Below are 41489 nucleotides of genomic sequence, written 5' to 3'. Positions count from 1 at the left end.
TGGAGAGGGTTGGGGTGAGGAGGATCAAAAATAAGGAAAAATACTTTATTTTGATCCCCTCATCCCAGCCTTCTCCCGAAGGGAGAAGGAGCGAAGCTTCTCTTAACTTAATGGCATTGACGCTCTACGTAGGAATGCAGTCTAAACCGCTCCGCGGTTCGGGACGTTGAGCGTCCTGGAGCGGGTTTCCACTAAAGCGTGGGAACCATAAATCGATTTTCACGGTAACAAACATGAATCAGCCAAAGACAGTCGATGCCGGCACGGTCGCCTTGCGCAGCCGGTCGTTGACGGCCTGCCAGGCGTCGCCCTCGGGCGGCTGCTCGACCACGATCAGATCGAACCGGAGATTATCCATTTCGCGTAAGGCCGCATAGAGCGCCTGCGCATAGTCGTGCGCGGCTTCGGGCATGTGCAGAATGTGTTCCAGATGCAGCGGGAGGATCGGCCGATGGTATGCGATCAGGCCGACGCGCCGGCCTTGCGCATTCAGTTCTGCGAGCGTTGCCGAGAGTTCATCGGCCCGGCATAACAGCGCCATCGTGCTCGGCGCGTAATGCACGGCCAAGAGGCCTGGCGCGCGGATATCGAGGGCTTCATCGCTCTTGGCCGCGACCGCTAAGGGTACGCCGATCAGCGCTTCAATCTGTTGGCGGGTGATTCTGCCGGGCCGGAGCTGCCGCGGCCGGGCGCCGCTCAAATCGATGATCGTCGATTCGACGCCGACCTCGCAGGGGCCGCCGTCGAGAATCAGATCGACGCTGTCGCCGAGTTCTTCCTCGACATGCCGGGCCGTAGTCGGGCTGATCCTGCAGAAACGGTTCGCCGAAGGCGCGGCGATGCCGCCGCCGAACTTTCTGAGCAGACTCAAAGCGACCGGATGGTTCGGTACGCGCAGGCCCACGGTCGGCTGGCCGCCGGTCACCGCATCCGGCACCTGCGGCTTTTTTTTCAGGATCATCGCGAGGGGGCCGGGCCAGAAATGGCAGGCCAGCAGCCAGGCCGTCTCGGGCACGGTCTCGGCCCAATCGGTCAGGCAGGAAGCATCCGTGATATGCACGATCAACGGATGATCGGCGGGGCGCCCCTTGGCCGCGAAGATGCGGCCGACCGCCTCCGCGTTCGAGGCGTCGGCGCCCAGGCCGTAAACCGTTTCGGTCGGAAAGGCGACCAGGCGCCCCCGGCGCAAGAGATCGGCGGCAAGGTCGAGAGCGGCGTCATCCGCAAGCAAAGGTTTCATCGTCAAGCGGATTCTTGTGGGGTGATTTCGATCAAGACTTCGTCGGGGTTGGCGGGTTCGCCCTTCACCACATGCACCGCCTTCACGGTGCCGGCGATTGGCGCGGTCACTTCGGTTTCCATCTTCATCGCCTCGGTGACCAGCACGGCCTGGCCGGCGTCGACTTTTTGGCCAACCTTGACCAGCACTTCGAGCACATTGCAGGGCATGCGCACGCCGACATCGCCCGGCTCGGTCGGCCGCCGGCGCTTGCTGGCGATATTGCTCTTGACCGCGCCCTGGGTGCCGCCGTCGAGCACGATTTCGTCGAGCGTTTCGACGACGATCTCTTCCGGCACGCCGTCGACCATGAAATAAAAATGGCGCAGCATCTGATTCTTAGGGCCGGCGCCGGTGACTTTCACGTGATAGGACTCGCCGTGCAGGGCAACATTGAATTCGGTCGGCGCCTTCTTGATGCCGTCGGCCTGGGTGGGCTCGATTTCGAGCGGTTCCGGAGTCAGAGCGCCGGACGAGCGTTGTTCGAGAAACTGCTTGCCGACTTCCGGGAACATCGCATAGCTCAACACGTCCCGGTCGTTCAAGGCCAGGTGGCCGATGGCCTCGCGCAGATGCTCGAGCTCGGGCTTCAGCAAATCGGCCGGACGGCAGTCGATCGGCTCTTCGCTGCCGATCGCGCGCTTTTGCAGGCCCGGATCGACCGGCGCGGGCGCCTTGCCGTAGCCGCCTTGCAGGTAGCGTTTAACCTCGTTCGTGATCGTCTCATAGCGCTTGCCGGTCAGCACGTTCAACACCGCCTGGGTGCCGACGATCTGCGAGGTCGGCGTCACCAGCGGCGGGTAGCCGAGGTCTTTCCGGACTTCCGGAATCTCCTTGTAGACTTCGCCGATCCGGTCAAGCGCGTTCCGTTCCTTCAACTGGTTGGCCAGATTCGAGATCATGCCGCCCGGCACCTGAAACAGATGCACCTGGGTGTCGATGCCGGTGTATTCGCTCTCGAAGCGGCGGTATTTCTTGCGCACACCGGCGAAATAGTCGTTCACTTCCTTTAGATGATCGAGGTTCAGGCCGGTGTCGTAGGGAGTACCCTTCAGTGCGGTGACCAGGCTTTCGGTCGGCGGATGGCTGGTGCCGCCGGCCCAGGACGACAGGGCCGTGTCAATGTGCCGGCAGCCGGCTTCGATCGCCTTCAACTGGCACATTTCGGCAAGCCCAGAGGTCGCGTGCGAATGCAGGTGCAAGGGCAGGTCGATCGCGTCCTTCAGCGCCTTGACCAGCTCGCTGGTCGCATAAGGCGTCAGAAGGCCCGCCATGTCCTTGATCGCGATCGAGTCGCAGCCGAGCTCTGAGAGGTCCTTCGCGAGCGCGACGAAGCTATGGGTGTCGTGCACCGGGCTGGTCGTGTAACAGATCGTGCCTTGGGCATGCTTGCCGCTCTGCTTGACCGCTTCGATCGCGGTTTTGAGGTTCCTGACATCGTTCAGCGCGTCGAAGATACGGAATACGTCGATGCCGGTCTCTGCTGCCTGCTGCACGAAGGCTCTGACCACATCGTCCGAATAATGCCGGTAGCCGAGCAGGTTTTGCCCGCGCAGCAGCATTTGCAGACGCGTTCTCGGCAGCGCGGCTTTCAGCTTGGCGAGGCGCTCCCAGGGGTCTTCCTTCAGGAAGCGGAGGCAGGCGTCGAAGGTCGCGCCGCCCCAGCATTCGAGCGACCAATAGCCGATCTCGTCGAGCTGCGCGCAGGCCGGCAGCATGTCTTCGGTACGCAGGCGCGTCGCGATCAGCGATTGATGCGCGTCGCGCAGAATGACGTCGGTAATATGTACTTTTTGCATCGTTAAACCTTTTAACTGATGTTACGCATTGTCCACGAAAAACATAAAAGGCACGAAAAATTTCATAGCACAATCCGTTCAACTGTTGCTTTCGGGTAGTGGCCAAAGTTGACCAGCAAACCCAAGCTCATTTTCGTCCCTTTCAAATAATTCAACACCTGCGCCTTATGCGCTCCCGTAGTCGCGGAAAGCGCTTTTATTTCAACAATGATGGACTCGTAGCAAATAAAGTCAGGAGTATAGGTCTGCCGTAACGTATCGCCTTTGTAAAAAAGTCTCAGTTCTGGGTGTTCAAAATACGGTACCCCTCGTTTTGACAGTTCCCTTGCCATACACTCTTGATAAATCGACTCAAGAAAACCTCAACCCATTTCCCGATACACCTCAAACACGGCACCTTGTATTTTGTAACATTCTTCTTTGTACCAAATTTCCCCATCCATTTTTTCGTGCTTTTCGAGTATTTCGTGGACATTAATGGGTCACAGGCCGGTATGCGCGGCCATCGCGGCAGCGATCACGCTGGCCAGCACTTCGGGCCGGGGTTTGTGCGAATAATTGATTAGTTCCGGATGTTTGTCCACGAAGCCGGTATTGAACTGTCCGGAACGGAATTCGGGATGACGGAGGATTTCGAGATAATAGGGTATCGTGGTCTTGATTCCGAACAGGCCCATGTCGCGCAGCGCCCGTTCGCCGCGCTTGATCGCATCCTCCCAGGTCAATGCGCTGACGATGACCTTCGCGAGCATCGAATCGTAGTAGGGCGGTATCTCGTAGCCGGTATAGATCGCGGTATCGGTCCTGACGCCGGGGCCGCCCGGCGCGTAATAGCGCGAAATGCGGCCGAAGCTCGGCAGAAAGTTGTTCTGCGGGTCTTCGGCATTGATCCGGAACTGGATCGCGAAGCCGCGCCGGTGAATTTCTTCTTGTTTGAAGCGCAGAGGCAAACCGGCCGCGACGCGGATCTGCTCCTCGACGATATCGACGCCGGTGATCGTCTCGGTGATCGTGTGCTCAACCTGCACGCGCGTATTCATTTCCATGAAATAGAAGCGGTCCTGATCGTCGAGCAAGAACTCGACCGTGCCGGCGTTCGTGTAGCCGACCGCCTTCGCAGCGAGCACCGCGAGGCCGCCGATGTACTGGCGCTGCGCTTCCTCGAGCTGCGGCGACGGCGCGATTTCGATCAGCTTTTGATTGCGGCGCTGGATCGAGCAGTCGCGTTCGTAAAGATGGATCGTGTTGCCGTGATTGTCCGCCAAGACCTGTACCTCGATATGGCGCGGATTCACGATGCATTTTTCGAGAAACGCTTCGGCCCGGCCGAAAGCCTTGCCGGCCTCGGAGATCACCCGGTCGTAATTGCGCCGGAGTTCATCGCGAGTATCGCAGCGGCGGATGCCGCGCCCGCCGCCGCCCGATGTCGCTTTCAGCATGACCGGATAGCCGATCGTTTCGGCGACTTCGAGCGCCTCGTCGACCGTGTCCAGATTGCCGGCGGAACCCGGCGTGACCGGCAGTCCCGCCGCGATCATCGCCTTGCGCGCCTCGGTCTTGTCGCCCATCCGTTCGATCACCTCGGCCGAAGGTCCGATGAACACCAGGCCGCGCTCGGCGCAGGCCTTGGCGAATTGCGCGTTTTCGGAAAGAAAGCCGTAGCCCGGATGGATCGCGTCGCAGCCGGTCGCCGCGGCCAGATTGACCAGCGCATAGATATTCAGATAACCCGCGACCGGCTCGCTGCCGATGCAATAGGATTCGTCGGCCTTTTTGACATGCAGCGCAAAGCGGTCGGCCTCGGAATAGATCGCGACCGAACGGATGCCCATCTCTGCGCAGGCGCGGATGATGCGCACCGCGATTTCACCGCGGTTCGCGATTAGGATTTTGCGTAACATAAAACGGCTTGGACGGCGGAGAAACTCGCGTTGTTTAAGAGATTACGGAAGTCTTTGACGGCTAACTGCCACTATATCAGATTCTTAGCCGATACACTCAGCTGGTCACCCAAAAATAAATGCCGAACATGCCGGCCGCGCAACCGGCCAAAACTTTCAGCCGTTTGCGGCTGGGCATTTCGGCCCAGTACTGCTTGCCGTCGGTGAGCAGTTGCTGATAGGAAGCACGCACATAGGCTTTGGCGCGACGATACAGTCCTGGCGCCGTCCGCCATACCTTATACGCCACGCCGCCGATAATCGCGACTTGCACATAGAATAATATCAGCTGGCTATGGTATTTGCTCAGATGGAGACTGTGCCCAATCAACTCTTCGAACATGAAGCACAGCGATTCGTAGAAGATATGCAGGAATTCCAGCAGATAGTGCGCTCCGGCCAAATAGAGGTCGGGCAGCAAAATCAAGCTGCCGACCAGGCTGGAGCTGAAACAGACTCTACGCTGGCGTGAAGAAAGTTGCTGAATTTTAATAAAAACTTCATTCAATTTGTTCATCGAGTAGACCTAATGAGGTTTTGATACGAACCTGGAAACTGATTGTCCGAGTTTTTTTAATCCAGCCGCCGAGGGACAAAGCACGGGGTGAATGTCGTATCGTTCATGGTAAATCGATTTGCATTAAAGACCCCGTCGCGCGACATACGCTAAAAAGGGATGGATCTGCGGGCAGAAAGCTTCGATTCTGACTTGCCTGCATCCTGTGCTCCAATCTTTCCTAATTGACCAATGATAAATTTAGCGGCTAACTCAAAATTTGGAAAGCAGAATATATTTGATCATTTATTCGAAAAAAACGATGTATTGTGTTTTTTGTGGCCGCTATATGATATTAAAAAAGATATTTTAATCGTCTATTTCGAATTATTTCGATACGATATTATTATTGAGCAAAATGACACCTGTTTTGCACTTTTCTGGCGCGCAGTTTTATCGAGTAAAAGCGACTCTGCTCTGTGATGAATCTGTGGACCGACATGAAACGGTGCAATAATAAATTTTGTTTTCTCTTCGTTACAGTGTAAAGAGCAAAATATGATCAATTACAAGCATTTGCACTATTTCTGGATGGTCGCCAAGGAAAAGAGCATCGTCAAGGCCAGCGCGCAGCTGCATTTGACGCCGCAAACGATCAGCGGTCAATTGAGCTGCCTGGAAGACTCGATGGGCGTGACCTTGTTCGATCGAGTCGGCCGGCATCTGGAGCTGACCGATGCCGGACGGCTGGTGTTGTCCTACGCGGATGAAATCTTTTCGTTGGGCAGCGAACTGCAAAATGCGGTGCGCCACCAGCCGAAGAAATCGTCACTCGCGTTCAAGGTCGGCATCGACAACGTCGTGCCTAAATCGATTGCGTACCGCTTACTGGAGCCGGCTTTGCATATTCCGGAACCCATTCATTTTTATTGCCGCGAAAACGATCTGGATGCCCTTCTTACAGATTTGTTGCTGCACAAGCTCGATCTGGTCATTTCAGACAGCCCGATTGCCGCCGATCTCGATTTCCGCGGATCTTGCGATCCCTTGGGCGAATCGGGCCTGACGATTTTCGCCGCGGCGGCATTGACCGAACGCTTGCAAGGCGAATTTCCGTCTTGCCTCGATAATGCGCCGCTGTTGCTGCCCGCCTCGAACACCGGCATCCGGACGCATTTGCAGCGCTGGTTCGACAAATGGCGCATTCATCCGGCGATCGTCGGCGAATTCGAGGACAGCGCATTGATGAAGGAATTCGCGCAGGCGGGCGTCGGCGTGATCGCAGCGCCGACCGCGATCAGCGCCGAGATCGAGAGAAAGCATGAATTGATCGCGATCGGAACGGTCGAAGAAGCAGTCATCCGTTATTATGCGATTTCGGTGCAGCGTAAAACCGCGCATCCGGCCGTCACGGCGATTGCCGAAAAAGCCGGCGAATGGTTGTTCAAAGAGAGCGCGTAAAGCGGAAAATCGGGGAAACTCAATTTTTGATTATAGTATCGATTCGAAACAAGTTATACTAGATAGCAAGCTGCTATTGCCTCACCCAATAAAATGGAGTCAATCTCATGATACACAAACACCTCAAATATTATACCGACCATTTGAAGGGCGATGTGCCCGCCGGTATCGTCGTCTTTTTGGTTGCGCTGCCACTCTGTCTGGGAATCGCGATGGCTTCGGGCGCGCCGCTGTTTTCCGGCCTGATCGCGGGCCTGATCGGCGGTCTCGTGGTCGCCTGGCTGAGCGGCTCCCAGCTCAGCGTTTCGGGTCCCGCCGCCGGTTTGACCGTGATCGTTCTGAATGCGATCGAAAAGATCGGCAGTTTTCAGGGCTTTCTGACCGCTCTTGTGATAGCGGGCTTTCTGCAATTGGTGTTGGGTTTTTTGCGGGCGGGCATCATTGCCTCCTTCTTTCCTGCCTCGGTGATCGAAGGCATGCTGGCGGCGATCGGTCTGATCCTGATCATGAAACAGCTCCCGCACGCGACCGGTTACGACGCGAGTTTCGAGGGCGACGAAAGCTATATGGCCGATACGGCCGGTTCGAGTGTGTATGCCTTGTTCGACTCGTTGAAAGCGATCTCGCCCGGCGCGCTCGTGATCAGTTCTGTCGGTCTGCTGATTATGATCATTTGGGAATTGTCCTGGTTCAAGAAGCGCAAGCTCTTCACCTTGATTCCCGGGCCGTTGGTCGCGGTGGCCTGGGGCGTCGCTTATAATCTGACCGCGATGAAATTTGCGCCGGAATGGGCGGTCAACAACCCAAAACACATGGTAACTTTACCTGTTTTGGATCATCCGACCGCGCTTTTCGATCAGTTTGTATTCCCAGATTGGAGTTTTCTCGCCGATCGCCAGATTTATACCGTCGCGGTAACAATGACCATTATCGCGAGCCTGGAAACCCTGTTGAGCCTGGAAGCGGTCGATAAACTCGATCCGTTGAAACGCATCGCGCCGACCAATCGCGAACTGAGGGCGCAGGGCATCGGCAACATGATCAGCGGCTTTATCGGCGGCTTGCCGATCACCGCCGTGATCGTGCGCAGTTCCGCGAACATCAACGCGGGCGGAAGAACCCGGATCGCCTGTTTCGTGCATGGCGTGTGCCTATTGATCAGCTTGTTGTTCTTCGCGCAATACCTGAACTATATTCCCTTGGCCTGTTTGGCGGCGATTTTGCTGCAAACCGGCTATAAATTGGCAAAACCGAAGCTGTTCAAGGAATTTTTCCGCAAAGGGTTGAGTCAGTTTGTGCCCTTCGTGGTTACGGTCGGCGCGATTCTGGCGACCGACTTGTTGGAAGGCATGGCGATCGGCATGGCGGTCGGGATGATTTTCGTGATCATGGCGAATTACCATGCCGCGATCACCTTGACGCAGGACGGTTCGCATTATGTGCTGTCGCTGAACAAGGACGTCTCGTTTTTGAACAAGGCACTGCTGCGCAAGTTTATTTTGCGCATCGAGGCGAATAGCACGGTCGTGATCGACGCGAGCAAGGCGGGGTTCATTGACCACGATATTGTCGAAACGATCGAGGATTTCTTGGCCGCCGCGCCGGACGACAATATTTCGGTGCAGTTAGTCGATTTACACGGCAAGGACAAGATGAAAAAACATGAGGCTCACGTCGTGCTCAACGGTCGCGGCAAAAAACCTCAGGCCGTCGCCTGATCTATAGATTGTCCCGTCTCGGCAGGATGAAATCGGTATCCGATTCCTCCGGGGCGTGGAGCCCGCCGCTGCGGTCGGCCGCTGTCCGCTGGATGATTGCGGATAATCCGGTCACCAAGGGATAGTCGCCGATTTTCTCGAGGTCTATCCAGCGCGCCTCCGAGACGTCGCTCGCTGCAACAGGGATGTTGTTTTGCTCGTCCACTAATTCGACCAAAAAATCGACAATCACATAATGAAAGTTTTCGATGCGCCGTTCGACCACCGCGGCGATCGATAGCACGTTCACCTCCAGACCGGTTTCCTCCTTCACTTCCCGCCGGCAGCATTCGACTAGCGCTTCGCCGGCTTCGAGCTTACCGCCCGGCACCGACCATAACCCTTGCGCGGGCGGTTTGTCGCGCTTGATCAACAGTACCTGGTTTTGCCTGTTAACCAAGAGGCCGCCGACGCCGATCATCGGTTCCGGAAATGATGGATTTTCTTTCTCCTGCATTAGGCTGCACCTGCTGAACTTTTTATTATACGGGACGGATAGTAGTTGTAAGTGAATGGTCGAAGTGATATGTTGCCGGAACTTACCGGGCGTTCCAGAGACTGGTGAAAAGGGTGTTAAAGATCCTCCTCCCCGTCGTTAATATCTCACCAGCGTTAATTCATATAATAACCATTATGAGGTAGATTATGTTTTCATTGAAGCATTCCCTGTCCGCGTGTCTTGTCCTGGCTTATTCCCATGCGGTTCCGGCGCTGGCGGCCGATGCGGCGGCAGGCGCCGAGAAAGCGGCGATGTGCGCCGGTTGCCATGGACCGAACGGCAAAAGCAGCAATTCGCAATGGCCCAATCTGGCGGCTCAGCAACCGGCCTATTTGGCTGCTCAACTGAAGGCGTTCAAATCCGGCGCCCGTACAAATCCGATGATGCAGAGCATGATCGGCAATTTGAATGATCAGGATATCGAAAATCTCGCCGCTTATTTTGCGGGTCAACCCGCGGCAAAAGCAGGTGGCGATGCGGCGTTGGTTAAAACGGGTGCGGACAAATCCGGGATGTGCCTCGGTTGTCATGGCGCACAAGCGCAAGGCAGTGCGCAGATTCCGCGGTTGGCGGGACAGCATCCGGGGTATTTGGTGGCCCAGCTGAAGAATTTCAAAGAAGGCACTCGTCAAGGCGGCCCTATGCAAAGCATGGCGAGCACGCTTTCCGATGACGACATGAAAGCGCTGGCTGCTTACTTCGGCTCGCTTTAAACGGCTTCTTTCAGTACGATAGAATGAACTGGCAAGCAATTGCCGAGCGGATCAATCTCGCAACCGATCAAGACTTCCATTTCGCCGCCGCGCGACCGTTGGGCGGCGGCGATATCAACTCGGCCTATCGATTGCAAGGCCGCGACCGGTCTTATTTCGTTAAACTGAATCGCCGTGAACTGGCGGACATGTTCACTGCCGAATTCGACGGCTTGCAGGAAATCTCCAGTATCGGCGTGGTGCGCGCGCCCGCTCCAATCGTTCATGGCGAGTCCGGCACACAAGCTTTTTTGGTACTCGAATATCTGGAATTTGGCCGCTCCGATCAACAATCGCAACGGCTGCTTGGGCGGCAACTTGCCGAATTGCACCGGCATAAGCAGCCTTATTTCGGCTGGCGTCGGAACAATACCATCGGCAGTACGCTACAAGTAAATACACGCAGCAAAGATTGGATAGAATTTTGGCGCGAAAGGCGCCTCGGTTTTCAGTTGCAGTTGGCCGGCCATAACGGTTGCTCAAGCCGTTTGCAAAGCCAGGGCGAACGTCTGTGCGGCGCTTTGGATGGCCTGTTCGACGGCTACCGACCGGAACCGTCACTCCTTCACGGCGATCTGTGGGCCGGCAACAGCGCGGCGGACAGGCAGGGCCAGCCGGTCATTTTCGATCCGGCCTGCTATTACGGAGACCGCGAGGCCGACATCGCGATGACCGAATTGTTCGGCGGCTACGACAAGGATTTTTATCAGGCCTACGATGAAATCTGGCCTCTCGATGCAGGCTATCCGGTCCGCAAGACGCTTTACAATCTTTATCACATCCTGAATCATCTGAACCTTTTCGGTGGCGGCTACCAGCGCCAGGCCGAAAATATGACAATGCAATTGTTGGCCGAACTCGGCGTTTAACTGACTCACCAAGCACTCGCTTAAGATTGGATTATCGCGATACATGGATACAACCGGTATAATCGGCAGTTTTCTTAATTCCAAATAACCATCTTTTTTGTGCGGCATTTAAATCATGAGTTTATTAATCCAATACCTTGCGCTTTGCTGGTTTCGCAATAATCCCCTCGATTTAACACCTTCCAAATCGTTCATGTGGAAGACGGTGATTTTTTACCTGATTTCGGGAATGATTGTCGAGGGCCTGATTGCCGATCCCGCGGACGGCTCATTGGAAGTCATGTTGCGGACCATTATGGCATTTTCGTCCATCACGGTGTTATTGCTACTGCTCAAAAAACGGCATAATTTTTATCAACTGTTCACCGCGATTTTCGTCTGCGAAAACTTTATCATGACGCTGGCCACCTTCACCGAAGGGCTGTATTTCTGGATGGTGATGACCCATCGGGAAAAAGCGGAAGAAATTTCGATCGGCATCGGTGCCTTGCTGGTGCTATGGTATCTGGCGATCGTCGCTTACATTTTGCGGCAGTCCTTTGCTTTCGAGCGTGGCGCGAGCCTGATTTTGGCATTCGGTTATTTTGTGGTGACTTATGGGTTACCGATGTTGTTTATGGATATATAAAGCAGAAAGCGCAAAGGCATTCCGTATCTTACTGATTTATATAGGAAGGTATTTTTTGTCAAAATGGTGCTTACTTTCTAATCATAATAAAATGAAAGTATTTAAAAGCTATTTACTACTATTAGCCTGAAAAAATCTGTGGGTAAGACAATATAACATATAACTATCAACGGCTTATGTTACATGGCAAGTTGTCTTTTTAATGGCTGCCAATTTGTTGATGGATTGTGGATAAATTGATGCACAATTATTTACACCTCCTTATCCACAATAAGCCCGGCTTTTTCTCACTGTTTACTCGCTGATGGCTTTCAGATTCGCGAGGCCCTCCTCATATTTTTTGCCAACCATCTTGTCCATGCTGAAAAAGATGCCGATCAGCTTGGAAATGTATGGGCAGTGTCCATACATGGCTTGAGTAACCATCGTGGCGTCGCCATGGGTTACGAGCGTGAATTCGATGGTATTGTGAGCTTCGAAGGGTTTGATGAAATCGATTTGGATCAACACTTTGGAGCGAGGTGAAGACTCGATGATTTCCATTCGGCCCCGACCTATTTCCTTGTTGCCGTTCCATTCATAGATTGCGCCCTCGCCGCTGACGGCTCCGCTATAGCTGCGCTTTATCGCGGGATCGACTTTCTCCCAGGGCGACCAGGGCTCCCATTGGTGAAAATCGTTGATCAGGGGAAAGATTTTTTCTGGAAGGACTTTGATGCTTATCGAGCGTTCAACACGGAAAGTATCGGGCCGGGTTGCCGCATAGATCAGCAGGGCGGCGAAAAGAACGACAACTGTGATAACAATGGATTCGATCATTTCTTTTCTCCTAGGTGACGAAGCTTAATGTTAGTATCGTAGGGTACGCACCGCGTACCTTTTCAAAGTGTTCCGGTGAATCAAGCCTCAAAAAAGGTACGCGGTGCGTACCCTACAAGCTTACTGCATAGATGGCGGATTCAAGAAAGCCCGAATTTCCTTTCCAGTTCAATATGCTTGTCGATATGAATCACTTCCTTAAATTGTTCAAATGACAGATCTTTATTGATATTTTCGGTCGAACCATCCTGTTTCAAGTTGCCAAAGCAATCCTTCAGCGCCTGTGTCACCGAAAATAAGCCGGACAGGGAAAAAGCCGCCAGCTTGTAGCCCATCTCTTCAAGCTCCCGAACCGACAAGTTCGGGGTCTTCCCGCCTTCGATGATGTTCGCGAACAGCGGAACTCCGGTAAAATGGCGGGCGATCTCTTCCAGTTCGTCCCGGGACTGCGGCGCTTCAATAAACAACACGTCCGCGCCGGCTTCGAGATAGCGTTCGCCTCTGGCGATGGCTCCCTGCAAACCCTCGATCGCGCGGGCATCGGTTCGACCGATGATCACCAGGTTCGAATCGCCGCGCGCATAGACCGCCGCCTTGATTTTTTCGGCTTGCTCCTGCATCGGAATTACCCGTTTGTCTTCGAAATGCCCGCATTTTTTCGGCCATTCCTGATCTTCCAGGATGATGCCGGCGACTTTCGAGGGGGCGATTTCCTGGACCGTGCGGATCACGTTCAGCGGATTACCGTAGCCGGTATCCATGTCGGCGATCAAGGGAATCGAAACGCTGTTTGCGATCCGGCAGGCCGCGGCTATCATCTCGCTGGCGCTCAGATAACCCATGTCAGGTTTGCCGAGTAGAGAAGCCGATAGGCCGAAGCCACTGGTAAAGAGGAATTCGAATTCCGCCTGTTCGGCGATCATCGCGCCCAAACAATCATACACGGCGGGAGCGGCTTTGATGCCGGTCTGTTCGATCAGGGCTCGAAGTGTATTTTTCATCGATTTTGTTGTACTAGTTTGATTTGATATGCCAGTCGAGGTCTGTTTAATAGCCGCATAGCCCATTGGCAATTCCGGCCTTTGGGCGCTATGATAGCAGGTAAATTTTTTCCTGGACTTTCCTTAACTTATGAGACTTGCACGGACCCTTTTCTTTATCGCGTTGGTGGTGGTCGTCAATGCCTTGATCACTTGGCTGAACAATCTGCCGCAGGACGCCGGCGTCGATGTGCCCGGCGGCAAGGTCAATAGTGTTTCATTCGCGCCATTTCGCGAGGATCATAGTCCGCTGACCGAAGTCTTTCCGAGCGCTCAGGAAATCGACGAGGATTTACGCTTGTTGGCCGGCCAGACCCATACGATCCGGACCTATGCGAGTTCGAAAGGGTTGACCGAGTTGCCGGCGATGGCGCGCAAATACGGCCTGAAAATGATTCAGGGCGCCTGGATTGGCGGCCCCACGGTGGCGAAGGAAAACGAGGAAGAGATTACCGCCTTGATCAAGGCGGCGAACGCCTATCCGGACGTGATTACCCGCGTGATCGTCGGCAACGAAGTGCTGCTGCGCGGCGAGCTCGAGCCCGAGCAATTGCTGAGTTATATCCGCCGGGTCAAGCAGGCGGTCAAGCAGCCGGTGTCCTATGCGGATGTCTGGTCGTTTTACATGCGTTATCCCGAAATAGCGAAAGAAGTCGACTTTTTTACCGTGCACATCCTGCCGTATTGGGAAGACGAACCGTTACCGGTCGATAAAACCGCCGAACATATCGTGAAGAATTATCAGAGAATCCGCGACGCCTATCCCGGAAAACCGATCCTGATCGGCGAATCCGGCTGGCCAAGCACGGGGCGTCAGCGGGGACCTGCGGTACCGAGCGTGGTCAACGAAGCCAAATTCATTCGCTCGCTAGTGCAGGTTGCCAATAAAAATGGCTTTGACATCAATATCGTCGAGGCGTTTAACCAGCCCTGGAAGAGCAAGCTGGAGGGCGTGGTCGGCGCAAGCTGGGGGCTTTACTCGGTGGATCGTGAGCCGGTGTTTCCGTTGACCGGCAAGGTCATCGAAAACCCGAATTGGCCGTTGCGAGTGTTAGTCGCGAGTTTATTGACCGTGCTGGCGGTGGTCGGTTTTTACGCCAGCCGCTTGCAGTCGCTCTCGGCTCTGCCGCTGCTGGCATTCGTTGGCTTTGCCGGAATGCTCAGCGCCCTGCAGGTCAATCAGACCGCCGATCTTTGGTACACCAGCTACAACAACCTGGAGCGCTTTCATGCGCTGTCGATTGCGGGCCTTGGTATCGCCCTGGGCGCGCTGCTGCTACGTCAGGGCGCGGAATTGTTACGCATTGCCAAAAGCTGCGCCTTCCTATTCGCCTGGAGCCGCTATTTATTTTTGACCTTTGTCGCGCTGGCCTTTTATAAGGCGCAGGCGCTGGGATTGAACGGGCGCTATCTGAACATTCCGTATCCGTTGACCTTAATCCCGGTGGCCGGAACGTTGGGACTGCTAGTGCTCGGGGCGATCGGCGGCGAGCAAAACTGGCGGCAAGTCTTGGCCGGCATCGTCGGCGGGACTGCAAAGACCGGCGGCGTGTATAAATTGAGCGCGCTATTGGCGGTTGCCGGCGCGGTGCTCGTGGCTTTCGAAACCTATCAGATCATGATCGGCACCAATTTTCCGACCGCTTACCCGATCTTCGTGGACAGGCTCTACGCCGGTTTCATGACCACGCTGACATACAGCCAGCTGCAAGGCTGGGTATTGTTGATCGCGGCGCTGATAATTCTGTTGCCGTTCAGACTGCTGGCCTGGGTTTTGATTCTGGCGGTGCCGGCGTTGATCGTCGGCGAAACCTATGCTTTCATGATTGGCCACGATTTCATTGAAGCGCATCCCGATTTCGGCGAACGGCTGCAAAAGGCGTTGATTTATACCGTAACCAATTGCCAGATGGTGTATTGGCTCGGAAGTTTGATCGTGTTGGCGTTGCCGTTATGGGCCGTCGGTAAGAGCCGCCAAGGCGAGTAGTTCATGTTGACGGATTTACCGAGGCGTTATCAGCACCGCCATTGATGACGCCATTACCTCATTCATCGTCACGCTTGATGTCCAGAATCAGTTCGCCCGCGGCATCCTCGGACAGGATGAACAAGATCGGCCGGCAACAGACCGAACAATCTTCGTAATAACGCTGAGGACCGGACGAGGTATCGACCAGCACGTCGAGCGGCTCGCCGCAATACGGGCAATCGATCACGATCTCGTCGGGTTCCAGCATCGTCACACCTTGATCAGTAGCTTGTCGAGCCAGGCGTAAGGCAATAGCCGTTTCAGCGTACCGAACAAATAAGTCGGAAAGGTCACGTAATAACGGATTTTCGGCCGCTTCGCTTCGAGCGCATGCACGACTTTCTCCGCGACCGCTTCGGCAGGAAGCGTAAAAGGCACCGCCGCGCCTTCTTTTTGCAAACGCGCTTCCATCGCCCGGTATTTGTCCCGATGCACGCTGTGCTCGGTGTCGATGTTTTGTTTATACAGCGCGAACGAGTTCTGCCGGAAATGACTCAGGATAGGCCCCGGCTCGATGAGTGAAATATGAATGCCGGTATCGAGAAGCTCCAGACGCAGCGTATCGGCCAGTCCTTCCAGCGCGAATTTGCTCGCATTGTAGGCGCCTCGGAAAGGCAATGCGATTAAACCCAGAATCGAGCTGTTATAGATGATCCTGCCATGACCCTGCGCCCTCATCACCGGAATGATCCGATTGGTCAATTCGTGCGTACCGAACAGATTGGTTTCAAACTGAAAACGCAACACCTCGCGGCTTAGATCCTCGACCGCGCCGGGCTGGCCAAACGCGCCGTTGTTGAACAATGCGTCCAGTTTACCGCCGGTTGATTCGAGCGTTTGTTCTACCGCCAAATTGATGCTGCCGCTGTCGGCCAGATCGAGTTGCAGAGCGTTAAAGCCTTCCGCCTGCAAGCGGGCAACATCTTCAGACTTACGCGCGGTCGCAATAACCGTATGGCCGCGATTTTTCAACATCATCGCGGTCGTATAGCCGATACCGGTCGAACAGCCGGTGATCAAAATGGTTTTCGCTGCATTCATCGGGTTATTGGGGCTTCAGTTCCTGCTCGCTAAGATAATATTTTTTTGCGGTGCTGCAATCGACTAGAAACACCAACGCATCTTGCGTGCTCTTGTTGTTCAATTCGACCGATTCGACTCGGCCGCATTGGTTGGTCGCAAGGGCTTTCCCGGCTGCGAAACGTCTAAAGCGCTCGATGTCCGGAAGCCGCGCTGCAAAATTTTTGACCAGCGCCGGCAATTGCTCCGGATCGTAAGGCGGTATCGCAAACGCTGAATATTGTAACGGGTTATTCTTGATCAGAAACTGATTTTTTGCGCTCTCGTCTTTCGCTTCCTGTTTCAGTCTGGCTTGCTTCTCGGCAATTTTTTGTTCTTGCTGTTCCTGTTCGGTCAATTTGGCCTGCTCAGCTTGATCTTTCAACAGTTGTTGTTGTTTTTCCTGATCCAGATCTTTTGTGATGCCTGTCTTGATATCGACTTGTGCATTGCTTTGTCCGGCCAAACAGGCTTGCGATTTATAAACAACTTTGCCGGTCTCGTCGGTGCATTTATAAACGCCCGCCGTTACCGTGAGCGAAGCAAGAGAACACAGACTGCCGAATAAAATTATGATGATTTTCATGGTGCTTTCCGTCTATCCGGTAATGAAATAGACATTGAGTATAGGCGAATTCATCGAAGCGCAGTGCGTGCAAGATCTTTCTTTTCCAGCATTCGCGTCAACAGCATAAACAGCAGCGCAGTGGCCAGCATCAAGCCGGTGAAAAACCAGAAATAATCGGCCCTGGACAATTTAAGGCTGCCATCCGCATTTTGAATCAAAAAATTGATTGCACTGGTAAACAAGTTGCCCAGAGAGATCGAAAAAAAATAAGCCGCCATCACCAGAGATTTGGTCGATTTCGGCGCCTCGGTATAGGAATATTCAAGACAAGTGATCGATACCATCACTTCGGCCGCAGTCATCAGCAGATAAGCCGGCAACTGCCAGACGATATGGACTTGCACCCCTTGATCTAACTGCATTTGAATGATCGCAGGAATTGCAAACGCCACGACTGTCAACAACAAGCCCATAGCAATTTTTGTTAATGCGGTCAGCGAGATATAACGACTCAAAAATGGATAAACACCGTAGGAAAAGCATGGCGTCAGCAACATGATAAACAGCGGATTCAAGGCCTGAATCTGCGAAGGCAAGAGCTCGACATTGCCTATGCGACGGCCCATCTTCTCGGCCTGCAATACCCAGGATGAGCCGATTTGTTCGAACAGAGCCCAAAATACTGCCACCAGCGTATAAATCAAAGCCAACTTACTCAACGCTGGCCACACGGATCGTTCCGACAAATCCTTGATAAGCCGCATACCGGACGGTGGAATTTTTACAAAGCGGCGTCGACCTGACCAAAACACCCAGGTCGCCAATAACATCAACAGACCGGGCGCGGCAAACGCCGCCGACGCGCCGGCATGCTCTAGCAGCCAGGGCACGACCAGTATCGCCAAAAAAGCGCCCAGATTGATGGCAAAATAAAACCAGCCGAAAACCTTGCCGAGCAAATGCAAATTATGGCTGCCGAATTGGTCACCGACATGCGCGGACACGCAAGGCTTGATACCGCCCGCGCCGATGGCGATCAAGCCCAGTCCCAGCGCTAGCCCCAACCGGGTATCGTCAACAACCAGACTTAAATGGCCCAGACAATAAACCATCGACAACAAGATAATCGTCCGGTATTTGCCCCAAAAAAAGTCAGCCAACAAAGCGCCGAACACCGGCATCAGATAAACGGATGCCACAAACAAATGAAAATAACCTTGCGCTTCCTGTTCTGTCATCACATCGCGTTGTCCCGACGCATTCATCAAATGCTGAGTCATGAAAATGACCAGAATTGCGCGCATGCCGTAGTAGCTGAAGCGTTCCGCTGCTTCGTTGCCGACGATGTAGGGAATGCCCGGTGGTATTCCTATTGAGGTATCTTGTTGATTTTTATATAAAGACATATTTTATAAAAATTAATGCTTAGGTCGTAATCGTAACAAAGTGAAAGAATTTAAAATCTATTTATTGTTATTAGCCTGAAAAATAGTGTGACTAAGACAAAATAGTTTTTAACTATCAGCAAGTTATTTTGACTGGTAAGCTGTCGTTAAAACGGCTGTCAATTTGTTGATCGATTGTGGATAAGTTTATGCACAATTTTATACACAGCCCTATCCACAACAAATCCAGCCTTTTCTCACAGAGTTACTCTCTATGATTCCCCACCTGAAACGGGATAAAATATTGAACCATTGCCGAAAAATGCTTTCATACGGCAAGATTTTGCTCAACGTTGTTGTCACTAAGGATTCAACGAGACGGACACATGTCAGAAACCCACAATCAGAACATCACGCAACTTGCGCTGATCAAGCTCAAAAATTACATCAACAGTGAAATCATTGGCCAGGAGGCTTTGGTCGAACGAATGCTGATCGGTTTGCTGGCCGACGGCCATATTCTGGTCGAAGGGGCGCCAGGTCTGGCGAAAACGCGCGCAATCAATGTCTTGAGCAAAGGCATACAAGGCGATTTTCACCGCGTACAATTCACCCCGGATCTGCTGCCGGCCGATTTGACCGGTACTGAAATTTATCGTCCACAGCAAGGCACGTTCGAATTTCAGCAAGGCCCCCTTTTTCACAATTTGATTCTGGCTGACGAGATCAACCGCTCGCCGGCCAAGGTACAGGCGGCGTTGCTCGAAGCGATGGCCGAAAGGCAGATCACGGTCGGTCAGGCCACCTACCCGTTACCGGGGTTGTTTATGGTAATGGCGACGCAAAACCCGATCGAGCAGGAAGGCACTTATCCCTTGCCTGAAGCGCAACTCGACCGTTTTTTGCTGCATGTGAAGGTCGATTATCCTAATCCCAAGCATGAAAAAGATATCCTGCATCTGGCCAGAAGAGAGGCGCGTTCGGAAGTGCTGAAAAAAACTGCGCGATTCGAATCGATCTCCCAACAAATATTATTCTCTGCGCGTAACGAAGTGCTCGATGTGTATATGGCCGAAACGCTCGAGGAATACTTGTTGCAAATCATCCTGGCGACGCGGAGTCCCGAGGCCTATGGTCGCGATTTGGCGTCATGGCTGCAATATGGTGCGAGCCCCAGAGCCAGTATCGCGCTCGACCGCTGCGCCCGCGCCAAGGCCTGGCTGGCCGAACGGGATTTTGTCGGTCCCGAAGACATTCAGGACATGGCATTTGATGTGCTGCGGCATCGCCTGATTCTGTCTTATGAAGCCGAAGCCGAGGGTATCACCGCCGATCATGTGATCAAGGAATTAATTGCCAGGATTGCCGTTCCATAAATGCTACTCACTAAGCAAAAAGCCATACACCGCCGGGCCGTGACGTCCGATGAACTGATCACGGTCAGTCTGAAAACCTTGATTGATCTTGCCCGGCCGGCGGCAAGGCTGACGCATCCCAAAAGCGCGATCCGCGCGCTCCAAAGCGGCGGATTTCTGTCTCGCTTCAAGGGACGCGGCATGGAATTCGATGAAACCCGGCTTTATCAACCCGGCGATGATCTGCGCACGATCGACTGGCGAGTCACCGCGCGCACCGGCACGCCGCACACCAAAATTTTTCGCGAAGAACGCGAGCGGCCGGTGTTCATTTCGGTCGATGACCGCCCCGCGATGCATTTTGCGACCCGCGGCGTGTTCAAATCGGTGCAGGCCGCGAAACTGGCGGCACTGTTGGCATGGACCGCCGAACATCATGGCGACCGGATCGGCGGCCAGATTTTTTCGGAACAGGATTGCCGGGAGCTGAAACCGCAAAACGGCAAACAAGCGGTGCTGCATTTTTTGCACGGATTGATCGACCGGCCCGTCCAGGATCGGCAAGTCAAATATGCCTTCGAGCAAATCCTGGCCAGACTGGTCAAACATGTTCGCCCCGGCAGCCGGGTTTATATCATCAGTGATTTTCGCGGCGTCAACGAGGCCGCCGAGACGCATCTGGCGCGGCTCTCCGAACATTGCGATGTGGTCTTGCTATTCGTGTTTGACGCGCTTGAACAAAGTCTTCCGGTTAAAGGCCGTTATCGCTTCACCGATGGCGAACGCGATGTTGTGATGGACAGCGCCGATTCGCGGCGTTTAACCAATTACCGGCAGCGTTTTGCAGAGCGTTTGCAGCGGTTGCAGGCGATCGCCCGCAAAGAAAACCTGCAACTGGTTTTGTGCGGCACCGCTGACGATCCGGTGCAGCGCTTGAAGCATCTGATGCGGGGTCAGTAATGCCTGTTGCCGATTTACCGCTGCGCGACATTCATATACCGGAAGCGATCGGCTGGTGGCCGCCGGCGATCGGTTGGTGGCTCGTATTAGTGCTGACGCTGTTGTTTCTGGGATTTTTATTTTGGCTGTATAAACGGCTAACCCGGAAAACCGCGCTCAAAACCGCCCGCAAGATGCTCAAGGCGTTGAAAAATGATTCGTCGCTCGATGATCTGGCAAAAATTACCGAACTGTCCGCCTTGCTGCGCCGTGTCGCGATCAGCACCGATGCCCGCGCCCAAGTCGCCGGTTTGGCCGGTCAAAACTGGCTGCATTACCTCGACCGTTCGGTCAAAGGCGCACCATTCAGTGAAGGCGTCGGCCGCGTATTCCTCGACACGCATTATCAAAAACCTGCGCCATCCGAACTGGCGATTCAGGAAGTGTTCCAACTCTGTGAAGATTGGCTCAAAGCGCAAAGCAAACGTAAAAAATGATTCATATTGTCTGGCCCTGGCTTATTGCCGTTTTGCCGTTGCCCTGGCTGATTCGCCGCTTGGTGCCGCCGCTGTTGCCGGCCGAACAGGCGGCGCTGAAAGTCCCTTTTCTGGATGATTTTGATATCGGCAAGACCCATGCCGTTTCGCAACCTCAAAAATGGCCGTTGCGCTTGGCGATGTTGGCATGGTTGTTATTGGTGATCGCGAGCATGCGGCCGCAATGGCTTGGTGAACCGATCGAGCAGGCGGTCAGCGGACGCGATATCATGCTTGCCATCGATTTGTCCGGCAGTATGGAAGAACAGGATTTTGTGATCAACAAGCAGCAAGTGGACCGGCTGACCGCGGCCAAATGGGTCGCCGGCGATTTTATCGAACGTCGGGTCGGTGATCGGATGGGCTTGATCCTGTTTGGCACGCAGGCTTATTTGCAAACGCCCTTGACCTTCGATCGCAAGACCGTCAAAACCTTGCTGGACGAATCGGCGATCGGCTTGGCCGGCGACAACACCGCGATCGGCGATGCGATCGGCCTGGCGGTCAAGCGCTTGAAGAATCAGCCCGCTAACAGTCGGGTATTGATTTTGATGACCGACGGCGCGAATACCGCCGGCGAGGTATCGCCTTTGAAAGCGGCGGAACTGGCCGCGGACAATCAGCTGAAAATATACACAATAGGCATCGGTGCGGATGAAATGATCGTGCGCAGTCTGTTCGGAGCGCAGAAGGTTAATCCGTCGCGCGACCTCGATGAAAAAACCTTGCTCGACATCGCGCAAAAAACCGGCGGGCGTTATTTCCGTGCCCGCAACACCCGGGAATTGGATAATATTTATATGCTGTTGGATCAGTTGGAGCCGGTCAACAAGGACAGCCAATTTTTTCGTCCCCGGAGCGAACTGTTTTTCTGGCCTCTGGGTCTCGCACTCGGTTTAGCGGCTGTAATCTGTCTGTCACGCTTAAGGTGGTCATGAATCTTAGCGAATTTCATTTTATTCGGCCTTACTGGCTGCTGGCGTTGATTCCGGCGATCGCAATGATGATCATGCTGCTGCGCAACAAGCTCAGCCGCGGAAACTGGGCGTCGGTCTGCGATGCGGCCCTGTTGCCCTATTTGTTACAGGAAAAAGCGGTGAAAGCGAGCCGGAAGTCTCTACTGCTCGGCAGCACCATGGCGCTGTTGGCTATCATGGCGTTGGCTGGCCCGACAATTCAGCGTCTGCCATCACCAGTGTTCAGAAACGATTCGGCTTTGGTGATTGCGCTGGACTTGTCCCGCTCGATGGATGCGGGCGACATTAAACCCAGTCGTCTGATCAGGGCCCGCTATAAGATCGCTGATTTGTTGCGGCGGCGTAAGGACGGGCAGACCGCTCTGTTGGTTTTTGCAGGCGATGCGTTTACGGTGACGCCGTTGACCGATGATACGGAAACGATCGCGAGTCAACTGGAGGCGTTAACGACCGATATTATCCCAACTCAAGGTAGCCATGCCGAGGCTGCGCTGAAGCTGGCCGTACAATTGCTGCAGCAGGCCGGTCTGCCCAAAGGGGAGATTATTCTGATCACCGATGGCGTCGAAACGGATGCAGCGCTGGCGGCTGCGAAAACGCTGAATGATTATCGTTTGTCGGTGCTCGGCGTCGGTACTGACGAAGGTGCGCCGATTGCTCTGTCCAACGGCGGGTTTTTAAAGGACGAACGAGGCGCGATCGTGGTGCCAAAATTGGATGAGGCCAAACTTGCCAAATTGGCCAGCGCGGGCGGTGGCGTTTATCAAACCATCACAGCGGATGACAGCGACATTGAAACCGTGCTTGCGAACCTGGATACGGCTGTTCCGGAGGCTAAAGGCAATAGCGAAAACAAATTGCTGATCGACCTTTGGGATGATCTAGGTCCCTGGATTGTGCTTGCCGTGCTGCCGCTGGCCGCGTTCTCGTTCCGCCGGGGCTTGTTGTGCGTGGTATTCGTGGCGTTATTGCCGCTGCCGAAAAACAGCTATGCGCTGGATTGGCAGGATTTGTGGAAGACCAAGGATCAACAAGGCGCCGAGGCTTTTGCACAAAAACAATATGAGCGGGCAGCCGACTTGTTCGAGAATCCGGACTGGAGGGCTGCTGCGCAATACCGTTCGGACGAGGCGCAGGCAAGTAAATTGCAAGAACCGAAGACCGCGACCGGTTTTTATAATCAGGGCAATGTGCTCGCGAAAGCAGGCCGTTTCGAGGAAGCGATCGCGGCTTACGACAAATCGTTGGCGATCGATCCGTCAAATGAAGACGCTAAATACAATAAAAAGCTGGTCGAAGAGGCTCTGAAGCAACAAAAACAGCAGCAGCAAAATCAAACACAGCAAGATAAGCGGAAAGATTCGGAAAAAGATCAACAGCAGGATCAACAGAATCAGCAGCGAGATCAATCCGGCTCCGAGCAGAAACCCGAACAAAAAGACGAAAACGCCGAACGAAAGAACGGCGACAACAAGCAGGAAAAACCCGAAGCCGGCGAAGAAAAGGCGTCGGAGAAAGCCGCCGAACAACAACAAAAACCTGAAGAGCAACAGGCTAAGGAAGCTTCCGCGGCAAAGGAAGACCAGAAGAAACCGGACCCATCCAAACAAAATGAAGCGTCAGAAGCGCAACCGATACATCCATCCGATGAGAAGATGCAGGCCAATGAGCAATGGTTGAATCGAATCCCCGACGACCCGGCCGGATTGTTGAAACGCAAATTCAAATATCAGTATGGCCAGCGTCAGCAGCGCTCCGGCAACAAGGCCCAAAATTGGTAGCGCAAATGACTCGAATTAGACAGTTGAGATATCCGACGATGATTAAAAAGATCAATCGAGGCAGTGCCGTGCTGTTGCTGCTGTTATGTCAGGCGTTGTTTACTCATGAAGTGGTGGCCGCCAATATCCAGGCCACTGTCGATCGCAATCCGGTCAATCTCGATGAATCGTTTCAGATCATTTTCAGCGCCGACGAAACGCCCGACGGCGAGCCGGATTTCGGTCCGCTCGATGAGGATTTCGATATTCTTTCGCAAAGCAGCAGCAATAATGTGTCGTTGATCAACGGCAAGATGAAGCGGAGCATACGTTGGACCTTGAATGTGATGGCCAAGCATACGGGTAATCTCGAGGTGCCGCCGATCAGCTTCGGCAACGACACGAGCGAACCGTTGCCCTTGTTGGTGAATGAAAATTCCGCGAGTAAAGAGTTAAATAAGGAAGACGACATTTTTATCGAAGTCGAAGCGACGCCGGAAAATCCTTATCTTCAGGCGCAGATTTTATACACGGTCAGAATCTATACCCGTGTCGAAATTGCGCGGGCCAGCATCAACGAGCCGGAGCAGGCCGATGCGGTGATCGAGAAACTTGGCGACGACAAGAACTTCCAGACTCAGGTCAAAGGAGGCAATTACATGGTCACCGAGCGCCGCTATGCGATTTTTCCGCAAAAAAGCGGCATGATCACGATCGCTCCTTTGGTGCTGACCGCGGAAGTGGTTACCAACTCGCGATCAGGCTTCAACGGTTTTTTCAGTTCGAATGTCACTCGCACCAAACGGGCCTCCTCGAAGGCGATCAGCTTGATGGTCAAACCGGCGCCAGCTTCATTTACCGGTAAGCACTGGCTGGCGGCCGAACAACTGGAGTTGAAGGAAGAATGGTCCGGCGATTTGCAGAAAATCAAAGTCGGCGAGCCGGTGACCCGCACCTTGACCGTACAGGCAAAAGGCAGCACGGTCGGACAATTGCCGGAATTGCATAGCGCAGCTTCGGATGAGTCGGTCAAATTCTATCCCGATCAGCCGGTCTTGCAGGAGCAAAAGAATGTAGACGGCTTGCTGGCCAAACGTCAGGAAAAAATCGCGTTGATTCCGTCGAAGGCAGGGTCTTTCAAACTGCCTGCGATCGAAATTCCGTGGTTCAATACGCGTACTCAGCAAATGGAGGTCGCCAAGATTCCTGAAAAGATGATTGAAGTTGCATCTTCCGGTCCTGCCGCAGCAGAGACAGTCAAGCCGTTGGCGGTGAATCCGGAGGCTAAACGGCAGCCGTTGGTGATCGAAAGCCAGGCGACAGAGCAAAAAAATGTCTGGATCTGGGTTTCCGTGGCACTGGCTATCGGTTGGCTATCGACGCTGGTTTTTTTCCTGACGCGACGGCCTCGGCGTAAAGCGGATAAGCATGGTCTGCATGATCTGCAAGATGAAAGGGCTCCGGTCGAGTACCTCCAACATCTCAAGAAAGCTTGCGCGGATCATGATCCTTTGGCTGCGAAAAATGCCTTGTTGGATTGGGGCAGGCAGAAATTTAATACGAACAGCCTGGGAGCAATTGCCGCACGCTGCGATGCCAGGCTCAGGGATGAAATTCTGGCTTTGAACAAGGCGCTGTATGGTAAGGAAGCCGAACAGTGGCAAGGCAAAAAATTGTATCAGGCTTTTACCGAGAACAGGGCGCGGCAGCAATGGACGGCGGCTAAAGATGATGCTTTGGAGCCGTTATTCTATTTGTAAGCAGCTCATCATTCAGCGCGCCTTCAGATATTCGAGCGCCATGAACAGCGCCGCGATCGAGCGAGCCTCCGTGCATTCGCCGGTCGCGATCAATGCGTTGATCTCAGAGAGTTTCCAGGGCACCACTTCCAACTCCTCGGGCTCGTCGCCGGGCAATTTTTCTGCGTACAAATCCTCGGCCAGGATGATCTCGGTCATGTGTTCGAGATAGGACGGCGCGAGCGAAAATGAACTCAGATGATGCAGTTTGTGCGCTCCGAAGCCGACTTCTTCCTTCAGTTCCCGGTTCGCGGCCTCGAGAAACGATTCGCCCGGATCGGTTTTGCCCTTCGGCAGTCCCAGTTCGTAGCGGTGTACACCGGCCGAATATTCCCTGATCAGCAGCACGGTGTCTTTATCGAGCATCGGCACGATCAGAACCGCGCCGCCGGGCCTGCCGCGCGTTAGACGCTCGAAACTGCGCTGAACACCGTTGCTGAATTGAATATCGAGTGCCTCGATATGAAACAAACGGCTTTTGGCGACAGTGGTTTTGTTCAGAATGATGGGTTTGTCGGCCACGGTGCTATGATGTTAAGAATACGTTTTGAATAGTCAGCAGTATTATGATCGATTGGAGCAAAATTGACACCGTTTTACTCGATATGGACGGCACCTTGCTTGATTTGAACTTCGATAATCATTTCTGGAAGGAGTTCGTGCCATTGAGCTATGCGCAAAAAAAGGGTCTGACGCTAGAGCAGGCCAAGGACGAACTCGTGCCACTGTTCAAAGGCATGGAAGGCAAGCTCGAATGGTATTGTCTGGACTACTGGAGCCGTGCGCTCGAACTGGATATTGTCGGTTTGAAAGCCGAGATTGCTGGTTTGATCAGCGTACTGCCCCATGTGGTCGAATTTCTCGTCGCGGCCAAGCGCTCACCGCGAAAAGTGCTGCTGGTCACCAACGCGCATCCCGGCAGCCTTGGGCTTAAAATGGAAAAGACCTGTCTGCATCCCTTTTTCGACGAGATCATCAGCTCGCACGACTGCGGCAAGCCGAAGGAGCATACCGAATTCTGGCGTTGGCTGAATCAACGGCAGCCGTTTGATAATAGTAAAACACTGTTGATCGATGACAGTCTGGCCGTATTGAACTCGGCCAAAGCTTTTGGCATTCAAAATCTGCTATCGGTCAGCCGGCCGGATTCGCGGCAGCCGAAAAAGGTGATCGTCGATTATCCGGCTATTGAGGATTTTCGGGAGTTGATGGCCGGGCTCTAGGCGGCCGGCTATTGCCGCTTTTCGGACGCCGTTGCGGCTTGTCGTCGCGCGGCGGACGCGGTCTTCTGGGCGGTTGTATCAGGTCCTGGGCCAATAGGTCTTGCGTGACCGGTTGCACCGGTACTTTTTCGCCGATGTACGACTCGATGTCCGGCATCGAATACGCATATTCCTCGCAGATGAAACTGATCGCTTCGCCCGAGGCGCCGAAGCGCGCGGTGCGGCCGATCCGGTGTACGTAGTCTTCGACATCCTGCGGCAGGTCGTAGTTGATCACATGCGAGACGTCCGCGATATGCAGGCCGCGCGCCGCGACATCGGTCGCGATCAACAGGCTGATATTGTTTTCCTGAAAATCATTCAACAGCCGCTGGCGTTTTTCCTGCGGCACATCGCCGCTCAATGCCGCGGTCTTGAAGCCGTTCGCGGTTAGCGTATCGTCCAGCAACTCCGCGCAGCGTTTGGTGTTTACAAAGATGATGCTGCGCTGCGGCTGGTACTTTTTCAATATGCCGATCAAGAGCGGAATCTTTTGCTCGTTCGATGGACAGAACGCGGTTTGTTTGATCGATTTAGAGGTGACCGTTTCGGTCTCTATCTTGATCAGTACCGGATTGTTCATGTGCTCATAGGCCAGCTCGGTCACCTTGTAGGACAAGGTCGCCGAAAACAGCATATTTAAACGCTGATCGTGCGGCGGCATGCGCCGTAACAGATAGCGGATGTCCTTGATAAAACCGAGGTCGAACATTCGGTCGGCTTCGTCGAGCACGCTAACCTGCACATGATCGAGGCTGAACGCCTGCTGCTTGTAAAAATCGATGATGCGTCCGGGCGTGCCTATGATCACATCGACATTTGATTTGATCTTGTCGAGTTGCTTTTGATAGTCGGTGCCACCGTAGATCAGCGCGAATTTCAGATTGAGATGTTTGCTGAGCAGCAACGCATCCTTATGAATCTGAATCGCTAGCTCTCGGGTCGGGGCTAGAATCACCGCGCGGGGATTCTTGATCGGCTGGTTTGCCGCTTCCTTGTTTTCATTGTCATTCAACAAACGCTGGAAGGTCGCGAGCAAAAACGTCGCGGTTTTGCCGGTTCCGGTCTGCGCTTGCCCCGCAATGTCGCGTTCTCTGAGCAAAAGCGGCAGAGATCGGTCCTGAATCGGCGTGCAGAATTTAAAGCCTGCGCTATTCAAGCTATGCAGGATCGAATCGGACAATTCGAGGTTGGAAAATTGGGTTTCAGTTAAATGTGTCGTACTCATGGGATAATAGGATAACGTAAAAATCGGATCGACTGAACCCGGAACTAGAAATTGATTGACTCAAGCCGTCTTCCACCCTATAGTTAAAATTTTTAATTGTTGGAGAAATAGCGTGAGCGACTCAGTCCTTCATGTAAGCGATAGCGAATTTAACGAAAAGGTTATCAAAGCTAAAGGGCCTGTATTGGTGGATTACTGGGCTGAATGGTGCGGACCTTGTAAAATGATTGCGCCGGTTCTGGATGAAATTGCAGTAGACTTCGCGGGCAAATTGACCGTCGTGAAGATCAATATCGATGAAAACCCAAAAACACCACAACATTATGGCGTACGCGGCATTCCGACCTTGATGCTGTTCAAGGACGGCGAAGTCGAGGCGACCAAGGTTGGCGCCCTTACCAAATCCCAACTCGCTGCTTTCCTGAACAGCAATATTTAACGCTGTCCCCTGATTCGCCCCGTCTTCTCACTAGACGGAATCGCTTTATTGAGTTATAATTATGGAGTGCGCTGATTCCAGCGCGCTTCAGCCTATCGTCCGATAATCTGCATCCCTGAATTCTAATCCTTTTTTGAGCACTGGCGGTGTTGAGCCGTTGTCGCTTAGCTTCGAGTTGCCCTTTATGAATCTTACCGAGTTAAAACTAAAACAAATCAGTGAAGTCATTGAAATCGCCGAATCGCTTGGCCTTGAAAATGTCGCCAGATCGCGCAAGCAGGATCTGATATTTGCGATTCTAAAAAAACAGGCTAAGGCTGGCGATGATATTTACGGCGACGGCGTTCTCGAAATTTTGCAGGACGGTTTTGGTTTTTTACGCACCCCCGGTTGTTCATACTTGGCCGGTCCGGATGACATTTATGTCTCGCCGAGTCAGATTCGGCGCTTCTCGTTAAAGACCGGCGACACGATCAGCGGCAAGATTCGGCCACCAAAAGATAACGAGCGTTATTTCGCGATGCTGAAGGTCGAAGAGATCAACTTCGAACCGCCCGAAAATACCAAGAACAAGATTCATTTCTCCAACCTAACGCCGCTGTTTGCGAAAGAGCGTTTCACGCTCGAACAAGGCAACGGCACCACCGAAGACCTCACGGGCCGGATCATCGATCTGGTCGCGCCGATCGGCAAAGGCCAGCGCGGCCTGATCGTATCGCCTCCGAAAGCCGGTAAAACGATGATCCTGCAAAGCCTTGCGCAGGCGATCGCGGAACGTAATCCCGAATGTTATCTGATCGTGCTGTTGATCGACGAACGACCGGAGGAAGTGACCGAAATGGAGCGCTGCGTGAGAGGCGAAGTGATTTCGAGCACCTTCGACGAACCGCCGACCCGCCATGTACAGGTTGCCGAAATGGTGATCGAAAAGGCGCGCCGTCTGGTCGAGCACAAGCACGATGTTGTTATCCTGTTAGACTCGATTACCCGTTTGGCCCGCGCTTATAACACGGTCGTGCCTTCTTCCGGCAAAATCCTGACCGGGGGTGTCGACGCGAATGCGCTCGAAAAACCGAAACGCTTTTTCGGCGCGGCGCGTAATATCGAGGAAGGCGGCAGTTTGACGATCATAGCGACCGCATTGATCGACACCGGTTCCCGGATGGATGAGGTGATCTACGAAGAATTCAAGGGTACCGGTAACATGGAATTGCATCTCGACCGCAAGATAGCCGAAAAGCGTATTTATCCTGCGATCAACATTAACCGTTCCGGCACCCGCCGTGAAGAATACCTGGTCGATCCCGATACCTTACAAAAAACCTGGATTCTGCGCAAAATCCTGCAACCGATGGATGAAACCGCGGCATCCGAATTCCTGATCGGCAAACTAAAAGATTTCAAGACCAACGCCGAATTCTTCGAATCGATGAAACGCTGAGCGTTTTTTACCGAGAGTTATCATGACCGATCTTCATGTATTGCTCGATGCCCTGATTCTAGGCGTCGTCGAAGGCTTGACCGAATTTTTGCCAGTGTCTTCAACCGGGCACTTGATTCTTGCAGGGCAACTATTGGGATTCAACGATGAAAAAGGCAAGGTCTTTGAAATCGCGATTCAGTTTGCGGCGATTCTGGCGGTCGTCTGGGAATATCGCCAACGGCTCTGGCACACACTGATCAGTATCAAGTCCGAAGCGGTATCGCAACGCCTCGCCATTAACATGATCGTGGCGTTTTTGCCGGCCGCGATTCTCGGGTTTTTATTCCTAAAGCAAATAAAGGCCTATCTGTTTAATCCGTTTGTGGTCGCCTCGGCCTTCATCATCGGCGGCTTCTTGATACTCTGGGCCGAGCGCCGCGAGCATAAAATTCACGCCGAAACAATCGATGACATGACCTGGCGCGACGCGTTAAAAGTCGGTTTCGCGCAAGCAGTTGCGATGATTCCAGGCACTTCACGTTCCGGCGCCACGATCATCGGCGGCCTGTTTTTCGGACTGTCCAGGCGCGCGGCGACCGAGTTTTCATTTTTCCTGGCTATTCCGACCATGTTCGCGGCGACCTTTTACGATGTCTATAAGCACCGTACCCTGTTCAGTGCGAGCGACCTCGACTTATTCGCGGTCGGCGGCGTGGTGTCGTTCGTTAGCGCTTTTCTGGCCGTGCGCGGTCTTTTGCGCTTCATCAGCCGCCATGATTTTTCGGTATTCGCCTATTACCGGATTGCATTTGGCGTATTGGTGCTGCTTTCCGCGCAGTTGGGTTGGGTGGATTGGAGTGGTGGTTAGCCGAATAGCTTAGCGCACCCGGACGGGTTATAAGGACTCGTCCGTAACGTTTTAAACCGCCGATAATGTTTTGACGGGATTCTATCCCTCTTCTTCTGAGCCACGTCATTCGTGGGATCGCCATCAGCTAAGTCCGGAAGCGAGTTTTCCGGTTGAAAGATATAGGTTTGTAATGTTCAACAATTCCTCTAACCGAGGCTATTGACATCCCCAAAGGACATCGCCATCAGTACAAAACCGACTAAAAAAACCAGCGCCCAACCCAGACTCATGAACAGATTCGGCGAAAGCGCATGATAAACGATGTGTGCGGTGACAGCGCAAAGCCAGGCGGCGATGCCGATCAGCAGAATGAATGCGAGGCCGCCGGGCTGCCCGGCCACCCAGGCGGCAACGGCCGGCAACGCCAGAAAGCCGATCAGTGCATAGCCGCCGAACAATGCGCTCGCGACCTGATAATAACGGTTCAAATGCCGGTTCGCATGCAACATCACGCCGCCGAACAACCCGATATAAACGATTTCCGCGCCGGTCTCAAGGATCGCGCCGAGCAGATTACCGCCTCTATAATGCATCAAAACCCGGACGACGGCGAAGGCCGCCACGGTAATTTTGAGTAGCGATAGCGAATAAGGCAAATCCTCCGGGCCTTTTTTAAAGCGGCAAATATCGAAGAGTAGAATGATCAAATCGTACATGGGCTGGCCTACATAGCTTGTGTTTTTGTTATTTCGCTAGCATGCGCCGAGCCCTCTCGTCATGCAATCAGATCTACTGGGCCGACGCGAGTTTTTCCTCCACCTCCAGCCAGAGCGCCTCGGCGTCTTCAAGCGCCTTGTCCACCTGCACTTTTCTGGCCATCACCTCTTTCAGCCGGTTTTTTTCCGACTCGGCATAAATGGCCGGATCGACCAACAACTGTTCCAGTTGTCGCTGTTCCTGATGGAATTTTTCGACGGCCTGCTCGGCTTTCTTCAGCGCGTCCATCAAAGGTTTGTTGCGCTGCCGGCGTTCGGCATCCTGCTTGCGTTGATCCTTGCGGTTGATGCCCGACGCGGCTTCGGCCGCTATTTCTTTCGCATCGCCTTTTTTCTGCTCACCGAGCCAAATCCGGTAATCGTCCAGATCGCCGTCGAACGCCTCAACTTTGCCGTCCGCGACCAGCAGCAGCCGATCGGTGACCGAGCGCAATAAATGTCGGTCGTGCGATACGGTGACCAAGGCGCCCTGATAATCCTGCAGCGCCATGATCAAGGCCTCGCGCATTTCGAGGTCTAAATGGTTGGTCGGCTCGTCGAGCAAGAGCAGATTCGGGTTCTGATAAACCAACAGCGCGAGTACCAGCCGCGCCTTTTCGCCACCCGAAAACGGTCGAACTGGATCCATCACTTTGTCGCCCTGAAAATCGAAGCCGCCGAGAAAGTTGCGGAGGTCTTTTTCGGTCGCCTGTGGGTCCAGCTTTTGGAAATGCCAGAGCGGCGATTCATCCACCCGCAATTGTTCGAGCTGATGCTGGGCGAAATAACCGATCTTCAGATTCACCGATTCTTGTCTTTTGCCGCACAAAGGGTGCATTGCGCCGGCCAGTACCTTGATCAGACTCGACTTACCCGCGCCATTTGGCCCCAAAAGACCGACCCGGTCGCCCGGCGACAACGAAAGGCCGGCTCCTCGTATCACAATCTTGTCACCATAACCGATATCCGCAGCATCCAGCGTCAACAACGGATTCGACATCCGCCCTGGTTCCGCAAAACTGAAATGGAACGGCGAATCGACATGCGCCTGAGCGATCAGTTCCATTCGCTCCAGCGCCTTGATCCGGCTTTGCGCCTGCCGGGCCTTGGTTGCCTGCGCCTTGAAGCGATTGATGTAGCTTTGAATGTGCGCGATTTCGCGCTGCTGTTTTTGAAAAGCAGCCTGTTGCTGCGAGAGTTTCTCGGCGCGCATCCTTTCGAACGCGGAATAGTTGCCGGTATAGATATTCACCTTGCCTTGTTCGATATGCACGATGTGATCGGTGATCGCGTCGAGAAAATCGCGATCGTGCGAAATCAATAGCAGGGTGCCCGGATATTTGCACAGCCAGTCTTGCAGCCAGATCACCGCATCCAGATCCAGATGGTTGGTCGGTTCGTCGAGCAGCAGCACGTCGGAACGGCACATCAAGGCCTGCGCCAAATTCAGCCGCATCCGCCAGCCGCCAGAAAAGACGCCGACCTGGGCCTGCTCCTGTAAAGGCTTGAAGCCCAGTCCGTTCAGCAGCCGCGAAGCGCGCGCCTCGGCCTCATAACCGCCAATCACCTCGAGCGCGGCATGCAGTTCGGCCTGTTTCAAGCCGTCATGGTTCGCTTCGGCCGTTTGCAGTTCGGCCTGTAGGCGGCGCAGTTCGCGGTCGCCGTCCATCACATAATCGATCGCTCGACATTCGGCGGCCGGCGTTTCTTGCGCGACATGCGCGATCTCAAGGCCAGGCGGCATCGAAAAATCGCCCGAATCGAGATGCAGTTCATCCCGGATCAGCGCGAAAAAACTCGACTTGCCGGCGCCGTTCGCGCCGGTAATACCGACTTTCTCGCCCTGATGAATCGTAAACGATGCCTCGTCGAACAGCAGCCTCGGGCCCCGGCGCAGGGCGATATTTTTAAAATTGAGCATGAAAAATCATCAATAAATCAGCAATCGGTCAGCTTGGCGGTGAGTACACCAGGATCAGCAGGCCAATATAACAAAATATTCGTCCCGCGCAAGGCGGACGCGGACTTTTTCGGCCAGCCGCTGTTGATCGGCTGATATAATAGCAATTTGCATTCGAATTTACTGTGTAATGTCTAATCCTGTTGTTTCCGAAGCCGCCCAAATCAGGGTAACCCGAGCCGCGCTTGAAAAAGTGATTCGCGATGCCGGCGTTATCGGGATGAATTATTTTAAAAACCTCAAAAACGTCGAAGTGAACAAGAAAGCCGCGCGCGATTTCGTTACCGAAGCCGATGTCGCGATTGAAGCGTTTTTGAAGGAAACGCTGACCCGAGAGTACCCGGAATACGGTTTTTGGGGCGAGGAAAGCGGACAAAGCGCTGACCAAACCAGCCGCTGGGTTGTCGATCCGATCGACGGCACGCACTCGTTCTCGAAGGGGCAATATTGCTGGTCGATTAGTGTCGCGCTCGAAATCGACGGCGATATCGTGATCGGCGCGGTATATGCTCCGGTGTTGAACGATTTATATATCGCCGAAAAAGGCAAGGGCGCGTTCAAGAATGGCGAACGCATTGCCGTCTCGGACGAAACCAACCTCGGCGATGCGATGGTTGCGACCGGCTTCGCCTGTCTACGCAATTATCTGACCGACAACAATCTTGAACGCTTCTGCCGTATCGCGCAGCAGACGACGGGTCAGCGCCGCTTCGGTTCCGCCGCGCTCGATCTGTGCCTGGTCGCGGACGGTCAGGTCGACGCCTTCTGGGAACAGGAGCTGAATCTTTACGACGTCGCGGCCGGCGCGTTGATTGCGCAGGAAGCCGGTGGCACATTGACCGACTTCAAAGGCAATCCGGGACTGTTTCCGAAACAAATATTGGCGACCAACGGCAAGATTTTCGATCAGATTTTGCCGCTAATGTAAGCCATAGACCTGCCAGGTATTAAAAATCTGGTAGGTCTCGGTCGATGGTTTTATTGCCTGATCGTTGGCCTGGATAGGAGGTTTCGAGCACGATACACCCCGCATTGGTGTGAAAAGGTCCATGCAACTCACCGGGCAGGTATCTGGTATAGGCGGCTGTCTCGGCCAGCGGTTACAAGGCCGATTATAAAGTCGGTCCTTGAGTATATTCCATCGCTTTCCATTGATGCCTATTATACGCTGCAGTATTTTGGGCCATTGTAATCGCCGGTCAAAATTGTTTTATCGTGAGTATTGAGCCTCGCGCGGCCGCAGGTGCCGGTTAGATTTGTCGAAGCTCCTGTTATTCATCCCATCCGTCGCAAATCCTACTGTTCATGTCGGCTTTTAATAAAACCCTGAACACATCCACTTTCAGTTGTCAAATCAGTGACCTGCTTCGAGTATATTTACCATTCCTAATTTTATATACTATCCTGCTAAACAGGCCCCGCCTCTAACTATTTAAACTGGCCCCATTTTTTCGGCATGACTCAACAAGCAATCAATATTCCTTCATCTTCCGGTAACGATATTTTTAGCGCGCCTTTTTTGCTGGGTAATGTCGGCGCGCCTTTCGTGATCGGCATGGCGGTCGGTTATTTTGCGAAAATAATGTTGAAAACCGCGCTGTTTATCGGCGGCGGTTTGGTCGTGCTGATGTTCGTGGGCGAATACTACGGCATCATCAATATTAATGGCGCAGAACTGGAACATGTAGCGGATGCGGCGACGCAGGTTGCCAAGGATTCGGGTAATTATCTGGCCGGTCGGCTGTCAACCATCACGACCCGTGGCGTTAGCGCGGTAGCCGGGTTTACATTGGGTTTTAAGCTAGGTTGAAAGCTAAGCAGTTGACATCGAACGCCGCCGTCCTATAAGATGTGGCGAGTCTGAGTGATTTACCGTTACTTATCTCTACGCAGTTCCTTGTATTTGCTTGTCCTGTTTATCATAAGTGATTCGCGTTAATTTCCACCAGCTCTACCTGCCTTCAAGGCAATTTTTCATTTTTTATTTATAGGACACAACAATGGCAACTGGTACCGTAAAATGGTTTAACTCAGAAAAAGGCTTTGGTTTTATTCAACAAGAATCAGGTCCGGACGTATTCGTACATTTTCGCAATATCGTCGGCGCTGGTTACAAATCCCTGGACGAAGGTCAAAAGGTAAAATTCAACATTACCCAAGGCCAAAAAGGTCCACAAGCGGAAGAAGTCACTCCTATCTGATTTCTTTTGTCCGGATTGCAGGCCGGTAAGGCCTGCAATCTATCAAACATCCCATTTGCAGGCCTCTTTGGCCGACTCCATCCCGTTCCCATACCGCGCTTTTCGCGGCCAAATGCTTCTCTACGATGCCGAATGCTAACTTGGTGCATCGTTAATCCATCAGGGACTTCATGATTTCAACTTTGTGGCAAATGTTCGCGTTGATTGCCTGCGGCGTAGCTTGGCGCTATTGGCGTCCGGGCAATTTGTCCGCGGAGCAGACGCGGACCGTTCTGACCACGCTGGTCTATTATTTGCTGCTGCCCGCGTTGGTGCTGGATGTGCTCTGGAAGGCCGATGTCGGCATCCATTCGCTGCAATATACGTTGTTCGGCGCAGTTTGTCTGTCCTTCGCGATGGCCTGCATTTGGCTGTGCGGGCGGCTGCTTCGGTTTAAGCCGCAACAGCTGGGCGCGGTGCTGCTCGCGACCAGCTTTCCGAACGTAACCTATCTGGGTCTGCCGGTGCTTGAACAGACCTTTGGCCATTGGGCCAGGTCGGTGGCGATTCAGATCGATCTTTTCGCGACCGCGCCCGCCTTGCTGACGGTCGGCATTGCCGCGGCGCGGCATTACGGCCAAAACGGCGACCAGACTCGGCAGCCGATCTGGTCGTTTTTGACAGCGCCGCCTTTTTTGGCGGCTATGCTGGCGGTAGTCCTGAATCTTTGCCGAGTGCCAGCGCCGCTATGGCTGGCCGCCATGTTGCAAAAACTGTCTGCCGGGGTGGTGCCGCTGATGCTGATTTCGCTCGGGCTGGCGTTGAGCTGGCGGGCGGTTACCCTGCGCAATTTGCCCTATGTGACGCCGGTTATCTTGATTAAGATGGGGTTGATGCCCTGGTTTGCGCTCTGGTTTAGCCAGTACCTGGCACTCGATCAGGCGCATAAAAACGCCCTAGTGCTGGAAATGGCGATGCCTTGCATGGTGCTGGGCATCGTGTTTTGCGACCGCTATCAGCTCGACGGTTCGCTTTACGCGATGGCGGTGACCGTGACCACGCTGTTGAGCCTGGTGACGCTGCCGTTCTGGTATCAGATCGCGACCGGCTGATTTTTTATCATTGCAGAGCTAAGACCATGCCGATCCTGGAAATCTTTTCGCAAGGCGAGGAAATCGTCACCGGACAGACCCTCGATACAAACGCCGCCTGGCTGTCCGAACAAGCCGTGCAACTGGGTTTTACGGTGGCCCGGCATACCGCCGTCGGCGACAAGCTCGGCGATTTGGTCGAATTATTGAAGGAAATTGCGGAGCGCGCCGACTGCTGCCTCTGCACCGGCGGACTCGGGCCGACCAGCGACGATCTGACCGCCGAAGCAGTTGCTGAGGCTTTCGGTTTGCCGCTCGAATTCGACGAAATCGCCTATCGACAAATACAAAGTTATTTCAGCAACAGAAAAAGGCCGATGCCCGAGACCAACCGCAAGCAGGCACTGCTGCCGCAAGGCTCCATCCGCCTCGATAACGACTGGGGCACCGCGCCCGGCTTCGCGGTACCGGCCGGGCGCTGCTGGTTTGCGTTCATGCCCGGCGTGCCGTCGGAAATGCGCCATATTTTTCTGGAACGGGTCAAGCCGTTGCTGAACGAACGCTTCATTTTAAACCCATCCAGACTGGTTACGATCAAAACCCTCGGCATCGGCGAATCGGATATTCAACAGCGGCTGGGCGAGGTAAAAATGCCGGAGCGAGTGCAGTTGGGATTTCGTGCCGGGGTTGACGAAGTGCAAACCAAGTTGCTGTTTCCAGCCGATTATCCCGAAAAAGACATGACTGCACTGACGGCGGATATGACAGCGCGGCTGGGCGATTTCGTTTTCGGCATCGACGGACTGAACGAGGAAACCGGCAATCTCGCCGCAGCCGTCGATAAATTGATGCGTGCTGCCGGCAAAACGCTGGCCGTCATCGAAACCGCGAGCCAAGGTCTGCTGGCCGCCAAATGTCTGGGCTACGCGTGGCTGCATAGCGCAGCCTATGAACAGTCACTAAGCGCACTGGGCGAACGTTTAGGCGTCGCCGTTGAGATGAGTGACTTGGCAAAAACCGGCGAGCTTCTGGCGAAGGCGTTGCAGAATCAAAACCCGGCCGACTTCGTGCTGATTCAACTTTACGATGGCAGTCCTGCGCAATTTCAAAACAAAGACCAGACGATCATCCTCTATAATACACTGCTGAACCGGGAATCTTTTCAGCAAAACCGTCATAACCTAGGCGGCCCCGCCGGGCGCAAACAAAATCAGGCCGCGCTGCTCGGGCTCGATCTGCTGCGCCGCCATTTACAAAACCGAAAAATCTAATGCCGTTATTACGACTCACCAACATATCAATCGCCTTTGGCGTACATGCCCTCTTGAACAACGCCAATTTCCAGCTTGACGCCGGCGAGCGGGTTGGCCTGCTGGGCCGCAACGGCGAAGGCAAATCGACATTGATGAAAATCATCGCCGGCAACATTCAGGCCGACCACGGCGACATCTGGAGGCAACCTGGACTCCGGCTGGCCTGGCTCGAACAAGCGCCCGATTTGCCCACCGACGCGACGATCTACGATGCTGTTGCGGACGGTTTGGGAGAACTGGGACAGTGGCTGACCCGTTATCACCACCTGTCGCTGTCAGCGCACGACGACCAGGCGCTGCGCGAACTCGGAGACCTGCAACACAAGCTCGAAGCGCATAACGGCTGGCATTTCGGCAATCGCGTCGATACGACTCTGACCAAACTGGCATTGCCCGGCGACCTCAAAATCAGCGATCTGTCCGGCGGCTGGAAGCGACGGGTCGCGCTGGCAAGGGCACTGGTGATCGAACCGGAAGTGTTGCTGCTCGACGAGCCGACCAACCATCTGGATTTCGAAAGCATCGCCTGGCTCGAGGAGCAACTTCTCAGTTTTCAGGGCGCGGTGCTGTTCGTGACCCACGACCGTGCGTTTCTGCAGAAACTCGCGACGCGGATCGTCGATCTGGACCGCGGTAATCTGGTATCCTGGCAGGGCAACTATGACGACTACTTGCGCCGTAAGGCCGCAGCGCTCGAAGACGAAGCCAATCAGAATGCCGAATTTGATAAGAAACTGGCCGACGAAGAAGTCTGGATACGCCAGGGCATCAAGGCTCGGCGCACCCGTAACGAAGGCCGCGTGCGCGCGCTCGAACAACTGCGCCGCGAGCGTTCCCAGCGCCGCGAGCGGCAGGGCACGACCAGTCTCATTCTGGAGCGCGGCGACGCCTCCGGCAAAAAAGTAATCGAAGTCAAGGACATCAGCTTCGCCTATGCGGACAGGCAGATCGTCAGTCACTTTTCGACGCTGATCCAACGCGGCGATAAAGTCGGCCTGATCGGCGCGAACGGCGCGGGCAAATCGACGCTGCTCAAATTGCTGTTGAAACAGCTTGAACCGGATAGCGGCACGATCGAACAGGGAACCAACCTCGAAATCGCCTATTTCGACCAATTGCGCGACCAGCTCGATCCTGATATGACCGTTGCCGACACGATCGCGCACGGCAACGATTTCGTCGACTTACCCAGCGGTAAGAAGCATGTGATGTCGTATCTCTCCGATTTTCTGTTTGCACCGGCCAGAGCGCGCTCGCCGGTGAAAAGCCTGTCCGGCGGCGAAAAAAACCGTCTTTTGCTTGCGCGGCTGTTCACCCGGCCTGCGAATCTACTGGTGATGGACGAGCCGACCAACGATCTCGACCTCGAAACGCTCGAATTGCTCGAGGAAAAACTGGTCAACTACGACGGCACCCTGCTGCTGGTCAGCCACGACCGCGCCTTTCTCGACAACGTCGTGACCAGCGTCTTCGTATTGGACGGCACAGGTGACATTAGGGAATACGTCGGCGGCTACAGCGACTGGTTAGAGCAGCGCCCCGAACCCGAAGCGAAAGCACAAGCAGTCAAAAAAGCGCCGGAAAAAGCCAAAGCCGAACAGCCCCAACCCGCCAAAAAGAAAAAGCTCAGTTACAAAGAACAACAGGAACTGAATCAACTGCCAGAGCAAATCGAAAAACTCGAAACCCGGCAAGCCGATCTGAATGCATTGATCAATTCGTCCGATTTTTATACCCAAAAGGGCACCGGTAAAAACGATCAAACGACGATGGCCAAAACCCTCGATGAACTGAAACAGACCGCCGCTTCGCTGGAACAGGCTTACCGGCGCTGGGACGAGCTCGAAGAACTTTCCGGCGAGGGCAACTGATCAAGGTCGTTGCCAAAAAAAGTAAAATCCGGTACAATTCTCGGTTCCCATATTCATGGGCTCAAATTTAGGAGAGATGGCCGAGCGGTCGAAGGCGCACGCCTGGAAAGTGTGTATACGGCAACGTATCGAGGGTTCGAATCCCTCTCTCTCCGCCAACTGAGCATTCAACGAGATTCAAAGATATTCAAAAACCCGCAAGCTTAATGGTTTAGCGGGTTTTTTTATGTCCAACGAAGTCCGATGAGGTACATTGACATACCCCCTTGCTCGGGGGTATAAATGGGGGTACGTCACATACCCCCAGATGGAGATACCCCCAATGGCCTTATCCGATACTGCCTGCAAGAACGCCAAGCCCAAGGAAAAACCTTATAAGTTGGCGGATGAAAAGGGAATGTTCCTGTTAGTCAACTCGAACGGGTCCAAATACTTCCGACTCAAATACCGCTTTGCCGGAAAGGAAAAGCTCTTAGCCTTGGGGGTATATCCTGACACCAGCCTGAAAGATGCCCGCACCAAACGCGATCAGGCACGGGAGCAAATCGCCAAGGGAATCGATCCCGGCATAGCCCGCAAGATAGAAAAAGCCGGGAGTGCGGAGAACACGTTCTCGGCAGTAGCGAAGGAATTCATTGAAGCCAATAAAAACCGCTGGAGTGTCAGCCACCGTGAACATATCAAACAATGTTTCGAACGGGACGTTTATCCGTGGATGGGAGATCGGCCGCTTAAAGATTTGTCGGCAGTCGAAGTCCTTGCGACCCTACGGCGGATCGTGGACCGGGGCGCCCTGGAGACGGCCGCCAGAACGAAACAGTTCATCGGTCAGGCGATACGGTACGGCATTGCCACCGGCCGCGCCGAGCGCGACGTGACCGCCGATTTACGCGGCGCCCTACCTTCACCGGTACGCGGTCATTTTGCCGCGATTACCGAGCCTAAGCCGTTAGGCCAATTACTGCGGGACATCGACGCCTATAAGGGAAATTTCGTTGTCAGGACTGCGCTACAGCTTCAACCGCTGATCTTTGCCAGACCGGCAAACCTGGCGTCGGCGGAATGGTCAGAATTTGACCTTGACGCGGCTGAATGGCGGATTGCGGCCGACAAAATGAAAATGAAGGATGCGCACATCGTTCCCTTGAGTTGGCAAGCGGTCGCCTTGTTGCGGGACATTTACCCGCTGACCGGATCAAGCCGCTATGTTTTTGCCAGCAATCAAGGCAAGACCGGAGGCGAACCGCATATCGTAAGCGCCCTTTAAACGACGCTATTGAATTTCCGTATAAAGCCGTGCGAGTTTGGTTAGGCCGTTGGATTGGCGAGACGCCAGGGTAGCAAAACTTCGAAGTCTTCGACGGTTTTTGC

At 53.9% G+C, this 41489-nt stretch carries 38 protein-coding genes, 1 tRNA gene and 1 pseudogene; 24 read left to right on the top strand and 16 right to left on the bottom strand.

Annotated features, from left to right (window positions below; translation table 11 throughout):
* Positions 1–238: 238 nt before the first annotated feature.
* The 5 genes and pseudogenes from U2W12_RS04035 to U2W12_RS04015 form a co-directional block, all read right to left on the bottom strand.
* Complete coding sequence (locus tag U2W12_RS04035; protein ID WP_326499383.1) at positions 239–1240, bottom strand: L-threonylcarbamoyladenylate synthase; 1002 nt, start codon at positions 1238–1240, stop codon at positions 239–241.
* Between the two features lie 2 nt (positions 1241–1242).
* Positions 1243–3078: a sodium-extruding oxaloacetate decarboxylase subunit alpha gene (gene oadA / locus U2W12_RS04030; RefSeq protein ID WP_326499382.1), complete on the bottom strand. Its 1836-nt coding sequence runs from the start codon at positions 3076–3078 to the stop codon at positions 1243–1245.
* A gap of 62 nt (positions 3079–3140) precedes the next feature.
* A pseudogene (locus tag U2W12_RS04025) lies at positions 3141–3428 on the bottom strand (GxxExxY protein); the annotation flags it as partial.
* Positions 3429–3560: 132 nt separating this feature from the next.
* Positions 3561–4979 carry an acetyl-CoA carboxylase biotin carboxylase subunit gene (locus tag U2W12_RS04020; protein ID WP_326499381.1) on the bottom strand — a complete coding sequence of 473 codons (1419 nt, stop codon included), beginning with the start codon at positions 4977–4979 and terminating at the stop codon, positions 3561–3563.
* A 97-nt stretch (positions 4980–5076) separates the two neighbouring features.
* Positions 5077–5535 (bottom strand): hypothetical protein, encoded by a 459-nt coding sequence (locus U2W12_RS04015; protein WP_326499380.1) that lies wholly within the window; start codon positions 5533–5535, stop codon positions 5077–5079.
* A 537-nt stretch (positions 5536–6072) separates the two neighbouring features.
* On the opposite strand from U2W12_RS04015, the gene nhaR reads away from it, so the two are divergent.
* Entirely contained in the window at positions 6073–6975 is a 903-nt protein-coding gene (gene nhaR, locus U2W12_RS04010; protein ID WP_326499379.1) for a transcriptional activator NhaR, read from the top strand.
* Between the two features lie 107 nt (positions 6976–7082).
* Entirely contained in the window at positions 7083–8693 is a 1611-nt protein-coding gene (locus U2W12_RS04005; protein WP_326499378.1) for a SulP family inorganic anion transporter, read from the top strand.
* Between the two features lies 1 nt (position 8694).
* Here the strand turns inward: U2W12_RS04005 and U2W12_RS04000 are convergent, their stop codons facing one another.
* Positions 8695–9189, bottom strand: coding sequence for an NUDIX hydrolase (locus tag U2W12_RS04000; RefSeq protein WP_326499377.1), 495 nt, complete (start codon positions 9187–9189; stop codon positions 8695–8697).
* 188 nt (positions 9190–9377) lie between these two features.
* On the opposite strand from U2W12_RS04000, the gene U2W12_RS03995 reads away from it, so the two are divergent.
* The 3 genes from U2W12_RS03995 to U2W12_RS03985 all read left to right on the top strand — a co-directional run bounded on the left by U2W12_RS03995 (position 9378) and on the right by U2W12_RS03985 (position 11480).
* The gene (locus tag U2W12_RS03995; protein WP_326499376.1) at positions 9378–9944 is read left to right on the top strand and encodes a c-type cytochrome; all 567 of its coding nucleotides are present in this window, start codon (positions 9378–9380) and stop codon (positions 9942–9944) included.
* A gap of 23 nt (positions 9945–9967) precedes the next feature.
* Positions 9968–10852 carry a fructosamine kinase family protein gene (locus U2W12_RS03990; RefSeq protein ID WP_326499375.1) on the top strand — a complete coding sequence of 295 codons (885 nt, stop codon included), beginning with the start codon at positions 9968–9970 and terminating at the stop codon, positions 10850–10852.
* A gap of 115 nt (positions 10853–10967) precedes the next feature.
* Complete coding sequence (locus tag U2W12_RS03985; RefSeq protein ID WP_326499374.1) at positions 10968–11480, top strand: hypothetical protein; 513 nt, start codon at positions 10968–10970, stop codon at positions 11478–11480.
* 294 nt (positions 11481–11774) lie between these two features.
* On the opposite strand, the gene U2W12_RS03980 is transcribed toward U2W12_RS03985, so the two are convergent.
* Together U2W12_RS03980 and U2W12_RS03975 are read right to left on the bottom strand one after the other, a co-directional pair.
* Entirely contained in the window at positions 11775–12299 is a 525-nt protein-coding gene (locus U2W12_RS03980; RefSeq protein ID WP_326499373.1) for an SRPBCC family protein, read from the bottom strand.
* Positions 12300–12439: 140 nt separating this feature from the next.
* A complete protein-coding gene (locus U2W12_RS03975; protein ID WP_326499372.1) occupies positions 12440–13300 on the bottom strand; it encodes an isocitrate lyase/PEP mutase family protein in 861 nt (286 codons plus the stop codon).
* 130 nt (positions 13301–13430) lie between these two features.
* Between U2W12_RS03975 and U2W12_RS03970 the strand changes: the two genes are divergently transcribed.
* Positions 13431–15326, top strand: a complete 1896-nt coding sequence (locus U2W12_RS03970) for an exo-beta-1,3-glucanase (protein WP_326499371.1) — start codon at positions 13431–13433, stop codon at positions 15324–15326.
* A 58-nt stretch (positions 15327–15384) separates the two neighbouring features.
* Here the strand turns inward: U2W12_RS03970 and U2W12_RS03965 are convergent, their stop codons facing one another.
* The 4 genes from U2W12_RS03965 to U2W12_RS03950 are packed head-to-tail and all read right to left on the bottom strand — an operon-like array spanning position 15385 to position 18401.
* Positions 15385–15576 (bottom strand): CPXCG motif-containing cysteine-rich protein, encoded by a 192-nt coding sequence (locus U2W12_RS03965; protein WP_326499370.1) that lies wholly within the window; start codon positions 15574–15576, stop codon positions 15385–15387.
* 2 nt (positions 15577–15578) lie between these two features.
* Positions 15579–16409 carry an SDR family oxidoreductase gene (locus tag U2W12_RS03960; RefSeq protein WP_326499369.1) on the bottom strand — a complete coding sequence of 277 codons (831 nt, stop codon included), beginning with the start codon at positions 16407–16409 and terminating at the stop codon, positions 15579–15581.
* 4 nt (positions 16410–16413) lie between these two features.
* Positions 16414–17013, bottom strand: coding sequence for a DUF4124 domain-containing protein (locus tag U2W12_RS03955; protein WP_326499368.1), 600 nt, complete (start codon positions 17011–17013; stop codon positions 16414–16416).
* A 50-nt stretch (positions 17014–17063) separates the two neighbouring features.
* On the bottom strand, positions 17064–18401 hold the full coding sequence (locus U2W12_RS03950; protein WP_326499367.1) for an MFS transporter: 1338 nt from the start codon (positions 18399–18401) through the stop codon (positions 17064–17066).
* A gap of 365 nt (positions 18402–18766) precedes the next feature.
* On the opposite strand from U2W12_RS03950, the gene U2W12_RS03945 reads away from it, so the two are divergent.
* From U2W12_RS03945 to U2W12_RS03920, 6 genes are read left to right on the top strand one after another with little or no spacing between them, the layout of a single operon-like run.
* Positions 18767–19756 carry a MoxR family ATPase gene (locus U2W12_RS03945; RefSeq protein WP_326499366.1) on the top strand — a complete coding sequence of 330 codons (990 nt, stop codon included), beginning with the start codon at positions 18767–18769 and terminating at the stop codon, positions 19754–19756.
* Complete coding sequence (locus tag U2W12_RS03940) at positions 19757–20695, top strand: DUF58 domain-containing protein (RefSeq protein WP_326499365.1); 939 nt, start codon at positions 19757–19759, stop codon at positions 20693–20695.
* Positions 20695–21171 carry a DUF4381 domain-containing protein gene (locus U2W12_RS03935; protein WP_326499364.1) on the top strand — a complete coding sequence of 159 codons (477 nt, stop codon included), beginning with the start codon at positions 20695–20697 and terminating at the stop codon, positions 21169–21171. Before U2W12_RS03940 ends, U2W12_RS03935 begins: the two co-directional genes overlap by 1 nt.
* Positions 21168–22148: a VWA domain-containing protein gene (locus U2W12_RS03930; RefSeq protein ID WP_326499363.1), complete on the top strand. Its 981-nt coding sequence runs from the start codon at positions 21168–21170 to the stop codon at positions 22146–22148. The genes U2W12_RS03935 and U2W12_RS03930 overlap by 4 nt, the downstream gene beginning before the upstream one ends.
* Positions 22145–23968, top strand: a complete 1824-nt coding sequence (locus U2W12_RS03925) for a VWA domain-containing protein (protein WP_326499362.1) — start codon at positions 22145–22147, stop codon at positions 23966–23968. The genes U2W12_RS03930 and U2W12_RS03925 overlap by 4 nt, the downstream gene beginning before the upstream one ends.
* A 5-nt stretch (positions 23969–23973) precedes the next feature.
* Entirely contained in the window at positions 23974–25707 is a 1734-nt protein-coding gene (locus tag U2W12_RS03920; protein ID WP_326499361.1) for a BatD family protein, read from the top strand.
* A 12-nt stretch (positions 25708–25719) separates the two neighbouring features.
* Here U2W12_RS03920 and nudE read toward each other — a convergent pair whose 3' ends face one another.
* The gene (gene nudE / locus U2W12_RS03915; protein WP_326499360.1) at positions 25720–26268 is read right to left on the bottom strand and encodes an ADP compounds hydrolase NudE; all 549 of its coding nucleotides are present in this window, start codon (positions 26266–26268) and stop codon (positions 25720–25722) included.
* Between the two features lie 44 nt (positions 26269–26312).
* On the opposite strand from nudE, the gene yrfG reads away from it, so the two are divergent.
* Positions 26313–26969, top strand: coding sequence for a GMP/IMP nucleotidase (gene yrfG, locus U2W12_RS03910; protein ID WP_326499359.1), 657 nt, complete (start codon positions 26313–26315; stop codon positions 26967–26969).
* Here the strand turns inward: yrfG and U2W12_RS03905 are convergent.
* Positions 26932–28236, bottom strand: coding sequence for a DEAD/DEAH box helicase (locus U2W12_RS03905; RefSeq protein ID WP_326499358.1), 1305 nt, complete (start codon positions 28234–28236; stop codon positions 26932–26934). The genes yrfG and U2W12_RS03905 overlap by 38 nt on opposite strands.
* A gap of 112 nt (positions 28237–28348) precedes the next feature.
* Between U2W12_RS03905 and trxA the strand changes: the two genes are divergently transcribed.
* From trxA to U2W12_RS03890, 3 genes are all read left to right on the top strand, one after another.
* Positions 28349–28675, top strand: coding sequence for a thioredoxin TrxA (gene trxA / locus U2W12_RS03900; RefSeq protein ID WP_326499357.1), 327 nt, complete (start codon positions 28349–28351; stop codon positions 28673–28675).
* A gap of 184 nt (positions 28676–28859) precedes the next feature.
* Complete coding sequence (rho, locus tag U2W12_RS03895; RefSeq protein ID WP_326499356.1) at positions 28860–30116, top strand: transcription termination factor Rho; 1257 nt, start codon at positions 28860–28862, stop codon at positions 30114–30116.
* A 22-nt stretch (positions 30117–30138) separates the two neighbouring features.
* Positions 30139–30966, top strand: coding sequence for an undecaprenyl-diphosphate phosphatase (locus U2W12_RS03890; protein ID WP_326499355.1), 828 nt, complete (start codon positions 30139–30141; stop codon positions 30964–30966).
* Between the two features lie 188 nt (positions 30967–31154).
* On the opposite strand, the gene U2W12_RS03885 is transcribed toward U2W12_RS03890, so the two are convergent.
* Together U2W12_RS03885 and U2W12_RS03880 are read right to left on the bottom strand one after the other, a co-directional pair.
* Positions 31155–31664, bottom strand: coding sequence for a hypothetical protein (locus U2W12_RS03885; protein WP_326499354.1), 510 nt, complete (start codon positions 31662–31664; stop codon positions 31155–31157).
* A 73-nt stretch (positions 31665–31737) separates the two neighbouring features.
* The gene (locus U2W12_RS03880; protein ID WP_326499353.1) at positions 31738–33624 is read right to left on the bottom strand and encodes an ATP-binding cassette domain-containing protein; all 1887 of its coding nucleotides are present in this window, start codon (positions 33622–33624) and stop codon (positions 31738–31740) included.
* 169 nt (positions 33625–33793) lie between these two features.
* On the opposite strand from U2W12_RS03880, the gene U2W12_RS03875 reads away from it, so the two are divergent.
* From U2W12_RS03875 to U2W12_RS03840, 8 genes are all read left to right on the top strand, one after another.
* The gene (locus U2W12_RS03875; RefSeq protein WP_326499352.1) at positions 33794–34591 is read left to right on the top strand and encodes an inositol monophosphatase family protein; all 798 of its coding nucleotides are present in this window, start codon (positions 33794–33796) and stop codon (positions 34589–34591) included.
* A 528-nt stretch (positions 34592–35119) separates the two neighbouring features.
* Positions 35120–35473 (top strand): FUN14 domain-containing protein, encoded by a 354-nt coding sequence (locus U2W12_RS03870; RefSeq protein WP_326499351.1) that lies wholly within the window; start codon positions 35120–35122, stop codon positions 35471–35473.
* 190 nt (positions 35474–35663) lie between these two features.
* Positions 35664–35864 carry a cold-shock protein gene (locus U2W12_RS03865; protein WP_326499350.1) on the top strand — a complete coding sequence of 67 codons (201 nt, stop codon included), beginning with the start codon at positions 35664–35666 and terminating at the stop codon, positions 35862–35864.
* Between the two features lie 170 nt (positions 35865–36034).
* Complete coding sequence (locus U2W12_RS03860) at positions 36035–36955, top strand: AEC family transporter (RefSeq protein ID WP_326499349.1); 921 nt, start codon at positions 36035–36037, stop codon at positions 36953–36955.
* A gap of 26 nt (positions 36956–36981) precedes the next feature.
* Entirely contained in the window at positions 36982–38205 is a 1224-nt protein-coding gene (locus tag U2W12_RS03855) for a molybdopterin-binding protein (RefSeq protein ID WP_326499348.1), read from the top strand.
* Positions 38205–40118, top strand: a complete 1914-nt coding sequence (locus U2W12_RS03850) for an ATP-binding cassette domain-containing protein (RefSeq protein WP_326499347.1) — start codon at positions 38205–38207, stop codon at positions 40116–40118. The genes U2W12_RS03855 and U2W12_RS03850 overlap by 1 nt, the downstream gene beginning before the upstream one ends.
* A gap of 70 nt (positions 40119–40188) precedes the next feature.
* Positions 40189–40276, top strand: a tRNA-Ser gene (locus U2W12_RS03845).
* 164 nt (positions 40277–40440) lie between these two features.
* Complete coding sequence (locus U2W12_RS03840) at positions 40441–41385, top strand: integrase arm-type DNA-binding domain-containing protein (RefSeq protein ID WP_326499346.1); 945 nt, start codon at positions 40441–40443, stop codon at positions 41383–41385.
* Positions 41386–41489: the final 104 nt, after the last annotated feature.

This window comes from Methylomicrobium sp. Wu6 (genome assembly GCF_035916875.1).
GTDB lineage: Bacteria > Pseudomonadota > Gammaproteobacteria > Methylococcales > Methylomonadaceae > Methylomicrobium.
The sequence above is the reverse complement of the archived record's forward strand: the minus strand, read 5'-3'. Positions and strand labels throughout refer to the sequence as shown.

Bases quoted from the DNA above. Each gene is read 5' to 3' on its own strand.
- U2W12_RS03945 (WP_326499366.1), top strand. From the start codon at position 18,767: ATGTCAGAAACCCACAATCAGAACATCACGCAACTTGCGCTGATCAAG.
- U2W12_RS03990 (WP_326499375.1), top strand. From the start codon at position 9,968: ATGAACTGGCAAGCAATTGCCGAGCGGATCAATCTCGCAACCGATCAA.
- U2W12_RS03995 (WP_326499376.1), top strand. From the start codon at position 9,378: ATGTTTTCATTGAAGCATTCCCTGTCCGCGTGTCTTGTCCTGGCTTAT.
- U2W12_RS03875 (WP_326499352.1), top strand. From the start codon at position 33,794: ATGTCTAATCCTGTTGTTTCCGAAGCCGCCCAAATCAGGGTAACCCGA.
- oadA (WP_326499382.1), bottom strand. From the start codon at position 3,078: ATGCAAAAAGTACATATTACCGACGTCATTCTGCGCGACGCGCATCAA.
- U2W12_RS03850 (WP_326499347.1), top strand. From the start codon at position 38,205: ATGCCGTTATTACGACTCACCAACATATCAATCGCCTTTGGCGTACAT.
- U2W12_RS04005 (WP_326499378.1), top strand. From the start codon at position 7,083: ATGATACACAAACACCTCAAATATTATACCGACCATTTGAAGGGCGAT.
- U2W12_RS03920 (WP_326499361.1), top strand. From the start codon at position 23,974: ATGACTCGAATTAGACAGTTGAGATATCCGACGATGATTAAAAAGATC.
- U2W12_RS03925 (WP_326499362.1), top strand. From the start codon at position 22,145: ATGAATCTTAGCGAATTTCATTTTATTCGGCCTTACTGGCTGCTGGCG.
- U2W12_RS03970 (WP_326499371.1), top strand. From the start codon at position 13,431: ATGAGACTTGCACGGACCCTTTTCTTTATCGCGTTGGTGGTGGTCGTC.
- U2W12_RS03870 (WP_326499351.1), top strand. From the start codon at position 35,120: ATGACTCAACAAGCAATCAATATTCCTTCATCTTCCGGTAACGATATT.
- U2W12_RS04035 (WP_326499383.1), bottom strand. From the start codon at position 1,240: ATGAAACCTTTGCTTGCGGATGACGCCGCTCTCGACCTTGCCGCCGAT.
- U2W12_RS03840 (WP_326499346.1), top strand. From the start codon at position 40,441: ATGGCCTTATCCGATACTGCCTGCAAGAACGCCAAGCCCAAGGAAAAA.
- U2W12_RS04000 (WP_326499377.1), bottom strand. From the start codon at position 9,189: ATGCAGGAGAAAGAAAATCCATCATTTCCGGAACCGATGATCGGCGTC.
- U2W12_RS03985 (WP_326499374.1), top strand. From the start codon at position 10,968: ATGAGTTTATTAATCCAATACCTTGCGCTTTGCTGGTTTCGCAATAAT.
- U2W12_RS04015 (WP_326499380.1), bottom strand. From the start codon at position 5,535: ATGAACAAATTGAATGAAGTTTTTATTAAAATTCAGCAACTTTCTTCA.
- U2W12_RS03880 (WP_326499353.1), bottom strand. From the start codon at position 33,624: ATGCTCAATTTTAAAAATATCGCCCTGCGCCGGGGCCCGAGGCTGCTG.
- U2W12_RS03865 (WP_326499350.1), top strand. From the start codon at position 35,664: ATGGCAACTGGTACCGTAAAATGGTTTAACTCAGAAAAAGGCTTTGGT.
- U2W12_RS03975 (WP_326499372.1), bottom strand. From the start codon at position 13,300: ATGAAAAATACACTTCGAGCCCTGATCGAACAGACCGGCATCAAAGCC.
- rho (WP_326499356.1), top strand. From the start codon at position 28,860: ATGAATCTTACCGAGTTAAAACTAAAACAAATCAGTGAAGTCATTGAA.
- U2W12_RS04020 (WP_326499381.1), bottom strand. From the start codon at position 4,979: ATGTTACGCAAAATCCTAATCGCGAACCGCGGTGAAATCGCGGTGCGC.
- U2W12_RS03890 (WP_326499355.1), top strand. From the start codon at position 30,139: ATGACCGATCTTCATGTATTGCTCGATGCCCTGATTCTAGGCGTCGTC.
- U2W12_RS03955 (WP_326499368.1), bottom strand. From the start codon at position 17,013: ATGAAAATCATCATAATTTTATTCGGCAGTCTGTGTTCTCTTGCTTCG.
- U2W12_RS03905 (WP_326499358.1), bottom strand. From the start codon at position 28,236: ATGAGTACGACACATTTAACTGAAACCCAATTTTCCAACCTCGAATTG.
- U2W12_RS03940 (WP_326499365.1), top strand. From the start codon at position 19,757: ATGCTACTCACTAAGCAAAAAGCCATACACCGCCGGGCCGTGACGTCC.
- yrfG (WP_326499359.1), top strand. From the start codon at position 26,313: ATGATCGATTGGAGCAAAATTGACACCGTTTTACTCGATATGGACGGC.
- U2W12_RS03950 (WP_326499367.1), bottom strand. From the start codon at position 18,401: ATGTCTTTATATAAAAATCAACAAGATACCTCAATAGGAATACCACCG.
- nhaR (WP_326499379.1), top strand. From the start codon at position 6,073: ATGATCAATTACAAGCATTTGCACTATTTCTGGATGGTCGCCAAGGAA.
- U2W12_RS03935 (WP_326499364.1), top strand. From the start codon at position 20,695: ATGCCTGTTGCCGATTTACCGCTGCGCGACATTCATATACCGGAAGCG.
- U2W12_RS03960 (WP_326499369.1), bottom strand. From the start codon at position 16,409: ATGAATGCAGCGAAAACCATTTTGATCACCGGCTGTTCGACCGGTATC.
- U2W12_RS03885 (WP_326499354.1), bottom strand. From the start codon at position 31,664: ATGTACGATTTGATCATTCTACTCTTCGATATTTGCCGCTTTAAAAAA.
- U2W12_RS03855 (WP_326499348.1), top strand. From the start codon at position 36,982: ATGCCGATCCTGGAAATCTTTTCGCAAGGCGAGGAAATCGTCACCGGA.
- U2W12_RS03980 (WP_326499373.1), bottom strand. From the start codon at position 12,299: ATGATCGAATCCATTGTTATCACAGTTGTCGTTCTTTTCGCCGCCCTG.
- U2W12_RS03860 (WP_326499349.1), top strand. From the start codon at position 36,035: ATGATTTCAACTTTGTGGCAAATGTTCGCGTTGATTGCCTGCGGCGTA.
- U2W12_RS03965 (WP_326499370.1), bottom strand. From the start codon at position 15,576: ATGCTGGAACCCGACGAGATCGTGATCGATTGCCCGTATTGCGGCGAG.
- U2W12_RS03930 (WP_326499363.1), top strand. From the start codon at position 21,168: ATGATTCATATTGTCTGGCCCTGGCTTATTGCCGTTTTGCCGTTGCCC.